General features: G+C 45.4%; 54 protein-coding genes and 3 tRNA genes (2 of these 57 only partly in view). 42 read left to right on the top strand and 15 right to left on the bottom strand.

The genetic code is table 11. The features are described 5' to 3' along the window. Both F0U83_RS09400 and F0U83_RS09395 read right to left on the bottom strand, forming a co-directional pair. Positions 1-1,079: the 5' portion of a BCCT family transporter gene (locus F0U83_RS09400; RefSeq protein ID WP_138988292.1), read on the bottom strand. Its footprint begins 496 nt before the window's first position; the window shows 1,079 of its 1,575 coding nt (coding positions 1-1,079); the start codon lies at positions 1,077-1,079; the stop codon falls past the left edge of the window. Positions 1,080-1,189: 110 nt separating this feature from the next. Further along, positions 1,190-1,531: a DUF4112 domain-containing protein gene (locus F0U83_RS09395; RefSeq protein WP_138988291.1), complete on the bottom strand. Its 342-nt coding sequence runs from the start codon at positions 1,529-1,531 to the stop codon at positions 1,190-1,192. Positions 1,532-1,624: 93 nt separating this feature from the next. Here F0U83_RS09395 and F0U83_RS09390 point away from each other — a divergent pair, with 93 nt between their 5' ends. The 3 genes from F0U83_RS09390 to F0U83_RS09380 all read left to right on the top strand — a co-directional run bounded on the left by F0U83_RS09390 (position 1,625) and on the right by F0U83_RS09380 (position 3,851). Beyond that, positions 1,625-2,131 (top strand): immunity 22 family protein, encoded by a 507-nt coding sequence (locus F0U83_RS09390; protein WP_211343691.1) that lies wholly within the window; start codon positions 1,625-1,627, stop codon positions 2,129-2,131. Positions 2,132-2,151: 20 nt separating this feature from the next. Further along, a complete protein-coding gene (gene msrA, locus F0U83_RS09385; RefSeq protein ID WP_138988290.1) occupies positions 2,152-2,649 on the top strand; it encodes a peptide-methionine (S)-S-oxide reductase MsrA in 498 nt (165 codons plus the stop codon). Between the two features lie 107 nt (positions 2,650-2,756). Next, positions 2,757-3,851: an alkene reductase gene (locus F0U83_RS09380; RefSeq protein ID WP_138988289.1), complete on the top strand. Its 1,095-nt coding sequence runs from the start codon at positions 2,757-2,759 to the stop codon at positions 3,849-3,851. Positions 3,852-3,915: 64 nt separating this feature from the next. On the opposite strand, the gene pgm is transcribed toward F0U83_RS09380, so the two are convergent. Next, the gene (gene pgm, locus F0U83_RS09375) at positions 3,916-5,556 is read right to left on the bottom strand and encodes a phosphoglucomutase (alpha-D-glucose-1,6-bisphosphate-dependent) (protein ID WP_138988288.1); all 1,641 of its coding nucleotides are present in this window, start codon (positions 5,554-5,556) and stop codon (positions 3,916-3,918) included. A 127-nt stretch (positions 5,557-5,683) separates the two neighbouring features. Between pgm and speE the strand changes: the two genes are divergently transcribed. Next, entirely contained in the window at positions 5,684-6,538 is an 855-nt protein-coding gene (gene speE / locus F0U83_RS09370; protein ID WP_138988287.1) for a polyamine aminopropyltransferase, read from the top strand. A 100-nt stretch (positions 6,539-6,638) separates the two neighbouring features. Here the strand turns inward: speE and rne are convergent, their stop codons facing one another. Further along, complete coding sequence (rne, locus tag F0U83_RS09365) at positions 6,639-9,572, bottom strand: ribonuclease E (RefSeq protein WP_138988286.1); 2,934 nt, start codon at positions 9,570-9,572, stop codon at positions 6,639-6,641. A gap of 468 nt (positions 9,573-10,040) precedes the next feature. Here rne and rluC point away from each other — a divergent pair, with 468 nt between their 5' ends. From rluC to thrH, 4 genes are all read left to right on the top strand, one after another. Beyond that, positions 10,041-11,027, top strand: coding sequence for a 23S rRNA pseudouridine(955/2504/2580) synthase RluC (gene rluC, locus F0U83_RS09360; protein WP_138988285.1), 987 nt, complete (start codon positions 10,041-10,043; stop codon positions 11,025-11,027). After that, positions 11,024-12,109 carry a DNA-binding protein gene (locus F0U83_RS09355; protein ID WP_138988284.1) on the top strand — a complete coding sequence of 362 codons (1,086 nt, stop codon included), beginning with the start codon at positions 11,024-11,026 and terminating at the stop codon, positions 12,107-12,109. Before rluC ends, F0U83_RS09355 begins: the two co-directional genes overlap by 4 nt. Positions 12,110-12,190: 81 nt before the next feature. Beyond that, complete coding sequence (gene cysB, locus F0U83_RS09350) at positions 12,191-13,165, top strand: HTH-type transcriptional regulator CysB (RefSeq protein WP_138988283.1); 975 nt, start codon at positions 12,191-12,193, stop codon at positions 13,163-13,165. 84 nt (positions 13,166-13,249) lie between these two features. Further along, entirely contained in the window at positions 13,250-13,867 is a 618-nt protein-coding gene (thrH, locus tag F0U83_RS09345; protein ID WP_138988282.1) for a bifunctional phosphoserine phosphatase/homoserine phosphotransferase ThrH, read from the top strand. A 28-nt stretch (positions 13,868-13,895) separates the two neighbouring features. On the opposite strand, the gene radD is transcribed toward thrH, so the two are convergent. Continuing rightward, a complete protein-coding gene (gene radD, locus F0U83_RS09340; protein WP_138988281.1) occupies positions 13,896-15,638 on the bottom strand; it encodes a DNA repair helicase RadD in 1,743 nt (580 codons plus the stop codon). Positions 15,639-15,804: 166 nt separating this feature from the next. Between radD and F0U83_RS09335 the strand changes: the two genes are divergently transcribed. Further along, the gene (locus F0U83_RS09335) at positions 15,805-16,371 is read left to right on the top strand and encodes a hypothetical protein (protein ID WP_138988280.1); all 567 of its coding nucleotides are present in this window, start codon (positions 15,805-15,807) and stop codon (positions 16,369-16,371) included. A 52-nt stretch (positions 16,372-16,423) separates the two neighbouring features. On the opposite strand, the gene F0U83_RS09330 is transcribed toward F0U83_RS09335, so the two are convergent. From F0U83_RS09330 to F0U83_RS09320, 3 genes are all read right to left on the bottom strand, one after another. Next, positions 16,424-17,236 (bottom strand): class I SAM-dependent methyltransferase, encoded by an 813-nt coding sequence (locus tag F0U83_RS09330; RefSeq protein WP_138988279.1) that lies wholly within the window; start codon positions 17,234-17,236, stop codon positions 16,424-16,426. Positions 17,237-17,299: 63 nt separating this feature from the next. Further along, positions 17,300-17,980, bottom strand: a complete 681-nt coding sequence (locus F0U83_RS09325) for a phosphatase PAP2 family protein (RefSeq protein ID WP_138988278.1) — start codon at positions 17,978-17,980, stop codon at positions 17,300-17,302. A gap of 1 nt (position 17,981) precedes the next feature. Continuing rightward, on the bottom strand, positions 17,982-19,481 hold the full coding sequence (locus tag F0U83_RS09320) for a glycosyltransferase family 39 protein (protein WP_138988277.1): 1,500 nt from the start codon (positions 19,479-19,481) through the stop codon (positions 17,982-17,984). Positions 19,482-19,590: 109 nt separating this feature from the next. Between F0U83_RS09320 and F0U83_RS09315 the strand changes: the two genes are divergently transcribed. After that, positions 19,591-20,490, top strand: a complete 900-nt coding sequence (locus tag F0U83_RS09315) for a hypothetical protein (protein WP_138988276.1) — start codon at positions 19,591-19,593, stop codon at positions 20,488-20,490. 111 nt (positions 20,491-20,601) lie between these two features. Further along, entirely contained in the window at positions 20,602-21,996 is a 1,395-nt protein-coding gene (gene cysS / locus F0U83_RS09310; RefSeq protein WP_138988275.1) for a cysteine--tRNA ligase, read from the top strand. Between the two features lie 66 nt (positions 21,997-22,062). On the opposite strand, the gene folD is transcribed toward cysS, so the two are convergent. After that, positions 22,063-22,914 carry a bifunctional methylenetetrahydrofolate dehydrogenase/methenyltetrahydrofolate cyclohydrolase FolD gene (gene folD, locus F0U83_RS09305; protein ID WP_138988330.1) on the bottom strand — a complete coding sequence of 284 codons (852 nt, stop codon included), beginning with the start codon at positions 22,912-22,914 and terminating at the stop codon, positions 22,063-22,065. Positions 22,915-23,144: 230 nt separating this feature from the next. On the opposite strand from folD, the gene F0U83_RS09300 reads away from it, so the two are divergent. From F0U83_RS09300 to F0U83_RS09265, 7 genes are all read left to right on the top strand, one after another. Beyond that, positions 23,145-23,221: transfer RNA gene (locus F0U83_RS09300), tRNA-Arg, on the top strand. A gap of 492 nt (positions 23,222-23,713) precedes the next feature. Then, entirely contained in the window at positions 23,714-25,063 is a 1,350-nt protein-coding gene (locus tag F0U83_RS09295) for a hypothetical protein (protein WP_138988274.1), read from the top strand. Positions 25,064-25,956: 893 nt separating this feature from the next. Next, positions 25,957-26,340: a hypothetical protein gene (locus F0U83_RS09285; protein WP_138988273.1), complete on the top strand. Its 384-nt coding sequence runs from the start codon at positions 25,957-25,959 to the stop codon at positions 26,338-26,340. A 104-nt stretch (positions 26,341-26,444) separates the two neighbouring features. Then, the gene (locus tag F0U83_RS09280) at positions 26,445-27,101 is read left to right on the top strand and encodes a C39 family peptidase (RefSeq protein WP_170221873.1); all 657 of its coding nucleotides are present in this window, start codon (positions 26,445-26,447) and stop codon (positions 27,099-27,101) included. Between the two features lie 90 nt (positions 27,102-27,191). Further along, a complete protein-coding gene (locus F0U83_RS09275) occupies positions 27,192-27,989 on the top strand; it encodes a sulfotransferase (protein ID WP_138988271.1) in 798 nt (265 codons plus the stop codon). 118 nt (positions 27,990-28,107) lie between these two features. Continuing rightward, positions 28,108-28,674 (top strand): hypothetical protein, encoded by a 567-nt coding sequence (locus tag F0U83_RS09270; protein WP_138988270.1) that lies wholly within the window; start codon positions 28,108-28,110, stop codon positions 28,672-28,674. 85 nt (positions 28,675-28,759) lie between these two features. Next, positions 28,760-29,080 (top strand): hypothetical protein, encoded by a 321-nt coding sequence (locus F0U83_RS09265; protein WP_138988269.1) that lies wholly within the window; start codon positions 28,760-28,762, stop codon positions 29,078-29,080. Here F0U83_RS09265 and F0U83_RS09260 read toward each other — a convergent pair. After that, positions 29,077-29,649, bottom strand: a complete 573-nt coding sequence (locus F0U83_RS09260) for a DUF2889 domain-containing protein (protein WP_138988268.1) — start codon at positions 29,647-29,649, stop codon at positions 29,077-29,079. The two genes, F0U83_RS09265 and F0U83_RS09260, sit on opposite strands and share 4 nt — an antisense overlap. A 116-nt stretch (positions 29,650-29,765) precedes the next feature. Beyond that, on the bottom strand, positions 29,766-30,686 hold the full coding sequence (gene paaX / locus F0U83_RS09255; protein ID WP_138988267.1) for a phenylacetic acid degradation operon negative regulatory protein PaaX: 921 nt from the start codon (positions 30,684-30,686) through the stop codon (positions 29,766-29,768). Between the two features lie 508 nt (positions 30,687-31,194). Here paaX and F0U83_RS09250 point away from each other — a divergent pair. The 9 genes from F0U83_RS09250 (at position 31,195) to maiA (ending at position 39,681) form a co-directional block, all read left to right on the top strand. Further along, the gene (locus tag F0U83_RS09250; RefSeq protein ID WP_138988266.1) at positions 31,195-32,220 is read left to right on the top strand and encodes a TRAP transporter substrate-binding protein; all 1,026 of its coding nucleotides are present in this window, start codon (positions 31,195-31,197) and stop codon (positions 32,218-32,220) included. 11 nt (positions 32,221-32,231) lie between these two features. Beyond that, positions 32,232-32,747: a TRAP transporter small permease gene (locus tag F0U83_RS09245; RefSeq protein ID WP_138988265.1), complete on the top strand. Its 516-nt coding sequence runs from the start codon at positions 32,232-32,234 to the stop codon at positions 32,745-32,747. Between the two features lie 40 nt (positions 32,748-32,787). Further along, positions 32,788-34,116: a TRAP transporter large permease gene (locus F0U83_RS09240; protein ID WP_138988264.1), complete on the top strand. Its 1,329-nt coding sequence runs from the start codon at positions 32,788-32,790 to the stop codon at positions 34,114-34,116. Positions 34,117-34,198: 82 nt separating this feature from the next. Beyond that, complete coding sequence (locus tag F0U83_RS09235; protein WP_138988263.1) at positions 34,199-34,684, top strand: universal stress protein; 486 nt, start codon at positions 34,199-34,201, stop codon at positions 34,682-34,684. A gap of 161 nt (positions 34,685-34,845) precedes the next feature. Beyond that, positions 34,846-35,808 carry an MBL fold metallo-hydrolase gene (locus tag F0U83_RS09230; RefSeq protein ID WP_138988262.1) on the top strand — a complete coding sequence of 321 codons (963 nt, stop codon included), beginning with the start codon at positions 34,846-34,848 and terminating at the stop codon, positions 35,806-35,808. Between the two features lie 149 nt (positions 35,809-35,957). Further along, positions 35,958-36,881 (top strand): LysR family transcriptional regulator, encoded by a 924-nt coding sequence (locus F0U83_RS09225; protein ID WP_138988261.1) that lies wholly within the window; start codon positions 35,958-35,960, stop codon positions 36,879-36,881. 177 nt (positions 36,882-37,058) lie between these two features. Beyond that, entirely contained in the window at positions 37,059-38,735 is a 1,677-nt protein-coding gene (locus F0U83_RS09220) for an FAD-dependent oxidoreductase (protein WP_138988260.1), read from the top strand. 15 nt (positions 38,736-38,750) lie between these two features. Continuing rightward, the gene (locus tag F0U83_RS09215) at positions 38,751-38,948 is read left to right on the top strand and encodes a DUF2783 domain-containing protein (protein WP_138988259.1); all 198 of its coding nucleotides are present in this window, start codon (positions 38,751-38,753) and stop codon (positions 38,946-38,948) included. 94 nt (positions 38,949-39,042) lie between these two features. Beyond that, positions 39,043-39,681, top strand: a complete 639-nt coding sequence (gene maiA, locus F0U83_RS09210) for a maleylacetoacetate isomerase (RefSeq protein WP_138988258.1) — start codon at positions 39,043-39,045, stop codon at positions 39,679-39,681. Positions 39,682-39,697: 16 nt separating this feature from the next. Here maiA and F0U83_RS09205 read toward each other — a convergent pair whose 3' ends face one another. Next, complete coding sequence (locus tag F0U83_RS09205) at positions 39,698-40,924, bottom strand: EAL and HDOD domain-containing protein (protein ID WP_246077827.1); 1,227 nt, start codon at positions 40,922-40,924, stop codon at positions 39,698-39,700. 135 nt (positions 40,925-41,059) lie between these two features. On the opposite strand from F0U83_RS09205, the gene ylqF reads away from it, so the two are divergent. The 5 genes from ylqF to F0U83_RS09180 all read left to right on the top strand — a co-directional run bounded on the left by ylqF (position 41,060) and on the right by F0U83_RS09180 (position 45,862). Continuing rightward, positions 41,060-41,977, top strand: a complete 918-nt coding sequence (ylqF, locus tag F0U83_RS09200; RefSeq protein ID WP_138988257.1) for a ribosome biogenesis GTPase YlqF — start codon at positions 41,060-41,062, stop codon at positions 41,975-41,977. Positions 41,978-42,032: 55 nt separating this feature from the next. Further along, positions 42,033-42,320, top strand: coding sequence for a hypothetical protein (locus tag F0U83_RS09195; RefSeq protein WP_138988256.1), 288 nt, complete (start codon positions 42,033-42,035; stop codon positions 42,318-42,320). Positions 42,321-42,391: 71 nt separating this feature from the next. Further along, positions 42,392-43,522 carry a BaiN/RdsA family NAD(P)/FAD-dependent oxidoreductase gene (locus F0U83_RS09190; protein ID WP_246077832.1) on the top strand — a complete coding sequence of 377 codons (1,131 nt, stop codon included), beginning with the start codon at positions 42,392-42,394 and terminating at the stop codon, positions 43,520-43,522. A 212-nt stretch (positions 43,523-43,734) separates the two neighbouring features. Further along, entirely contained in the window at positions 43,735-44,775 is a 1,041-nt protein-coding gene (gene rsgA, locus F0U83_RS09185; protein ID WP_138988254.1) for a ribosome small subunit-dependent GTPase A, read from the top strand. Between the two features lie 133 nt (positions 44,776-44,908). Continuing rightward, a complete protein-coding gene (locus F0U83_RS09180; protein WP_138988253.1) occupies positions 44,909-45,862 on the top strand; it encodes a helix-turn-helix domain-containing protein in 954 nt (317 codons plus the stop codon). Positions 45,863-45,915: 53 nt separating this feature from the next. Here the strand turns inward: F0U83_RS09180 and F0U83_RS09175 are convergent, their stop codons facing one another. Next, positions 45,916-48,132, bottom strand: coding sequence for a heavy metal translocating P-type ATPase (locus tag F0U83_RS09175; protein WP_138988252.1), 2,217 nt, complete (start codon positions 48,130-48,132; stop codon positions 45,916-45,918). A gap of 131 nt (positions 48,133-48,263) precedes the next feature. Between F0U83_RS09175 and cueR the strand changes: the two genes are divergently transcribed. The 6 genes from cueR to clpX all read left to right on the top strand — a co-directional run bounded on the left by cueR (position 48,264) and on the right by clpX (position 52,816). After that, a complete protein-coding gene (gene cueR / locus F0U83_RS09170) occupies positions 48,264-48,659 on the top strand; it encodes a Cu(I)-responsive transcriptional regulator (protein WP_138988251.1) in 396 nt (131 codons plus the stop codon). Between the two features lie 208 nt (positions 48,660-48,867). After that, a tRNA-His gene (locus F0U83_RS09165) sits at positions 48,868-48,943 on the top strand. Between the two features lie 13 nt (positions 48,944-48,956). Continuing rightward, positions 48,957-49,041 (top strand) — tRNA-Leu (locus F0U83_RS09160). A gap of 340 nt (positions 49,042-49,381) precedes the next feature. Then, positions 49,382-50,701: a trigger factor gene (gene tig, locus F0U83_RS09155; RefSeq protein ID WP_138988250.1), complete on the top strand. Its 1,320-nt coding sequence runs from the start codon at positions 49,382-49,384 to the stop codon at positions 50,699-50,701. Positions 50,702-50,803: 102 nt separating this feature from the next. Further along, positions 50,804-51,436, top strand: a complete 633-nt coding sequence (gene clpP / locus F0U83_RS09150) for an ATP-dependent Clp endopeptidase proteolytic subunit ClpP (protein ID WP_138988249.1) — start codon at positions 50,804-50,806, stop codon at positions 51,434-51,436. 96 nt (positions 51,437-51,532) lie between these two features. After that, positions 51,533-52,816 carry an ATP-dependent Clp protease ATP-binding subunit ClpX gene (clpX, locus tag F0U83_RS09145; RefSeq protein WP_138988248.1) on the top strand — a complete coding sequence of 428 codons (1,284 nt, stop codon included), beginning with the start codon at positions 51,533-51,535 and terminating at the stop codon, positions 52,814-52,816. Positions 52,817-52,875: 59 nt separating this feature from the next. Here the strand turns inward: clpX and F0U83_RS09140 are convergent, their stop codons facing one another. Beyond that, a complete protein-coding gene (locus F0U83_RS09140; protein ID WP_138988247.1) occupies positions 52,876-53,943 on the bottom strand; it encodes a nucleoid-associated protein in 1,068 nt (355 codons plus the stop codon). A 166-nt stretch (positions 53,944-54,109) separates the two neighbouring features. Between F0U83_RS09140 and ypfJ the strand changes: the two genes are divergently transcribed. The 3 genes from ypfJ to F0U83_RS09125 all read left to right on the top strand — a co-directional run bounded on the left by ypfJ (position 54,110) and on the right by F0U83_RS09125 (position 55,914). Continuing rightward, positions 54,110-55,006, top strand: coding sequence for a KPN_02809 family neutral zinc metallopeptidase (gene ypfJ, locus F0U83_RS09135; protein ID WP_138988246.1), 897 nt, complete (start codon positions 54,110-54,112; stop codon positions 55,004-55,006). Between the two features lie 113 nt (positions 55,007-55,119). Beyond that, positions 55,120-55,377, top strand: coding sequence for a TIGR02647 family protein (locus F0U83_RS09130; protein WP_138988245.1), 258 nt, complete (start codon positions 55,120-55,122; stop codon positions 55,375-55,377). A 3-nt stretch (positions 55,378-55,380) separates the two neighbouring features. Continuing rightward, on the top strand, positions 55,381-55,914 hold the full coding sequence (locus tag F0U83_RS09125; RefSeq protein ID WP_138988244.1) for a YaeQ family protein: 534 nt from the start codon (positions 55,381-55,383) through the stop codon (positions 55,912-55,914). A 60-nt stretch (positions 55,915-55,974) separates the two neighbouring features. Here F0U83_RS09125 and F0U83_RS09120 read toward each other — a convergent pair whose 3' ends face one another. Further along, a complete protein-coding gene (locus F0U83_RS09120) occupies positions 55,975-56,628 on the bottom strand; it encodes a CBS domain-containing protein (RefSeq protein WP_138988243.1) in 654 nt (217 codons plus the stop codon). A 254-nt stretch (positions 56,629-56,882) separates the two neighbouring features. Between F0U83_RS09120 and F0U83_RS09115 the strand changes: the two genes are divergently transcribed. Then, positions 56,883-57,671, top strand: partial view of an efflux RND transporter periplasmic adaptor subunit gene (locus F0U83_RS09115; protein ID WP_138988242.1) — the 5' portion only. Its footprint extends 237 nt past the window's final position; only the first 789 of its 1,026 coding nucleotides appear in the window; its start codon is at positions 56,883-56,885; its stop codon lies off the right edge, out of view.

Genomic DNA, 57,671 nt, shown 5'->3' with positions numbered 1-57,671 from the left:
GAAACGCGCGCAATAAACATGCCTACGAAAGGTGACCAAGAGATCCACCATGCCCAGTAGAAGATTGTCCAGCCTTGGAACCAAGCTTCATCGTCACGGCCATGAGGGTTACTCAAGGGGATAATGTTCTCTAAGTAAGCGCCGATGGTGGTTGGAATCGTACCTAAGGAAATAGCGACGGCAGATAAACCAACAAACGTCAGAAGCGCGAAGGCAATAATCATATTGACGTTACTCAATAGCTTTACGCCGCCTTCAATGCCTCGAACAACGGAGATAATGGCTAGTAATGTCACACCGACAATGACAGCAATTTGTAAACCAATGCTGGCTTCAATCCCAAATACGTGATTGATACCCGCTGCGGCTTGTTGAGCCCCAAGCCCAAGAGAGGTGGCTAAACCAAACAAGGTAGCAAGTACTGCGAGAATATCAATGATATGCCCTGGCCAGCCCCACGCTCGATCGCCTAATAACGGGTAGAAGATAGAGCGGATAGAAAGTGGCAAACCCTTGTTATAGGTAAAAAAGGCGAGGGACAATGCTACAACCGCATAAATAGCCCATGGGTGTAGCCCCCAGTGATACATGGTGGCGCCAAGTGCCATACGCGCTGCTTCAGGGGTGCGTGCTTCAACGCCTAAAGGGGTTTCATACCAACCCGTAAAGTAGGCGACAGGTTCGGCCACGCCCCAAAACATTAAACCAATACCCATACCGGCGGCAAATAACATAGCCAGCCATGATAAGGTTGAATGCTCAGGTTTAGCATCGTGGCCTCCTAGGCGGATTTTGCCCCAAGGAGATGCAATAAGACAAAGACAAAAGATGACAAAAAAGTTACCAGACCACATAAATAGCACATCAAAGGTGCCTATAATGTCCCACTTTAAGCCATCAAGGTATTCTTTGGCTGTGGTTGGGTCGGAAAGAAGGGTAGCGATAAGGAAGAGTATGACTAAAGCTGCGCTGGTTCCAAAGACGGGGTTATGAACATCAAACCCCCACTTCTGAACATTGTCCTGGCCAACGGTATAATCTGTACTCTCTATACTGTATTTATCGTTGTGTTCACTCATTAAACTCTCATTACGATTAATTTAAAGGAAAAAGCCCTTGTTCTATCAAGCGATAATAGAACAAGGCTTTTCCACTATAACATTTTTGAGTTTGAATTTGGACCGCTAGGTCAAGTTTGGTGTTTTGTTAAATGAGCTCTGAGGATTTTCATGTTGCGTTGATTAGCTTTGAAGGCAAAATCAAAAAGATCGCCCAGCACAGGAATGGCGCCAATCACAAGCTCCAGAAAAAGGTTGAAGAGCATACGCAAAACCACACTTCCTGATGCGCCCAGTCGAACAGCGCGATAGATCAGGTAACCCGATAAACTGGCAGCGGCCAAATCACCAACCCCAGGGATCAGACCTATGATACCATCCCAACCAATCCGCCATGGGGTGCCGGGTATGCGGATTGAGCTATCTAACCAAGTGGCGAAGCGATCCAGCTGTTCAATGTCGTCTCTTTTCATCGTTTTTGGTAGTCGTGTTGTTTTAGCAGCATTTAAACATTTTTTAGCCAGCGCGTGTCATGTGCTGTTGTGATTAATTTAAAGGAGCGTGGTGTGAGCGATAAAAATCAACAGATCAAAAAAGCGGATGGTTACGATTTTTCTAAAAAGTATAAAGTATCCGTTTGGGCCTCTCAGGTGCCCTACGCAGATGTGCCAGATGCTTATTTTGAAGAAACCTTTAGTAAAAAGAATACCCGAGCGGTTAATCAGTGGTCGCGTAACTTTAATCTTCAGTATTTCAAGCCAGAGTACTTAGAAACCAATGGTACGCAAGAGGGATTAGTTAGCATAGAAGTGGCGGCCGGAGAATGCTCCTTTTCAACGTCTTATATTCAGCCATTGTTGAGCAAAGCGAGAAAAAAGAAGCTGGGGGAGGTCAGTTGGGTTGTTCTGCTATTTGAGCTGGAATATAGCGCAAAAATATCAGGGGTGGAGAAGGATCCGTATCTGACCTTTCTCGGCGCTTTTGATTATGATGAAGAAGCAGACAACCTTTATGATGTCGAGGACCCAGATGTATATGATGAAGACCTCATAGACACAAGGGTTGATCAGTAAACAGTTAACGGAGAGAGTTTATGTCGAGAGAAAGAGCGGTATTGGCAGGTGGGTGTTTTTGGGGTATGCAAGATCTCATTCGAAAGCTACCCGGTGTGATATCAACACGTGTAGGCTATACCGGCGGAGATGTTCCCAATGCCACTTATCGAAATCATGGCACGCACGCAGAAGGGATAGAAATTATTTTTGATCCAAGCCTGACTTCCTATCGGCAGCTGCTAGAGTTTTTCTTTCAGATTCATGATCCGTCTACGCCTGATTGTCAGGGCAATGATATGGGTAAAGCCTACCGTTCTGCAATCTACTATGTTGATGAAAACCAGAAATCGGTGGCATTAGAGACGATAGCGGATGTCGACGCTTCAGGGCTGTGGCCTGGTAAGGTTGTCACTGAGGTGGAACCAGCAGGTGAGTTTTGGGAAGCAGAGCCTGAACATCAGGACTATTTGCTGCATTACCCCAACGGTTACACGTGTCACTTTCCACGACCTAACTGGGTATTGCCAAAGCGGTAATAGTATTATCAAAATAAATTTGAAACTAAAAGTTCTATTTTCTTGTTTTTGCTGTTTTATTGACGGGTTAGGCTTACCTCAAATCGTATTTGATAAGAGGATGAATCATGGATCTGTTTTCTGCCTACCCGCTTAATCAGCAAGTCTTAAAAAATCGTTTTGTCATGGCACCAATGACGCGTTGCAGAACGACTCAACCGGGTAATATTCCTAATGAAATGATGGCTGAGTATTATGCCCAGCGTGTGTCAGCTGGCATGATCATCACTGAAGCCACGCAAATATCCCCACAGGGTCAGGGGTATAGCTTTACGCCAGGAATCCATTCTGAGGCGCAAATTCAGGGTTGGAAAAAAGTCACCGAAGCGGTGCATCAGGCGGGTGGAGTGATCTATCTGCAGTTATGGCATGTTGGACGCATGTCTCACCCTTCGTTTCATGGCGGGGAGCTTCCTGTAGCGCCATCGGCAATTAATCCTGAAGCGCAGGTTTGGGTGGCTGATGAAATGGGGCAAGGCGGCATGGTGGAATGCCCTACACCTCGGGCACTCGCGTTAGAAGAGATCGCAGAGATTGTGGAGGATTACCGTCAAGCGGCTATCAACGCGATGGCCGCAGGTTTTGATGGTGTAGAGATTCACGCTGCCAATGGTTATCTTTTAGACCAATTTTTACGTAGCACGTCGAATGTACGAACGGATGCCTATGGGGGTGATATAGCACGTAGAGCGAAGCTGCTGATTGATGTGGCTGAGGTGATTAGCAACGAGATTGGTGCAGAACGAGTTGGTGTTCGCTTAGCGCCTTACATCACAGCACGAGGAATGAATTGCCCAGAAATTATCCCAGCGATCTTATATGTGGCGGGGCAATTAGATCGTATAGGTGTGAGTTATCTGCATTTAGCCGAAGCAGATTGGGATGATGCACCCCAAGTGCCTGAACAATTTCGCCATGAATTACGTAATTATTTTAAGCAAACTATCATTGTCGCAGGTGGTTATGACCCTGAAAGAGCGGACTGGATTATTCAAGCGAATTTGGCTGATTTAGTGGCTTTTGGTCGACCATTTATTGCGAATCCTGACTACCCGCAACGGGTTCGCCAAGGGTGGCCTTTGGCTGAGTTTAAGGCGGATTATTTATTTGGTGGCGCACAGCTAGGGTATAGTGATTTTGCTAACTATGTCTCGGCTGAATAGCTCATTGCCAACAGCATGATGCTATAACCGGCCCATATAATGTGAGCCGGTTGTTAAGACAAAGTTATGCTAGCACACTGTTGACCAGTGCTTTTGCATCCGCTTCTAATTGCTGTAGATGCGCCTCTGATACAAAGCTTTCTAGGTAGATCTTGTAAATATCTTCAGTGCCCGATGGGCGGGCTGCAAACCAACCGTTGGCTGTTTCTACTTTCAAACCACCGATGGCAGCACCGTTTCCAGGCGCATGGGTGAGAATGTTAGTGATGGGGTCGCCAGCTAGCGTGTCGCCTTGAACGGCCTCTGCATTAAGCGATTTCAGTAACGCTTTTTGCTCACTGCTGCAGGCAACATCTAAACGTTTATAACGAGGCAAGCCATAGCGGGAAACTTGGTTATCGTAGTGCTGCTGTGGATCTTTGCCTGTAACCGCGAGTATCTCTGCGGCCAGCAGGGCAAGAATGATACCGTCTTTATCGGTCGTCCAAACACGGCCATCACGACGTAAAAAGGCTGCACCTGCGCTTTCTTCTCCGCCAAATGCCATCTCGCCATTGTAGAGGCCATCTACGTACCATTTGAAGCCCACGGGAACTTCACAGAGTGTTTTCTCAAGGCCTGCTACAACACGATCAATCATCGCACTTGAAACTAACGTTTTGCCAAACTGTAGATGATCTGGCCAGTTGGGTCGGTGGGTGGCTAAATACTCGATAGCTACCGCAAGATAAGCATTAGGATTCATCAGCCCAGACGATGCGCAGACAATGCCGTGACGGTCGTAGTCAGGATCGTTGCCGACTGAGATGTCGAAGCGATCTTTGAGTGCCAGCAGATTACTCATCGCGTAAGGAGAAGAGCAATCCATTCGGATCCGGCCATCTTTATCCCTAGGCATAAATCCAAAGGTGAAATCGACTTTGTCGTTGACGACTTCAATATTCAGATTGTAACGATCGGCAATCGGTTTCCAAAAATGTAAACCTGATCCACCCATCGGATCGACACCAATGCGAACCCCTGCGTCAGAAATGGCTTGCATATTAATTACACTGTCGAGGTCGTTGACATAGTGAGTGATATAATCGAACGGCTCGATTAACGGGTTATCGTGCAGTTGCAAAGCGGAAAGACGATTGACACCCGAGAGCGTATCTGTAAGGAGTTGATTTGCGCGTTGCGCAATCCAGGAGGTGATCTCCTCATCTGCTGGCCCCCCTTTAGGTGGATTGTATTTGATACCCCCGTCTTCAGGTGGATTGTGAGAAGGGGTTATAACAATACCATCGGCTGTATCTGCCTGACTGCGGTTATGAGTAAGGATCGCATGGGATATAACGGGTGTGGGCGTATAACCATCGCCAGTTTGGATGCGTACACGAACATTATTTGCAGCCAAAACTTCAAGTGCAGTCTGAAAGGCTGCTTCCGAAAGAGCATGGGTATCTTTACCTAGATAAAGTGGGCCGGTGATACCTTGTTGTTTTCGGTACTCAGCAATCGCCTGACAGATCGCTAGAATATGATGTTCATTGAAGGTCGTTTTAAATGAGCAGCCCCGGTGCCCCGAAGTACCAAAGCTGACTTGTTGAGCTGGGAACTGTTTAATGTTGGGTTGTAGTCGATAGTACGCCGAAATAAGAGAAGGAATGTTGACTAAACTATCGGCAGGAGACAGTTTGCCTGCATCGGGATGAATAGACATAGCGACCTGTATATCCTTATTTATGAAAGAGCTGCCTATGCTCGGTGATCTTAGGTCGAGATGCAATATGCCTTAATACTGTGAAAAGAAATTGGTAAGATAGCGCCTTGGTTAATTTAGGGTTGAGATGATGACTTCCTACTTAGAAAAACTGTATGACACTTATGGTCAGTCTTTTGTGATTGATGAGGTGCTGTTTGAGCAGCAGACTGATTCCTGGCATTTGATTATTTTCCGTAATCAGGAGTTTGGTACGGTGATGGCGTTGGATGGCATTATCCAAACAACCGAGCGCGATGAGTTTATTTATCATGAAATGCTAACGCATGTGCCTTTGTTTGCTCATGGTGATGCAAAACGTGTTTTGATTATCGGTGGTGGTGACGGTGGTATTTTACGTGAAGTCTTAAAACATCCTGAAGTCGAGCATGTGACGCAGGTTGAGATTGATCAGGCAGTCATCGATATGTGTAAAACCTATTTACCTAAACATTCTGATGGCGCTTTTGATGATCCACGAGCGAATATCGTTATTGCTGATGGTATCGAGTTTGTCTGTGAATCGACTGAAAAATTCGATGTCATTATCTCTGACTGTACAGATCCGGTAGGGCCGGGTGAGGTGCTGTTCAGCAGCCGTTTTTATGAAGGCTGTAAAAACTGCCTAAATGAAGGTGGTGTCTTTGTTGCGCAAAATGGCGTTAGCTTTATGCAGATTGAAGAGGTGCAAACAACTCGACGTCGTTTAAGCCCTTATTTTGCTGACCAATCATTCTATTGTGCAGCGGTGCCCACCTATATCGGTGGTAATATGACGTTAGCTTGGGGCTCTGATAATGCACAGTTGCGTCGTGTTGATTTGGAAACCTTGCAAGCACGGTTTGAGAAAGCAGGCTTTAAGTCGCGTTACTATAATCCTGAGATGCATCAGGGTGCACTTGCGTTGCCTCAGTACGTGGTGGATGCGCTAGCTGAGGTTTAATCGTCTTTAGACTGGTCCTCGCTCAGTGCTTGTTTGAGTGTGGGGACTGAGCAATAAAAAACCGGCTTAGCGCCGGTTTTTTATGTTTTCGAGAAAGGCGTTACTCTGGAGTAGAGGCGTTCTCAGCTTCTTGTTCACGACGACGGATTTCCCGAGGGTCGTTAGCTGCACGTCGAGAGCGGCGTCTGCGCGGAGCAGGCTGCTCCTCTTCAACAGAGGCTTCTTGCTGTGCCGCTTCAGGTGTCGCTTCAGATTTATCTGAAGGTTCGGCTTCGGTCGATGTGCTTTCGTTTACCGTTGTTTCAACTGGAGTTTGCTCTACCGCTTCTTCAGTTGTCGCTTCAGTTTGAATAGCCTGATCTGCTTCTGCTTCTGCTTCTGCTTCTGCTTCTGCTTCTGCTTCTGCTTCTGGCGCTGTTTCACTAGCCTCAACTGCTTCGGCGACGTTTTGAGCCTCTTCTGTGCTGACTTCATCATTAGCAGGCTGGCTAGCCTCTTCAGACGATTCAAGCAACACTTCAGTGGCTGTTTCTGTGGTTGCTTCCGCTTCTACCGTTGAGGGTGCTTCCTCAATAAGATCAGTATCAGTGGTCTGCTCGACCTCAGTTGGCTCTTGCGTTGTTTCAGCTGTTTCTGAGTCAGCAGTCGTTTGAGCTTGTGCTTCGACAGATGAGCTATCACTCTCTTCAGCAGCTACAGGCTCTAAAGGTTTTGCTACAGCTTCGGCTTTGTCTTCGGCTGTCTCGGGCTTTGGTGTGTTTTCACTGCTAAGCTGTTCCGTTGCTACGGCTTCAACTGCCTCGGCAGCAACCGCAACGGCTGTGGCTGGCACTGCTTCAACAGGGTTCAGCGCTTCAGAATCTTCGACTAAAGAGCGTTGAGCTGTTCGCTCATTACCACGGCGACGACGGCCCCGGTTTCGGCTACGCGGCTCATCTGCTTGTTGCTCGTTCTGATCCTGTTTTGTCTCAGAGGTCGCGTTTTCATTACGCTCTTGCTTATCTTCACTGCCACGACGTGTACGACGGCGACGGCGTTTGTTGCCCTTATCGTCGTCCTGATCGCTCTGCTTCGTGGCCGCTGATGCAGTGCCAATGGCTTGCGGTGCCTGTTCTGGAGTGACCGTGATCACCTCATCTTGCTTCTTAGAGCGGCGACGATCTGCATCACGATTGTTGCGTGAGTCTCTACCATCACGGCGAGGCTTACGATTACGTCGGCTGTTATCCCGAGCGTTCTTTTGCTGTGTTTTTTCTACGCTTTCGCTCTTGGAGGCGTCTTTTTTATCGGCTTCATCTGCACCAAACATTGCGCCTAAAGCCGCTAAAATCTTTCCGACTAAGCCTGTAGGCTTATCAGTGGCTTTAGGTGCAGCTACAGAATTAGTTGCCTTGTTAACCGCAGGTGCTGGCGTTGTTGTTTCAGCGGGTGCTGGTGCAACAGGTGCGACGCTTTTAACAGCGGCTTCTTCTCGCTTAACCGGTGCAGAGGGTTTGATCTCTTCAATCTCTTGCTCGGCGTCTTGTTGTAGCGTGTAGCTAGCATCATTGGTGGTTGCAATGGTGTGATCATCACGCAGGCGAACCACTTCGTAATGCGGCGTTTCCATGTTTGGGTTAGGCACAATAACGATACGCACATTATGGCGTAGCTCTATGTTATGTACCCCATGACGTTTTTCATTGAGCAGGAATGTCGCAACGCTAACGGGTAGGATCGCACGAATCTGAGCAGTGCGGTCTTTCGATGACTCCTCTTCAATGAGACGCATAATAGAAAGCGCAAGTGATTCTGTATCGCGAATAGAGCCCTGACCATTACAGCGAGGACATACCGTACCACGGCTTTCCGTGAGGGAAGGGCGCAGGCGTTGGCGGGACATCTCCAGCAAACCGAAACGAGAGATACGGCCCATCTGAACGCGGGCGCGATCCAGTTTGAGTGAGTCCATCAGGCGGTCTTCGACTGCGCGCTGGTTTTTGATGGGGGTCATATCGATAAAGTCGATAACAACCAAACCACCAATATCGCGTAAGCGTAGCTGGCGTGCGATCTCTTCTGCCGCTTCTAAATTAGTATGTAAAGCTGTCTCTTCAATGTCTCCACCGCGTGTGGCACGTGCAGAGTTTATATCGATAGAGACAAGGGCTTCTGTTGGATCGATAACAATGGAACCGCCAGAGGGGAGTTTTACTTCACGCTCAAAGGCTGTTTCGATCTGAGACTCAATCTGGAAGCGATTAAACAGAGGGATCTGCTCTTTATATAGCTTAAGTTTGTTCTCATAGGTTGGCATCACCTGCTGAACAAACTGCAACGCGCTTTGGTAAACCTCTTCGTGATCAATCAGTACTTCGCCGATGTCCGCACGTAGGTAGTCACGGATAGCACGAATAACTACATTACTTTCTTGGTAAATCAGGAAAGGCGCAGGCTTGTTGCTTGATTCTTTGATCGCATCCCAAAGGGTTTTAAGATAGTCCAGATCCCATTGGAGTTCTTGTGAACTGCGACCAACACCTGCTGTACGGACGATAATGCCCATTTTGTCAGGGATAGTAACGCCATCAAGTGCGGCTTTGAGCTGAGCGCGTTCTTCACCTTCGATACGGCGAGAGATACCTCCTGCGCGAGGGTTGTTTGGCATCAGAACAAGGTAACGGCCCGCTAGGCTGATAAAGGTTGTCAGAGCAGCGCCTTTGTTGCCACGCTCTTCTTTATCAACTTGTACGATAACCTCTGTGCCTTCTTTCAAAACGTCGCGGATATTTGGGCGGCTGCCTCGATCTGGTTGACGGGAGAAGTACTCGCGTGAGATCTCTTTTAATGGGAGAAAACCATGGCGCTCTGCACCGTAGTCAACAAAAGCAGCCTCAAGGCTAGGTTCTACGCGGGTTATTTTACCCTTGTAGATATTAGCTTTTTTCTGTTCGCGGCTTTCAGACTCAATATCCAGGTCGTAAAGGCGTTGTCCATCCACGAGCGCGACACGCAACTCTTCAGGCTGAGTCGCGTTAATCAGCATTCTTTTCATTTTTTTAGTGTTCTCTGCTAATAGAGAGTGCACTTCCGTCTGTACGATCCGCCTGGTGAAAACGTTACACGGTCCAGTCATGCGATGCCGATCAAATGTGAAGTTGCCAGTAGCTATAGATGATAGTACTGCGCGTCATGCATCTGCGATGAAGGAAAGAAACAGCCGATGTTGTTCTTCTAAGGGTTTGTGTCTACGTGTGAAACGCGTAGTTTCTAGGCTGTTAATGCGTCTTCATCTCCGACTGTACCCAGCAGGGGCGTTCAGTAAGGATTTATGCACTCTCAAATAAAACTGTAAAATATAATTATTACCGATGCTGTACACGGGCGGGCGGATAGGTGAGAAATTACGTCTCTACAGCTTCCCCGGCACCTTTTTTACAAAATGCTAAAGCCAACAGCGTTCGGCGACGCTACAATATAGCAGTTAACCCATACCGCATCAATCGAGAACATAACTTCCCCTATGTCAGATACTCATCCAGCGCCTGCAAATAAAGTTCGTTTTATTGAAGTTGAAAGCGATCAAGCAGGACAACGTATTGATAACTTCTTGCGTACCGCCCTTAAGGGTGTACCTAAAAGCATGATCTATCGCCTGTTGCGCAAGGGGGAGGTTCGGGTTAACAAAAAGCGAATAAAACCTGATGGTCGTATTCAGGCAGGAGATTTGGTGAGAATTCCGCCTATCCGCGTAGCTGAGCCAAATGAGGTGCCATTGGTAGGGCAGGGCTTATTAGACTTGTTGGCATCTTCTGTACTTTATGAGTCTAAGTCTTTGATCGTTATAAATAAGCCTTCTGGATTGGCAGTACATGGCGGTAGTGGTATTAATTTGGGTTTAATCGAAGCGCTCCGGCAACTCAGGCCGGAGGAGCGCTTTCTTGAATTGGTGCACCGCTTGGATAGGGATACCTCGGGTTGTATCATGATCGCTAAAAAACGCAGTATGCTCCGCTTTTTGCATGAGGCGCTTCGTCAGAATCGTGTCAATAAAATTTATCATGCCTTAGTGATCGGAAAGTGGGAGACACGGAACAATCAAGTAGATGCGCCTTTGAGAAAGAATGAACTTAAATCAGGTGAGCGTATCGTAAAGGTGCAGGCCGATGGTAAGGCCTCGTTAACACGCTTTCGTGTTTTACGACGTTTTGGGCAAGAAGCTACATTGGTTGAGGCCAAACCCGTCACGGGGCGCACGCACCAAATTCGTGTGCACACTCAGTTTGCAGGACACCCTATAATCGGTGATGAAAAATATGGGGTTGAATCTATCAATAAAGTTATGAAATCCCAAGGGGTTCGTCGTCTGTTTCTACACTCTGCAACATTAGATGTGGAGTTGCCTGAAGGCGAAAAGCTGCTTGTTCATGCGCCCTTGGAGCCTGCATTGAAACAAGCGATTGATGCGCTTGCAGATAAACATAGTATGTATCAGGGAACAACTGAATGATCAAAAGTAAGGTATTTCAGTATGCGGACCAAATGTTGGCTAAGGGGAACCCGCCAACGCTTGAGGCTATTTGTACTGAAACGGGGTTGGGTGTTGATGAAGTAAAACCCTTATTAGCGTTATGGCAAGCAGAGCTTGAGCAGAGAATCAGTTTTGATAAAGAGCAATTTATTCCTGATGTGCCTGATTCATTAAATGCTGCGTTTTCTCGAATCTGGCAGCAAGCTGTTGAGGAGGCTGTTTCTCGGGTGATGCTTGAGAGCAAGAGCATTGGTCAAAATGTAGATGAAATCCGTCGCTTATCTGACGATACCGCAAAAGAGATGCAGTATCGTCAACAAGAGTTGGAAAACCGTCTTCGTGAGCAATCGAAGAAGAATGAGGACTTGCTTACGCAGAATAAGTCTCTTGAAGCGGAGATGTCAGTTTTAAAAAGTGGCCTAACTTCCGAGACGACACAGCGCAAACAAGAGGAACAGATACGCTCTAATGTTGAGCATGAATTGGCTCACCTTCGCAAAGCGTTTGAAGACTCTAAACGTACCTTTGATCAGCGAATCAAAGATGAGCAACGCCATGCATTAGAGGTCGTAAGCAAGGCAGATGTAGACGTTCGCTACTATAAAAACGCCTTAGAAAAGCTCAGAGATGAGGTTGGCAAAAAAGAGTCGGCATTAACAAAAGAGATTCATGATCAAAAAGCAGAGCTTGCAAAAAAAGATGTAAAAACTGAAACGCAGCGCACGCAAATCCGTAGCCAAGAAGAGGAATTAAAGGTCCTTAAGCAAGAAGCGACTACGCAAAGCCGTGAATTGGCTCGTTGCAATGCTGCCCTGCTGGCTGAAACTAACCGTACAAAACGTTTAGAGGATAAAGGGCGAGAGCTGGATAATGAGATCAAACGCTTGAATCAAAAGCAATTGCACGCTGCTTCTGACTGGGGTCGAAGAGAGAATTTGTTAAGAACGCAGTTAAAGGAGAAGGAAGAAGAGCTGATGCGTTTGCAGTCGCGTATCGCTAGTCTTGAAAAGCGGATGATTACGCAAGATGAAGAGATTAGGCGTCTCAACGCCAGATTATGATTAACATCTCTTATTCTTTACAGTTATATTTTGGTGTGTATTAATAACAACTTATAGTTTTAGATATCTGGGCGAGACATTATGAAGCTTCAACAGTTACGTTACATTTGGGAAGTTGCGCGGCATGATCTTAACGTATCTGCTACGGCCCAGAGTCTTTACACCTCTCAGCCAGGCATTAGTAAGCAAATTCGACTGTTAGAAGATGAACTGGGGGTTGAAGTATTTGCCCGTAGTGGCAAGCACCTAACGCGTGTGACCCCAGCGGGTGAGGCTATTCTTGAAGTAGCAGGGCAGATTCTACAGAAAGTTGAAAGCATCAAGCAGGTAGCGCAAGAGTTTAGTGACGAGAAAAAAGGAAGTCTTGCTGTAGCAACAACTCACACCCAAGCGCGTTACGCTTTGCCTAAAACCATCACGGAATTCATAAAAAGTTACCCTGATGTATCTTTGCATATGCATCAAGGTACGCCGATGCAAATTTCTGAGATGGCAGCGGATGGCACCGTCGACTTTGCTATTGCTACCGAAGCGATGGCGCATTTCTCCGACCTGATTATGATGCCTTGCTATCGTTGGAATCGCTCAGTCATCGTACCCAAAGATCATCCGTTAACGCAGGTGTCCAAGCTTACCCTTAAAGATGTGGCTGATTACCCCATCGTGACGTATGTATTTGGTTTTACAGGACGCTCTAAGTTGGATGATGCGTTTCGGCGCGAAGGGTTAGAGCCTAAGGTTGTGTTTACGGCTGTGGATTCTGATGTCATCAAAGCGTATGTTCGATTGAACCTAGGTGTTGGGATTGTCGCCACGATGGCTTACGAACCAGACGTAGACAAAGACTTAGTTGCTTTGGATGCCAGCCATCTATTTGAGCCTAGTACCACTAAAATCGGTTTCCGCAAAGGGACCTTCCTTCGTGGCTATATGTTTGATTTTATCCAGCAGTTTGCACCGCACCTTACAAAAGATGTGGTTCAGCAAGTGCTGGCTTGTAGCAACCGTGCTGAAATTGATGAGATTTTTGCACATCAGACACTACCAGACTTCTAAACCAGAGGCAGCATTGCAAGCAGTGAAGTAACAGGTTAAATTGCCTGCTCTTTATTAAGCCGATGATTGTTTGAGGAGTTGCTTGTGGAACTGGCCTGTCTTGATCTGGAAGGTGTTTTAATTCCGGAAATTTGGATCGCATTTGCGGAAGAAACGGGAATCGAAGAGCTAAAAGCGACGACGCGCGATATTCCTGATTATGATGTATTAATGAAACAGCGCTTGCGAATCCTTGATGAGCATGGTCTGACACTGCCTCAGATACAGGACACTATCAGCCGCTTAACGCCACTAGAAGGTGCGTGCGAATTTATTGATTGGCTGCGCGAACGTTTTCAGGTAGTTATCTTGTCAGATACCTTCTATGAATTTGCAGCACCGCTAATGAAGCAGTTGGGCTATCCGACCTTGCTTTGTCACAAGCTAGAGGTCGATGAGGCTGGGCGTATCACAGATTATACTTTGCGTCAGCGCGACCCTAAGCGCCAGTCAGTGCGCGCTTTTCAGTTGCTGAACTATCGTGTGATTGCAACAGGTGATTCTTACAACGACACAACGATGCTGATGCAGGCAGAAGCTGGTATTCTGTTCCATTCGCCGCAAAATGTGATTGATGAGTTCCCGCAGTTTCCTGCCGTACATACTTATGAAGAACTGAAAAAAGAGTTCTTAAAAGCCAGCAACCGCAATTTATCTCTCTAGTCGTTATCTAGGATAAGGCCCTACGCTGTTACAGTTGATGGGCCTTTCTATATTTTCCTTCATAGTCAAAAATACGTTCGCTGATTTGCCAGAATTTCCCTTTTTTGCGTGCAATAACGAAATCTGGGGAAGTCAGATGATGCGCGAGCTGTTCAACTTCGCGTGCCTTTTTAAACTGTATTGGCTTGCTGGCATGCTGAAAGCGTCTTCCGAATAATTGATTAAACTTTTGGCGTTGTCCGGGGGAAGCAAAGTCAAAACGTTCCTGTAAAGTTTCGCCTTGCTCATCATGGTAGATCACAGTAACCCGTGACTCTTTAATCTCTATGCTAATGCCAGCACAGCGCATTACGAGAGCGTCTTTGAGTTGGAGTGCTTTTTTAAGCTGGTCATCGGGGTCAATGATTGCTTCATGGCATTGATGGCAGTTTCTGGCTGCAATATCATTCTCGGCATTACAAAACGGGCAGTTTTTGAATCGAAAGCGATAATCACATTGGATAGGCTCTCCTTGTTCAGAAAGGTGAGTAGCTTGGCACCGTCGCCCATAATGTTCAATGACGTTACCGTCGGTGTCTTTTTTACCCCAAAAGGTGTTGCCAAACTCGCAGGAAGGGCAAAAAACCATTACGGGCTCAGAGTCTGGATTGGGTTTGGTTGTTCCCACTTCTGGGTGGAACAGATTAAATTGATTACCTGCATAATCAACGATCAGGCAATCGGTCTTATTAGGACTTAATCTGAGTCCGCGGCCTGCAATTTGCTGATATAAGCTCACCGATTCAGTTGGTCTAAGTATGGCAATCATATCAACATGAGGTGCATCAAACCCGGTAGTCAATACAGACACATTGATAAGGTACTTGATGTGCTGCGACTTAAAATCGCGGATCAGCTGATCCCGCTGTTCAGGGGGCGTCTCACCTGTGATCAGCGCACTGCTCTGTGAAGGGAGGTAACTCAGAACTTCATGTGCGTGCTTAACCGTAGCTGCGAAGATCATAACGCCTTTTCGGTGCTCTGATAGCGCTTCAATTTGCTGGCAGATTGAGTTAGTGACGCGCTTACACCGGGTGAGTAATTCATTGACGGGCTTCTCGGGGAGTTGACCGAAGCGGTCAGGGGTAATAGCGGAAAAGTCATATTGTGCAATAGCGGCATCTTCTAACCGTGGAGGAGTGAGATAACCTTTGGAGATCATATATCTTAACGGTAGCTCGTAAATGCAAAATTTGAACGGCTTGCTGTCTTCACTGCGAATATAACCATGGTAATGGTATTGATAAATCCATCCTAGCCCGAGTCGATAAGGTGTTGCAGTCAGTCCAAGGATGCGTAAATCAGGATCAAGTGATCTTAAATGAGCGATGGTCTTTTGGTATTGACTATCTTCGTCCTCACTGAGTCGATGGCATTCGTCGATGATCAAGAGGCTGTAGGGATCTATCAAGGAGTCTAAGTTACGGGAGATAGATTGGACGCTGGCGAAAGTTATTTGGTAATTGGTTTGCTTACGTTTTAGTCCGGCAGAGTATATGCCAGCCTCACGACCGAGCGCGATAAACTTTTCATGGTTTTGCTCAACCAGCTCTTTAACGTGTGCCAGTATCATGATTTTACCCTTTGCTAAGCGCGCTAGCTCAGCAATAACGAGGCTTTTACCTGCTCCCGTAGGTAGAACAATAACCGCAGGCTCGGTTGTTTTTCTAAAATGCTGTAGTGTGCGCTCAACGGCTTCCTGTTGATAAGGGCGCAATGTATAAGTTGTCATGAAAGTAGGATAATAACTATCGTGAGAGATAAAAAGGCGTAAATGTATCCGTATAAAAAAATGTTGCGCCGCAGTATTAAAGCCAGTTTTTGTTAAGCAATGAGCTGTTATACTCGGACGAGTAATGTTCAATAAACCTCGTTATTTTGATTGATAAGGAAAAAAGATGAAATTCAACAATCTGCTTGTGGCATCTATGCTGGCGTCTGCTGTTGTATTAACAGGTTGCGACAATGATGATGCTAAAAAAGTCGTTGAAGAAACCCAATCTACCGCAACTGAAGTAGCGAAAGAAGCATCTGAATCGACACAGTCGGCAATGGATGCTGTTAAAGAGAACGCGACCAAAGCGGTTGATAGCGCTAAAGAAGCAGCAACAAAAGCGGTCGAAGGCGCCAAAGATGCCTCTGCTGATGCAATGGCAGCTACTAAAGATGCAGCAGCTAAAACGGTCGATGCAGCAAAAGACGCGGCTAACGAAGCAATAGAAGCCACTAAAGAAGCGGCTACCAATACCGTTGAGGGAGCAAAAGACGCTGCATCATCCGCTGTGGAAGCGACAAAAGAAGCGACCTCCAATGTTGTAGAATCGGCTAAAGAAAAGGCAGCTGAAGGTATCAAAGAGGTATCAGCACCAGCTACAGAGATGACTTCAGAAGCTAAAGCCGGAGTGGAGCAAGGCGCTCAGGCAGCGATGGAGCAAGCGAAGGATGTAGTTAAAACCGCTGAGTAATTTCTCAAATACGGCTCCTTGGTGACTAAGGAGCCATTTTCTGAATATTTGCCTAGCGCGGTGTAGCTATCACTTCGACTATCCGAATGGCATTGTCTGCTAGGTTTTTCTGCACATTGCTGCCCATCACTGAGAAGTCTGGCCCTAAAACTAGTGCTGGCGTCAGTGCTGGCTTCTGTACTTTATTCGCTTTCTCTGTTTGTCGTGTCCTCCATAACAGGGCCTCTTGTGTCCAGTCTTCGATAGAGCCAATAGTGAAGCCTTGCTCTTTCAGTAGAGATAGCAGCGCTTCCTCTTCTATGAGGTGCGAATGATCCGGTTGGCTAGCCCAAGGAACAGGGAAACGCATGCTCGCGTAATCATCCCCTTTTAAAACCTCATGCAGGATGAGTTGTCCATTAGGAGAAAGCACCCGAGATATTTCCTGTAGTGCTTTTTTCTTATCCGGAATATTCAGTAGGCTGTGCTGCATGACGACATAGTCAAAACTGTCATAATCAAACGGTAATGACTGCCCATCAGCAGTAAGAATGCTTGAGCTGTGTGGCGCTGTTAGGTGGTTAATTGCACTGTTCAGTCTATTAAGTGGATGGGTAATATCTAAACACACATAGAGTGCTTCTTTGTGCTGGTTATGATAATAAAGTCGTGAGAGCCCACCTAGCCCGCTACCTATTTCCAGAATACGACTCGCCTTATCGATGCGCTTGAGTAGTTTGTCTGACGCTTTAATGCCGCCTATATGTAGTTGGTCAATGGGAGCTAGTTGAAATGGACTGGGGCCTTCAGGGTAAGCCTGCTGAATGGTATCCAGAATAGTATCTAAATGCGAAAAGTGGCCATAGTGCTCATCAATAGAAGTCATAGCAGAGTCGCTTATCCATAAGGGTTTTCATGTATCTATCTTAGCGGATAAGCGTGAGTTCGGCTATGTCGATTCAGATGTTCGGTTAAACGGCGATGGGTAATTGAAAAAGTAACCTAAAATGAGCGTACAAAAATACACGGCCCAAAATGCGAACACGGTGTCGCTCAAAAAGTGCGCGCCTTCCATCATCCGGCTCAGACTGATGATGGCGCCTAAGCCGACGCCTCCCCAGAACCAGCGGCGGCTGGTAAAAACCCAGCCTAAAACGATGGCATAAAAACCGATGGCGGAGTGCCCGCTGACAAAGGAACAATTTTTCTTACAGGCTCCTGAGTAGATAAAGGCTGGTGTGAAGCGATTCTCACCACCAAACTCCTCAATCTGTACGGGGCGAGCGCGTCCTACGGAGTTATCTTTTACGAAAACATTAACAAATAAACCGGGACCGACCACCATGGTCGCGATTAAAAATACAAATGCTTTTTGGCGGCTTTTGACCCCTTTCTTCCAATAATAGATCGCACCAGCAATAAACAGAACGAGCCACAACAGATGGATCTTAGCGAAGGTTGCGTGAATGAAACGGTTGAACCAAAGATCGTCTAACCAAAAGCCTAGCTCCGGTTTGTAGAAAAGGGAGGAAACCCACAAATCAATACCGGAAAAGAGCGTAAAAAACACGTAGCACGCAAGCAGTAACCGGATGTCTGTTCGCTTTAATAATTTGTCAATCTGACTCATTTTAATACCCTTTGAACCCGCGACATATATACAAATAGAGCTCGCGGGTTAAATCTTTAAAAACCGGTTGTGTAAAGTGCGTTGCACCAGAGCAGCTATCAAATCGTGCTAGCCGTTCAGGTACAACTGGTATGTTGTCGATCACAATAAATGCCTGTTGGGGCTGGTTTTCATACGTTCTTAGGTTGAAAAAAAGATCGTAATAATCATCAATTCTGTCTGGGTTTGAGTTCCAACGAGCTACTCTCAAATCTCCGCTATCGCCGTAGAAACCGACGTAGGCTAATAGTTTTCTAGAGGGACTGGTGAGTAAAGCATCCGGATTGCTCTTTAAAATGGGAGCAATTTGCTGTGCTAGTTGTGGCCAGCCTTCTGTCCGTTGGTAGACGTTGTTTTTGCGTGTGGGTTCAATACCTAGCCCATTTAAAATAAAGGGCCAATGATAAAAGGTACTTACTAACAGTAGCTGTACAGCTAAACCGACCAACAACTTTTTAGGGTGTTGGCTTAAAAAATAACCAACAGACAGCGCAACGCCAATAATGCAAGGGGCAGCCCAGTTAATAAAAGCCCGAGAAAGTAACGCCTGAGTAGAAATGACTAAAAAGAGCGGCAAAAAGAGCGCAAGCAACAAGCCTATATGGGGTAGGGATGATCGTGCATGTTTGCTGAACCATTGACGTAATAAAAAATAACTCCAAATAGGGCCGTAGACTAACAGTTGGCTGAAAACGAACTCGGCCAATTTGTCAGGGTGGAAAAGTTGTCGATCCAGTTGGGAGATATCTGAGGTGTGGCTGAGCGTAACAAAGTCGTGTAGGTAGTTCCAATAGATATTAGGGGAGAAAATCAGCCCTGCCAATAGTGCAGCCGCCCAAGGTTTTGCAGTAAACAGCAGCGGGCGATGGCTAGGGGAAAGCGCCATAAAAATGAACAACCCCATCGGTAGGGCGCCCATGGTGTACTTACTGAGCATGCCCAGACCAACAGATACCCCAAGGGTTATCCAGTCTTGCCAGTGGTTGCTGTCAACAGCACGGATAAAGAGATACGTGCTTAACGCCCAAAAAAATAACAAAGGTGCATCGGTCGTAATAAAGAGGCTATTAAAGCCAACCAATAAAACGGAAGAAAACACGCATGCAGCCGTTACACCCGCAGCCGTGCTCCATAGTCGTCTACCAATGAAGAAAAGAATACCGGCGGTGGCGCTATATAAAATCGGAGCACCCATTTTGACAGCAACATCGCTATGCCCGAACAGGTTAGTAAACAGTGCGATGACCCATGCAACCATGGGTGGTTTTGAGTAGTAGCCCCAGTCAAGGTTTAGCGACCAGTGATAATAATAGGCTTCATCGTAAAATAGAGAGACCTGAGGCTGCATGAGTGACAGGATTCGATATAAGGTAATCGCAATCAAGAAAAAAGCCAGATTGCGACCACTAAACAGTGCGAAAGCTGTAGGCATTTTATCCTGTGCCAGAGTCGAATGGGACATACTGTTTTAAGCGTCTCTTCTGTGTAAAAATGGTTCGGCATTATAGCACCATATCAGATGGCGTTTTGGTGTAGAGGTTAACTTCTTTTTACGGTTTGTTGGCGGTCGTATGATGTTTCGGACACTTACAGTTTTACTCGTAGCTCCTTTTATATTTGCAGGGTGTGCAGTCTCATCGGGGGCTGAGCAAACGCAAGGTGAAATCTATAACGTTGAAACGTTGCGCTACTGGCCGAAAAAAGTGGATGAAACCTCCGGTTTAGCGCGCCATGGTGGTTATCTATGGACCATCAATGACAGCGGTGGGAAAGCGTCTGTTTATGCCTTTGATGAGCAAACTTATGAGTTTAGTAAACGGGTCGATCTGAAAGGTGCTGAAAATATCGATTGGGAGTCACTGGCACAGGATGAGCAATTACTTTATGTGGCAGATTGCGGCAGTAACCTGAGCCATCGACGTGTGCTGCAGATCTATCGTGTTGCGTGGGCTGACCTCGAAAGCGCAGATAATAAAGGGGATGTTACATTCGATAAGCTTATCTATAGTTATGATGATCGTCCCTCTTATCCAAAGCCTGAAGAAAATAATTTCGACTGTGAAGCAGTAACGCTCGTAGATGGGCAAATATGGGTATTTACCAAGAATCGTGGGGACCTAAAGTCGCGGCTTTATATATTAGATCCTAAAACGCGCTCGCAGATCGTTGCACCAACAATGACATTGCCCGTCAATGGCTTGATTACAGCGGCAGATTACCACTCAGCTACTGGTAAGTTAGCCCTGTTAGGGTATAAAAAAGCCAGTGTGTTTGGGCAATCTTTTGTCTGGCTTGTTGATGTAAAAGAGGGGATCTTGGATTGGCAGAGCGCGCGTTATCATTTGCTTTTGCCATACGGGCAGTGGGAAGCGGTGTCATGGGAAAGTAGCAGTAGCTTGCTGGTTACATCCGAAGATAGCCCTCTTGGAAAACAACAAGTGGCGAGGATTGTTTTAACGCAGACGCCATAAAAAGGGCAGGATAAATCCCCCACTTCGTGGATGATTTCTACTATAATATTCGCCCTTCCGAATGCGTCGGACAGGTCAATTTTATCTATTCAGGAAAGAGATCGGCAGCTTATGCTCCAGATTTACAACACACTTACGAAGAAGAAAGCTCCTTTTGAACCGCTGCAACCAGGGCATATCAATATGTATGTTTGTGGTATCACCGTTTATGACTACTGTCATATCGGACATGCGCGAGTCATGGTGTGTTTTGACGTAATTACCCGTTATCTACGGGCACGTGGCTGGAATGTAAAGTATGTGCGAAATATCACGGATGTTGATGATAAAATCATCAAGCGTGCTAATGAGAACAACGAGCCGGTTGATCAGCTAACTGAGCGCATGATTACGGCAATGCATGAAGATGAGGATAGACTGAGCGTGTTGCGTCCTGATTTGGAGCCACGAGCAACTGCCCATATCGATGATATTATCACCATGGTGCAAACCCTGATCGAAAAAGGTTATGCCTACCCAGCTGCCAATGGCGATGTTTACTACCGTGTGGAGAAGTTCGCCACGTACGGCAAACTGACCAACAAAAATATCGAAGAACTACGCTCGGGCGCACGTATCGAAGTAGAAGAAGCCAAAGAAAGTCCGTTGGACTTCGTACTATGGAAAAGCGCCAAAGCAGGTGAAGTCAGTTGGGATTCTCCTTGGGGTGCTGGACGCCCTGGCTGGCATATCGAATGTTCGGCTATGTCCAAATGCTGCCTAGGCGATACCTTTGATATTCATGGCGGTGGCCCTGATCTACCTTTTCCGCACCATGAAAATGAAATTGCTCAATCGGAAGCGGCCAATGGTTGTACTTATGTGAATACCTGGATGCATGCGGGGCCGGTTAGGGTAAACAGTGAAAAGATGTCTAAATCACTGGGTAACTTTTTTACCATCCGAGATGTGCTTGAAAAATACAACGCAGAAGTGGTGCGTTTCTTTTTAGCACGGGTTCATTATCGTAGCTATATTGACTACAGCGAAGACAGCCTGAAAGAAGCTAGGGTGATGCTGGAACGTTTCTATCAAGCGCTGGTGGGGGTTGAACTCAACGCGACGGCTCAACACCCACTTGTGGATGAGATAGAGCAAGCATTCTTTGCCGCCATGGATGATGATTTCAATACGCCTAAAGCGATTTCTGTTCTGTTTGAACTGGTCAACGAGCTAAACAAGTGCAAGCAAACAACCCCACAACAAGCTTCGGCACTGGCGGCTAAGCTGGTTGAATTGGCCGGTATTATTGGTTTGTTGCAACAAGAGCCTGATGCTTTCCTGAAAGGCGATGCCAAAGAGGGCGAGCTAACGGCCGAAGTGATTGAGCAAATGATTGCTGAGCGTGTCGAGGCGAAAGCGACCAAAGATTTCGCACAGGCGGATCTTATTCGTGAGCGTCTGGCAGAGCGGGGTGTTATTCTCAAAGATAGCCGAGAAGGTACAACTTGGTATCGTGAAGGCTAATCAATGCTTGCACCAAAAAAGCGAGCCGTAGCTCGCTTTTTTTATGGGTTGGCCTGATATAAGGCGTTAGTCTTTCATCTCGGCAGCTTCTAATGTGTTCTCCATTAAGCAAGCAACCGTCATTGGTCCAACACCGCCCGGTACGGGCGTAATCCATCCAGCGCGCTCAACTGCTTCATCGTAGCCTACATCACCGACCAAGCGACCATCATCCATACGGTTGATCCCCACATCAATAACAATCGCCCCTTCCTTAATCCACTCGCCTTTAACCAGATTGGGCTTGCCTACCCCAACCACGACAATATCAGCACGCTTAACATGGAAAGCTAAGTCGCGGGTAAAACGATGAGTGGTAGTAACGGTGCTACCGGCCAGCAAAAGCTCAAGGGACATAGGGCGGCCAACGATATTGGAAGCACCCACCACAACCGCTTCTTGACCATGAAGATCTACACCTGTGGACTCTAGCAGTTTCATCACGCCTTTAGGCGTACAAGGGCGTAGTACCGGCATACGTTGTGCTAAGCGCCCTAAGTTGAATGCATGGAAACCATCGACATCTTTGCTTGGTTTGATGCGTTCAAGAATCTCGTTACCATCTAAACCTGCAGGTAGCGGCAATTGGACAAGGATACCGTCAATATCAGTTTTATGGTTCAGCTCATCGACCAAATTGAGCAGTTCTTGCTGCGTCGTAGTTTCAGGAAGATCATAAGAGATCGACTCAATACCCACCTCTTTACAGGCATTTTTTTTATTGCGTACATAAACGTGAGAAGCGGGATCATTGCCGACAATAACCACAGCCAGAGACGGAGCGCGCTTCCCTTGGGAGATGCGAGTTTCAATACGAGCAGCTACCTGGCGACGTACATCGGCAGCAATCTGTTTTCCGTCAATAATCTGTGCGGTCATCTTATGGGTGATTCCTGAGGCTGGCTTAAGAAAAAACTGCGCGAATTTTCTCATGTTCAGCCCCTTGCGCCAATAGCCGTTAGGCGAATAAGTGAGGCTTTCGTTACAAACTCAGTGAAAAAAGCGGTTGACGCTTTTTATACCCTGCTTTAGGATACGCCCTCCTTTATGAGGCCTTTGAATCTCGGTTCAGCAGCAGGGCCTTATAAAGGTCTTAAAATTCCCTATATGGGGCTATAGCTCAGTTGGATAGAGCATCCGCCTTCTAAGCGGACGGTCGCGGGTTCGAATCCTGCTAGCCCCGCCATTTCGGCACTTTATACTGACCACTCTGTACCACATTCCTTGTAGTTGCGTGGCCTTCAGCCTAGTAACCATGATCATAGTGACCATATAACCGCTTTTATGTGTGTAATATTGGATCTTTCTTGGGCCTTTTGCTATTTCAAAACTCAGAGCACTCAAATAAAAGCAAATTTCGTGGTTACTAGGCATTTAAGTAATTCGCTATGTGTATCAAGCCTCGTTATGCATCAATGCTCGTTCCTTCCTTCAAGTACATATCAGAATCAGCTAGCCATCTGTTTACTTCTTTGAAAAGTTTGCGATCCAGTTTATGTTTCTAAGCTTCCCTTAATGCTCTATTACTTCCTGTTAGGGCTTGCCTTGTGATTCTGCTTGTTAGCAGTTACTAATGCTCTGAGGTGTTTCATCGACGATTCATATAAGCTATATTGTCTCCAGATTTATAAGGCTGGCCTGTAAGAGTTAATGCTCTCAATACTAGAAGGAACTTAACATGAGCAACTTCCAGAAATGGATTGTCAAAAATATCATTGGGACACTTCTGTTTCTAACATTTCCTGCTTGGGGAGCATATGACCCTACACCAGTAAAGCTATCAGAAAACGGCAAAGGAAGCGTTCTGATTTTTCCCTTTTATACGACTGAAAATGGTTGGGATACCTATATTAATGTCTTAGGTGATACGGATAGACATTCTCGCGGACTCTCACCGATTTTGCACATGAAGGTGCGTAGCCCAGAAACGGGGGAAGTAACAGAAGCATTCAATATTTACTTGAAAAGCTATGAAAACTTTAGGGCAAGTATCAGTGCCAATGCTGAAGGTAAATCCATACTCAGAGTAGCTGAAGGTACATGCTTAATTGACGGTAATAAAAACATTGCTTTAGCTCATTACGGTGGAGTTGGTACAGAGTTTGTTCTTGAGAATAGCTTGGGAAGTATAGAGCTCTATGTCACGAATAATTATCTGGATTTATATGGAGAGTCTGGTTGGGAAAAGGATTCTGATTGCGATGATTTCATGAACTCATGGAGGTCTGGCTTATGGGCTTCGGATTCATCAAGTGGAGTGCTTTTATCCCGTGGGCGACCGGAGATGCAAGGTAAAGCAAATTTGGTGAATGTAGGAAAAGGCCTTGCTTCTGAGTATCTGCCGACAGCTTTTATTGATACAGAAATCGACTTACCTCACCTAAAAGCTAGCAACACTATTTTGGATCTATCTCAGGTTAAAGGTGGAGAAGGTACATATGGAGGTGGTATTCGGGCTGTAATCGGAGCTTTGGAAGAAGGTGATATCAGTAATGAGGTCGTCGTTCTGGATGAGATAAATGCAAAAACAGACTGGGTAATAACATATCCGCTAGCTGGATATGCTAATTATAAACCTTTCGAGTTAGCATCTAATGGAAAGACGAAATACTGTGATAGCTTTTATGCGACACCTAAAGAAGACGACCCTTCTGTTATAAGTGGTAGGCTGGCATCGCCTCATACGTTTTTCAGTACTGGTAATGGGGTACAATCTGAAAATATCTTTTTTGAGGATCTAGAGTATACACCTAGACCGCCCGCTCCAGAAGAGAGTATTTCTCTCAACCTTTGTAACGCAGTAAATGTTTTATCCTTTGATAGCTCTAGGCCTATCGTTACTAATTCTGCTTCTGAGTATGTGGAGCATCTGAATGGTGTTATCGTCAATCCTGTGAGTAATGTAACGTGGTTTCACGCTAGCCCCTATATTTTAGGCTTTAGACTAACAACTTTCGAGAATGGAACATTGAACGGTGGTAACACTCTTGCCAATTATTCTCTATTGTCAAAACACAACTATGAATAAGCTACAATTGAAGGCTCTATAGCCAGATACGATTTAGCACTATTGAATCAACAGTGCCCTTTAATTGAGGGTGAAACATGGTTTGGGTGTCTTACCAGCATCACGCTTTTGTACTGGACAATTGGTAAAACAGGTCTAGAATCAGCGATAGTAAAAAGCTTCAAGGAAGAAAACGCGCAGGTTAGGGCAATATTGTGCATGGGTATTAACAAGGACGCCTCCTCAAGATTCCTTCCGACAAGCTTTTAAAAAGTAACGAGTTGTACTGCTTCCTGACTTACAAGCAAGGAAGGGTATTGTGTGTGTGCATAAAGGGACTGCTTTAGCACTCTAGGAGTTAAATTAGCTAATGTCTGAAGGGATACAACAAAACTGGATTGCTAGTTTTTGGAGAAGAATAGGGGCACTTGTTGTTGATTCGTTGCTTCTCGGCCTTGTTGGTTTCTTGTTGGGGTTGACCTTTTTCCTATCTTTTCTCCCTCTAATTGTTCTTGCTTGGGCGATATCTATAATCTATTTATACATATTTAACCGAATCCCTAGGCAATCGCTTCATGATCTTGTCGTGGTTACATATGTGGTCAATGCTAATAAAGTAATTAGTTATGTCAATGAAAGATCTTATCTTTCATTTAATAATGTAAGTGACGTTTATTTTTTTCGTAAATTGACCGAGGTTTTTGTTAATAATTATCCAAGGTTTTAGATAAAGGTGCATTGATAATAACGCTTACTTACGAATGCAGCATTGTATCTGGTCTCAATGGTCAAGTTGCGCGCATAACTTTAATCCAGGTGAAGTATGGAATAATCATGACATCATATAGAGGATGTTATTTTATATGACGGATAAAAAGACATTATTTTTTGAAACTTAAAAGGAGAGGAAAGGGATGAAATTATTAATGGCTATGTATCTTTTCATGTGCTGCTCTGTGTCGTTTGCAGATGAAGTAAGTGATTTGAGAGATTTAGCAAGGCTTTCTCAAGATTACAGAGAGCTTGCTATAGATTGCTTAATAGAGGTGAAGACTAATAAAACTAATGGTTGGGAAGGTGAGGTGTGTGAAAAATATAAAAAATTCTCAACGACTGGTCTTCAATCTTTTAAGGTAGAAACGGAGGCGGCTACTTCGGCATTTAAAGAATATTCAAAGTCAGATGGGGCTACCAAAAATAGGGTGAAACGTGGCTTAAAACAGTTGGTTTTGATTCAAGAAAATGCAGAAAGTATTCGTAATATTACTAGTAAGATTAAAGCTGAGTTACAAAAATAATATATATTAGTTTTGATATTGGGTTGAGTTGTTTTTGAGATAAGTGGGATTTTTTATAATTTCTAATTTATTTTAAAATTTATATTTTAGTGAATGGAGGCAGTGTGGGCAGGCTTTTTATATTGTTGTTGGCTTTTTTTAGTCCAATTACTGAGGCAGAAATTAAGAATAAGGTGCAACTAGATGTGCCAGTGGTGAAACAAGGTAAATCGCTTTGTGGTCCGGCTACGATAGAGATGCTATTTAGATACTGGGGGGTTAGTAAGTATGATCAGTATGATATAGCGAAGTCGATGTTGGTACAATTTCCTAACTCCAAAAGATATAAAAATTCTGGTATTTTTAAAACCCCTATTGATTGGAGTAAGTATCCGGGTACTGGGACAATTAATATGCGTGAGTTTCTTAAAAGGTTTGGTGAAACAAAAAACATAATGTTGGAGCGCGAGCCGCTAAGTAAAAGGCAGAAGGTGGTTAAACGAAACGAGATGTTCCAGAGGGTAAAGCAATATGTTTCGGACGGTGTACCAGTTATTGTGCATCAATACTGGAGATTACCTAAATCAAGAGGTCATTACCGTATAGTCACTGGATACGATGAACGTAAAAAAATTGTGTACCTAAATGACGCTGATTCAAGTAAGAAGGTAACACAGACTTATGACGAGTTTTTGCAGTTGTGGAACTTTGATCAAAGATGGCTTCACTACAATGCTATAGCATTTAACTTGAAACGTGATCAGTTGGACGTGCAACTATAGAAGCTAACTTGTATTAGCCCTTTTAGGTAAATAGGTTATAGTAGCGTTCGTTCACATAGCCAAACCATAACTAACTCAAATAGGGTAGCGATGAGCTTTTTACAAGGAAGCCAGGACCGATGGCCTTTGCCAAAATTTGATGAAAATGATCAACCTCATTTTTTATTTATTATTACTCCCCCTTACTCTGGTTCAACAGCGTTAGCCGAGCTGTTAAATACAAGTCATAGAACAATGATTCTTCAGTCGAGAGGGGAGGGGCAGTGGCTTATTCCAGGGTTGTGTGAGGCAGATAGGTGGGATCCTAAAAAGGAGGTAAACTATTTGTCTATAAAAGCAACGTGGTTAAATGTGTATCAGCAGGTCAAGCGGTTAACTCAAAATATTGATGTGGTTATAGAGAAAAGCCCGCCAAATATGATGAGGCTTGACAAGCTTTCATCTCAGTTCCGTGATTGTTCTTTTATCGCTAACAATCGTGACCCATACGCGAATTGCGCAAGTATTCTATACCGTCATCATGATGCAGATAATTTGAGTTTACACGAGAGGAAAGGTGTATTAAGTGGGTTGGTAAAAGCTTGGGTAATGAGAAGTAATAAAATTCAAGAACTAGTCTTAAGCCGCAATATTCCCCTTTTAACGTATGAATCATTTTGCCGGCAGCCGTCAGCTATAATTGATATGTTGAAAATACCAAAGGAAATTTCTGATTCTATTAACCCTGACGCTAATGTAAGAGTAAAAGATTATAAGCTTCAACCTATATCCAATCAAAATGAACGGCAAATCTTGAAGCTATCTAGTGAGGAAGTAGAATATATTAGCGAGCAGTTGAGTTCTAATAGAGAACTACTCAAATTCTTCGGCTACCGGCTATTACGATAAAGATATGCAGTCTGTTGCCTGTTCCTACGGGCTTCCTCATATCTTATATGTTCGGTGTATATTCACCAATGAGGGCTTGGTGTTAACCTTAGGAAAATTGAACTAAGGATATGTATTTATGGCGTTTAAGCTTGAATCTTTTATCTCTTCTTGTCTAGCAGTCATTAATGATGCCGATGCGCATAAGCAAATCACAGCCCTACTAACGGAGGCTGTGGCCGATCCGGATTCGATCTATGCTGAAATAGGTTGGCCAGAGAAGGCTCAGATCGAAAAGCTCTATGTATCGGACAAGTTAACGATCGTCAATGTGGTGTGGGCGCCTAAAATGACATTATTACCTCATAACCACAATATGTGGGCGTCCATTGGGGTGTATTGCGGTCGCGAAGATAATATCTTGTGGCGTCGACTCAAAGATGAGCCAAACCGGATTGAGGCGGCAGGTGCTAAAACGATTGGCTCTACTGAGGTGCAGCCGCTGGGGGCAAACATTATTCATTCGGTAACAAATCCTACCTCCGCATTTACTGCGGCAATTCATGTGTATGGCGGTAACTTTTTTGAGAATGAGCGTAGTGAGTGGGAGCCTTCTTCGTTGACGGAACAGCCTTATGATGTTGTTAAGAACCTTAGCCTGTTTGAGCAAGAGAACGCTATCTTACAGTTTTTAAAAGGAAATTAGTTCAAGCTCTGGCTACAAATGTCGATATCTGTCCTATACTGATACTTTAAAAAATATGGAATTGACGGGTAAGGGAGGGGCTTGCTTGCAAAATCACCAAAAATTACGTGTTATCTGCAACGTGGAAGCAGGTTGTCTTGGGCCGGATGGCGGAAACCATATAGAAAAGTTTTGTACGTTTGCACAAAAACAACTGATGGCGTTAGATTTAGGTTTTGTTCATTGGGAAGTCGTGCCACGTACTGATAAACGTGTGCCTGAAGTTCAGTATGGCGTGATGGGTAAAATGATTAACAGCGACCAAGCGGGAAAGTTTCTGGCGCTGTTTAATGAGGAGATTGGTCACTTCGAGGGTTTTATTGCAGACCAATTATCTACCCTTATAGATCAGTATTGGGGGCGTTAAGCCTTAGTGTTGTCAGAATCAAAGAGTGCAAAGTGTGGCCAGTGTTTTTGTACGACTGGGCTTCTCTGGTTCCATGTGTGGCAGGTGTTCATAACAGGTGGAAGTGGCTTGCCAGGTTCCCAGTTTTCTTCTTTCTCTCTATCTTGATAAGTTGCTTGATAGGCTGCTGTAGCTATGGGCCCCAATAGCTCTAACAGGTGTGTGCAGCCGTTTTCTCCACTAAATAGGGTCTTTGTTACTTTGGTAAATCCCGGCTTAATCTGCACTCCAATCAGTTTTTTGTAGGCTTGAGTTATCCCTTTGCAGTGCTGAAAGGGGGTGAAGTCCATTGTGGCTTCAGCATCTACGATATTTAAATCTAGGTCGATGGTGATACGTAGCGCCATATCATGAATAGGTTCGCCAGCAGGTATCTCGCCTTGATTACGTTCTTTAGAGGTGATGCTGTGATCTTTTACATCAACCAGATGGCCTTCGATATCCCATAATCCGTCATCTCGTCGATAACCTTTACAAACAACGGTCCGTGTATGTTGTTGTGTTCTTGGGGCTGGTTTTGATAACGGCATAGGATTATTTTCGTCGAATTATCTTATATGAGCAGCGAATTATATAGCATTACGGCTCCTTGGGGGCTAAAAAATGTATCATATTATATGTCCATTTTTTTAGTGATAATGGATGATTAAAGGCCACCAAATCGCTTGAAAAAATGAGGTGCAGGGTCAGGCAGTGGTCCGTCAGCGGTTTCTTGAGTTTTTGATAAGTAAAGTTCTGCTGGCTGGAAGATCTGTCGATAAATGTTTCGACAGAGTATTCTAGCTGATGTGCCAACCCAGTCAGCAGGTAACAGTTTTTCGGGTAACCGAGGGTCGCGTAGCAGCAGGCGTCGATAATGATGGATCAGTAATGTGCGTAGCTGGAAGCATTGTTCCGGGTCTAAGTCGGTTTGCCCATCCAGTGTTCTGAGAATGGGACGAAAACGGTCGAGAAAGACTTGATAATCCTGGCTTAAGGTTTCTAGGTTCCAGCATTCATGCACCAGCTCCTTTAGGGGCGCTGAGGTTTGGTTTTCAAGGAGTGAGGACTTCATATGAATAATTTCATTAGTCACACAGAGCTCTTGTAGGGTGCTGTTGATCTCTGCCATGTCTGCCATTGGGTGCGCCATAATGCCCGGTGCTATGTTGCCAAAACCTTGCCATTCGAGCTCTTTTTTCAATACTTTACGTAGCTCATTGTCCAACTGCGTGGTGATGATCATGTCCCACTGGCCTTTCCATTCAGGATAAAGCTCTGCATATATGCGCTTAAAAGCGCTTTCGAAGCGACGACGACCAGAGTCTGTCAGGCTGTAGTAACTGCGCCGACCTACTTGGTTTGAGGTAAGCCATCCTTCTTTAGTGAGTCGAAATATAGAGGTGCGCACAAGGCGTTGGTTGAGCCCTAAAGGTTCTAATAGGCTAATCAGGCTGCCGAGCCAAACAGATCCGCCACGGGGCGCGATTGCATCACCGTAAATCGTAATAATGAGAGAGCCACCGCGAATAGGGCGTTGGTTCTTGAATTCTTCTACGAGGTCGTCAATGCATTTTAATCTATTCATTCGTATGTGTATCACATTTCCCACGGGGACTATTGAAAAGTGCTTGGCCTAAGTCTCTGATTTTACGGGCTTCATAGAGTACGGGCAACACCACAAAGTGTAGGTGTTAGGCGAATGGACTAGTAGTTAAGCAGTTGACATGCATCAAATGATACACTAATTTAACTTAGTATTTTTATTTTGTGTCATTATTGTTTCTTGAATGTTTATTCAGATACAGAGGGTGAGGGCACTCAATAAGCAGAAGATAATTTCTATCTAGGAAATAATCTTCTGCTTAAGGATGGGATTATTCCCTATAGAAAATCGGGTATCTTTTGACAAATATCAATATTTTGGTGTTGAGATAAGTTATTTGTGATACAAAAAAACTGTCTCTAGTCATATAGGTGTGTAGAGTTCTTTTAGAGATTCTCTGTATGCCGGGGCGCCGGAAGATACTAATAACAATAGAAACTTCACTTTGGTATGACCACAAGTGATTCCTCAAAGCCAGGAGAGCAAGTCAATGATAAGAAGAAACTTCCTGAAAGTTGCGGGTGCTGTGACACTAGGCATGTCGCTTTCTACTTCAGTTATGGCCGAAACCGTTTTGCGTGTTGGTAGCTGGTTACCTCCTACGCATGCTCAAAACGCTGTAGTTTGGCCTACATGGGCTAAATGGGTTGAAGAAGCTACCGAAGGCCGTGTCAAAGTTGAAATGGAGTATGGCTTGGGCCATCCCAAGACGATGTTTGAGTTGGTTGAGGATGGTGCGGTAGATGCAAGCTTCAGCTACCACGGCTATGTTCCTGGTCGCTTTAAGTTGACCCAGGGGGTTGAGCAGCCACTGATGGGAGCAAGCGCAGAGGCGGCTTCCGTTGCTCATTGGCGTGTCCACAATAAATATTTTGCCAAGGCGCAAGAACATGATGGCCTTGAAGTGTTAGCACTATTTACCCATGGCCCGGGCCAGATCCATATGGCAAACCCAATTAACAGCTTGGCTGACCTTAAGTCCAAGAAGATTCGTTTAGGCGGTGGTGTTCAGGGTGAGCTAGGTAAGCGTATGGATGTGACAGCTGTTGGCGCACCGGCACCTAAAGTATACGAAATGATGCAACAGGGTGTGATCGATGGCGTCTTTATCCCAATGGGTGAGCAGAAATCTCTTCGTTTGAAGGAAGTAGCTAAGCACGTTGTCGCGTTGCCAGGTGGTATGTACTTAGGAAGCTTTGCCATGTTCATCAGTCCTGATTTCATGGATGGATTAAGCGAAAAAGATCGCGAGGCAATCCGTTCTGTTTCGGGTGAAAAACTATCTGCAATGGCGGGTGCTGCATGGGATGCTGCAGATAAAGAGGGCTTAGAAGCCGCTCTGGCGGATGGTGTTTCTGTAAACCAGGTAGCAGAAGATGGCGCAATGGCTCAGGAATTCCGTGATCTAGTAAAAGGCATGGATAATGAATGGGTTGCACATGTGGCTGACCGTAAAGTGGATGCGAAAGCAGCCCTTGAAGAGTTACGTGAAATCGCACGTAGCTACGGTAAGTAAGGAGTTTTACTATGGCATTTAGTGCCTGGTTAACAGCGCACTATGAAGAGAAAGGGCCAGTCCGTTGGCTGGCCTTTGCTCTGGAATTGGTGGCTGCCGTTACGTTGTTCTTATTGATGTTCCTGACCTGCGCGGATGTGGTAGGTCGTTATTTCTTCGGTAATTCTGTAGATGGTACAACCGAGTTAACAGAGATCGGTATTGCAATATTGGTCTTTGCTGAGATGCCTGTAATTACTTGGCGTGGCGGGCATGTTGTTGTCGATATTTTAGACAAAATGTGGGGCAGCGTTGCATTGAAAGTACTTGGGCTGTTATCAGCGTTTTTGATGTCGTCTGCTATGTACTTTTTAGGCGTTCGAATTTTTGAATTAGCTGAGCGCTCACTGCGTCGGGATGAAATTACTGAGTTGCTGGAAATTCCGGTGGGTTACATTGTTCAGTATATCGCTGTGATGAGTTGGGCTACGGCTGCTTTGATGATTACCTACGGTATTTACCATCAGATTATTCAGAATCGCGATTAATTCCGCGTCTTGTCTTTATTAATATTATAGGTATCACAGTATGACAACTGCGTTAATCGGTTTTGCCATTCTACTGTTACTGATTGTTGTTGTGAGGATACCCATTGCCTTTTCAATGGGTATTGTAGGCTTCTTTGGTTTTGCGGCAGTTCAAGGGCTGACCTTCGATAACATCGCTGACTTTAATTGGAATTCGTCGCTTAGTATGGCGTCGAAACGAATTGTGGATACGGCTCAGGAATATAGCCTGTCAGTCATTCCTTTATTTATTTTAATGGGTAATCTGGTAACGAAATCCGGATTATCGCAAGAACTATACCGAGCGTCTTATGCTTTTTTAGGGCACCGTAAAGGTGGTCTGTCTATGGCGACTGTCGTTGCTTGTGGTGGTTTCTCTGCTATTTGCGGATCGAGCTTAGCTACTTCTGCGACGATGGCGAAGGTAGCTATGCCGCCGATGCGTAAGTACGGTTACGCTGATTCTTTAGCGACAGCTTCTATCGCCGCTGGTGGTACTCTGGGTATTTTGATTCCGCCTAGTGTTATCTTGGTTATTTATGGTTTGTTAACGGAAACCAGTATTCGAGAACTGTTTGCGGCAGGTTTTATTCCAGGCTTTCTGGGTATTCTGCTTTACTTAGCTGCGGTTCGTTGGGTTGTATGGCGCAATCCTGAAGCGGGCCCTTGTGGTGAAAAGTTTACTTGGAAAGAGCGCCTTCAGGCTCTAAACGGTGTATGGGGTGTTTTGATCCTGTTTACTGTAGTAATGGGTGGCATCTATTTAGGTATCTTTACGCCAACAGAGGCGGCAGGTATCGGTGCCGGTGGCGCATTTGTTATCGCTTTGGCGCGTCGTTCTCTTAGTTTTGGCAGTTTGTTCGATATTCTGACCGATACCGCTCGTACTTCAGCGATGTTGTTTGCTGTTTTGATCGGTGCATTGATATTCTCAAACTTCATCAATCGGGCAGGTCTTCCTGCTGATTTATTGACCTTCGTGTCTGGGCTGGATGTCTCTCCGATGATGGTGATTTTTGCCATCTTGTTGATCTACATCGTGCTAGGCATGGTTTTTGAAAGCCTTTCGATGTTGCTATTAACTGTACCAATTTTCTTCCCTTTGGTGCAGAGCTTAGGTTTTGACCTAGTATGGTTTGGAATTGTTGTCGTAGTTGTAACAGAGATCAGTCTGATTACTCCACCGGTGGGGATGAACGTATTCGTTTTAAGTGCGGTGTTGCCCGATGTGAAGGCTTCAACCATTTTTAAAGGGGTTACGCCTTTCTGGTGTGCTGACATATTCCGATTATTGCTGATTACGCTGGTAGCGCAGATTTCGCTGTTTCTTCCTGAGCTGCTCTATCGGTAAGTTAACTAATTCAAGGGTGCGAAGGCACCCTTTTTTCTTCGCGACAGATGGTTGTTACATCTAAGATTAATGAGGTGCTTTTATGTTACCTGATGTAAAAAAAATTGTTTACGCTTCCGATATTGAAGAGGGATCCCGCCCTGCTTTTCGGGCAGCAGTTAGTATGGCTGGGCACTACAATGCAGAGATTACCTTTTTACATGTAATTGAGCCTTTGAGTGCCTCTGCAAAAAACTTACTTAAGACCATGATGAATGATGAATCTCTTAATGAGATGCATCAAGAAAGCGTCAACAACCTAAAGAACAAACTGGTTGAGCGGATCGAGCGTTTTTGTAGCTCGGAGTTAGATGACAACGAAAAAATGCGTGATGATCAAGTTATCCCTCGTGTGGAAGAGGGCGTTGCTGAAAAAGTGATTCTTCGGGTAGCGGATGAAATCAATGCAGACTTAATTGTCATGGGTACTCGTACCCACTCCAGTGTTGAGCAATTCTTTTTAGGCTCGACAGCCAACCGGGTTATGCAGCGTACTAAACGACCTGTACTGATTATCCCGCTTAAATGATTTAATTCCTTAAAGGAAACAATATTGTTCTTTTTAGGTGGTTATTTAGAAACAATGATTTCTGTATTCTAGTTGTCACAACATGGCTCAGCAAGGCAATATCTGGCTGAGCCATTCTATGCTGCTAACTATATAATCAGAATTGACGGTAGGTATTAATTATGGCGAAGAAGCCTTTTGCATCCTCAGCGGATCTTGGCGTGAAAGTAGAAACCCTAGAAGTTCTGGCGGATGGTGTATATGCCCTGACGGCTGAGGGTGACCCAAACGTTTGTGCTATTGAAGCGGAAGATTTCATCATCGCATTTGAAGCTCGTGCAACGCCAAAAGCAGCTAACGACTGGTTAGAGCAGCTGCGTGAGCATACTGATAAGCCGGTTAAATACCTTGTGCTATCTCACTATCATGCTGTTCGTGTTCTGGGTGCATCTGCCTATAAAGCAGAATCTATTATTGCGCATGAGAAAACCAAGTTCTTGATTGAAGAACGTGGTATGCAAGACTGGGCAAGCGAATTTGGTCGTATGCCGCGCTTATTCCGTGAGCCAGATGGTATTCCCGGTTTGACTCACCCAGATATCGTATTTAATGATCGTATGGAAATTCCATTAGGTGGCGATCGTGGTAGCTTGATTCTGGAGTATTGTGGCCGCGGTCATACTGCAGGTGATATCGTTGCGTGGATTCCTAAGCACAAAATCTTATTTGCTGGTGATTTGGTTGAGGCAGCAGCGGCTCTCTATACCGGGGATGCATTCCACTTTGATTGGTCTACAGAGACACTGGATAAAGTAAAAGCTTATGAAGCTGAAATTTTAGTTGGTGGTCGTGGTGCGGTTGCTCGCGGTCGCGACGAAGTGGATGCGGCTATCGAGCAAACCCGAGGCTTCCTGACCGGTATGATCGAGAAAGTTGGTGAGGTTCATAAGCGCGGTGGTAGCGTGAAAGAAGCGTTTGAAGCCACCCATGAGCATCTGAATCCTAAGTTTGGCATGTGGCCAATTTTTGAACACTGCCTACCATTTGACGTACAGCGTCTATGGGATGAATTTGAAGGCATTGATTGGCCACGCATCTGGACAGATGAGCGTGATCAAGAAGTGTGGGATAGCTTACAGGACTAAGCCTAAACGGCTTAATTTGAGAATAGTTCCTTCCTTTAGGCTCTTTCATTTGAAAGGGCCTGATTTTTTCCATCCAAATCAAACCGTTGTAACTTTTCCTAACACTTGTTACGTTGAGCTGATTGCTAATCGCATTGAGCGAGGTGTCTATGGATGTTCTATCGGCCATGAGCGTTTATGTACGTGTTGTGGATCTCAAAAGCTTTTCTCTGGCTGCATCAGAGCTAGGTATCTCTAGTTCTTCTGTCAGTAAGCAGGTATCACAGCTGGAGCAGCATGTCGGTGCTCGGCTGTTGCAGCGCACTACTCGGCGTTTGTTTGTAACAGAGGTTGGCGCGGCTTATTACGAAAAGTGTCAATCAATCCTATCAGAGGTAGAAGAGGCTGAGAATCTTGTATCTCAGTTGCAAGGTAACCCTCGTGGTACGCTGCGTATCACCTGTAACATGACCTTTGGTCAAATGCAGCTCTCAAAAGCGATACCGGAGTTTATGAGCCTTCATCCTGATGTGCAGGTTGATATTACGTTGGATGATAGGCCTCCTGACCTTATCCGTGATGGCTTTGATATGGCGCTGAGGATAGCGGACCCTCAGCTGCCTGATTCCAGTATGATTGCGCGTGAGATATCTAAGATCCCGATGTATATCTGTGCAACCCCCGAATATTTGAAAACCCATGGGCATCCGCAAACAGCAGAAGATCTAAAAAAACATAATTGTCTGATTTTTGTGCATGCAGCGAATGCTAATCAATGGTCTTTGGAGCGAAAGGGCAAACGCTGTACGGTACAGGTGAGTGGAGATTTAAAAGCCAATAACAGCCTCGTGGTAAGAGAATCCGTACTGCAGCACAGGGGGATTGCGAATCTAGCTGACTTTGTGATCGCTCGCTTTGTGGAGTCAGGGGATTTAGTACGTGTGTTCCCCTCTTATGAACCTGAGCGTTTATCTATCTTTGCGGTCTACCCAGATCGAAAATTTATCTCTCCTAAAGTCAGCTCTTTTATTGAGTTCTTTAAGGTGTGGCTCGATAAGCACTCTAATGCAGACCTATGGTCGGGTGTGGATTGATGACTAAAAGTGCGGATTTAGTCAGTTAATGCTACTGACATGCGCTTTTTTGTTTCGAATTTAGAAAGAATCTTATTCAACCGCGGCCGATTATCAAAGCCTGGCTTTAGGGTATCGTTGTATTAGAAAGATCGATGTTGAAATGGAATCTGATAAAAAGAAACGAGAGCCTTACTCATGCTGAATACTTACACCTTTCCCGAATTTGATTACCAAAGGTCGCCCGATCAGGATGCGGCTAAACCTGTAAAACATCCTGTCGTTGTTGTAGGAGCTGGCCCTATGGGTTTGGCAGCCGCAGTGGACTTTGCGCAACATGGCGTTCCGGTTGTGGTTCTGGATGATAATAACACGGTGAGTGTTGGTTCTCGTGCGGTTTGCTACGCAAAACGCTTTTTAGATATCTCTGACCGCTTAGGGGTTGGGCAGCGCCTAGTTGATAAAGGCGTTACATGGAACATTGGTAAAGTGTTCTTAGATGATGAACAGATTTATAGCTTTAATATGTTGCCTGAAGAGCATCATCGTCGCCCGGGCTTTATCAATCTTCAGCAGTACTACCTTGAGGAGTACTACGTCGATCGTATCGCTGAGTTGGATAAAGCGGATCTGCGTTGGAAAAATAAAGTCGTCAATATTAAAGAAGAAAACGATGCTGTTATCCTGACAGTCGATACGCCTGAAGGTGAGTACCAGATCCAAGCGGATTATGTGGTGGCCTGTGATGGTGCCAATTCAAAAGTGCGTGCAATGTGCGGCTTAGAATCAAAAGGGCAGATCTTCCAAGATCGCTTTTTGATCGCTGATGTTGTTATGGATCCTAAAAAGTTCCCGCCTGAGCGTTGGTTCTGGTTTAACCCGCCTTTCCACGAAGGACAATCGACACTCTTGCATCGTCAGGCTGATAACGTATGGCGTATCGACTTTGATTTGGGTTGGGATGCCGATCCTGAAGAGGAGAAAAAACCTGAAAATATCATTCCTCGTGTTAAAGCCTTTTTAGGGGAAGATGTTGAGTTTGAGTTGGAGTGGGCATCGGTATATACCTTTACCTGCCGTCGTATGGATGAGTTCCGTCAAGGGCGTATCTTCTTCGCAGGGGATGCTGCCCACCAAGTGTCACCATTTGGTGCTCGTGGTGCTAACTCAGGAATTGAAGATATTGATAACTTGGTGTGGAAGATCAAACTGGTACTACAAGGTAAAGCACCAGCGTCATTATTGAATAGCTATTCGCCGGAGCGGGTTTTCGCCGCTGATGAGAACATACTCAACTCTACGCGCAGTACTGATTTTATTACGCCAAAAAGTGCTGTAAGTCGTGTTTTCCGTGATGCAGTGCTTAAGCTTGCGAAGAACTATAACTTTGCACGCCCTTTGGTAAACAGTGGTCGTTTATCTGTTCCGCCGTTTTTGACCGAATCTCCGCTAAACACAGAAGATACCTCAGTATTTAACTGTAAAGTTGTACCGGGTGCACCTTGCACAGATGGCCCTGTTATTCGTAACGGTCAGAATGACTTCTTATTAAGCTGTGTGGGTAATGAATTTAATGGTTTATTGTTTGTAGAAGGGCGTCAGGATCTTACACCCTCCTTGATCGATGAACTTGGTCAGCTTGCTACTCAAGAAGTGCCGGTCAAAACGTTTGTGATAGCAACTCATGAGATGGATGTTAGTTTACCAGCGGGGGTTGAACTGCTGGTAGATCAAGTAGGTGCAGTCAACCAGCGCTTAGATGCAAAGCCTGGAACCTTCTATCTTACACGTCCTGATCAGCTGGTCACTGCGCGTATGCGTCAGTTTGATAAAGCAGCGGTTGTTGCAGCACAAAATAAAGCACTGGGTAAGTAATCGGAGATAATCACTATGACCAAGTTAATTACAGAACCAAATTTACCACGCCCCGATGACTTTTATCAGGTGCTCATGGATATGCACCGTGACTTGAGTGATGAACAGAGTGCAGATGTGAATGCGCGCCTTATACTGTTACTCAGCAACCACATTGGTGATCAACGCGTACTTGAAGAAGCGATGCATATTGCACGAGAGCATATTGCCTAAATAGTTTTGCGTTAGTAATAAAGCCCGGCTCTATGCCGGGCTTTAGTGTTTTTTGTAAATAGTATATTTAAGAATACTCCCTAGAGGATAACGTATGATTCTATATGATTATTGCCGCTCTTCGGCAGCGTATCGGGTGCGTATCGCACTTAACTTAAAAGAGCTAAGCTACGAACAAATACCCGTTAATCTTGTATCTGGCGAGCATCGGGAAGCGATCCATCAAGAAAGAAACCCTCAAGCATTAGTGCCAGTGTTGGAGGATCAAGGGATGCAGATTACCCAGTCACTCGCCATCTGTGAGTATCTGGATGAGGCATATCCTCGTAGTATTGCGTTGGTGCGGGGAACCCCAGTAGAAAAAGCACAGCAGCGCAGCTTTGCGCAAGCGATTGCGTGTGATATTCATCCTGTCAATAATTTGCGGGTTTTGCAGTATTTAGTGGGCGAAATGGGCGTTGATGAAGAGAAAAAAATGCAGTGGTACCATCACTGGATACACAAAACCTTTGCTGCACTTGAAACCATTTTAGAAAACAGAGAGGAGCAAACAGATTTTTGTTTTGCTCAGCAACCAACGCTGGCAGATGTCTGCTTAGTTCCCCAAGTGTTTAATGCTAACCGCTTTCAGCTTGATATGTCCGCTTATCCGTTGATTACTCAAATCAACGATCGTTGCCAAAGTTTAGACGCTTTTGCAAAGGCGCACCCGAACCTTCAGCCCGGGGCGTGATCTCTATTCTTATACTCTAATCGGACTCGGCCATGGATTGCATCGCTTCTTTGGCCCAGTCCATCGCTTCGCGGTAGGAACTCTCGTAAATATCGCCATCAAAGTCCATGGGTAAGAGATCCCAGTCTCCCGCCTCATAATGGATGACGTTGCTCAATACTTGACCAATTGCACCTTTGCCTTCACGAATTGCCTCTTTAATGTCATCCCCTAAAGGCACCTCTTCCAGCATTTGGTCTTGAGGTAGATCCAATAATGCATGTAGTCCCGACATCATACCTGCCATAAAGTAGCTAGAGGCATTGCTTTGCTTTTGATGCTCAGCGACTTGTTCAGCCATTCTGCCGCGGATGAGTAGTGTGCGGGATAACTCCTCCGGTTTGTTAGAGTTTGCGGACATGGCAATTAGGGTTGCCCATTTTTTAATCTGAGGAATCCCTAATAAAACAACGGCTTCTGAGATAGACTCTACCTTTCGAACTAACGAATACGCGGCAGAGTTCACGATGCGTAATAGCTTATAGGTGAGTACAGGATCTCGAATAATTAGATCTTCAAGCTCTTCGGGTTTGGCGTTAGGATTTTGCAATGCCTGAATAAGCTGCAAAAGTGTGACTTGGCCTGCATCAATTTTGCGACCTTTGATAACTTTAGGGCGACTTAAAAAATGGCCTTGGAATAACTTAAATCCAAGTTGCACACACTCTTCAAGCTTCTCATGAGTTTCGATTTTCTCAGCCAGAAGTGTAACTTTGAATGGCTTGATGATCTGGATGAGTTTTTTGAGTTCATCTAACGAATGCTCCAGAACGTCAATCTTAACGATATGCGCCATCTCAAGGAGTGGATCAAATTCGGGGCTATAGACAAAATCATCCAAAGCGATGCGATAACCTTCATTCACCAAGTTTCGCACCCCTTGAATGAAGGCTTCATCAACGGTTGCGTCCTCAAGTAACTCAAGCACAATCTGCTTTTTAGGGAGATCTGGTATATTTCCGCCGACAACAATGTCATATGTAAGATTGATAAAAGCGGGTACACGCTTTACCTCACCCTGATCTGAGATCGAGGTATAAGCGTTTAGTAAAATATCACTGGTTGCGTGACTATTTCTAAAGACGGCATGTTCCTCAGATCCTTCTGTTCGATAAAGTAGTTCATAAGCAACAACCCGTTGCTGTTGATCAAAAATAGGTTGCCTTGCCATTAATATTTGGCTGTCTGTCATCGGTGTACTCATCAAATGCGTTCCTGCAAAAATCACAACACCAGTTTAGACCGCCAAGCACGGTTGTGCCATTCCCCCTTTGAAAAATATCACCTCCAAAAAGTGACCTAACTGTTATAATGCTGCCAACTGATCTAGGAGAGAGATATGTCGATCAATTGGTTTCCCGGCCATATGCACAAAGCGCGTAAAGAAATAGCCAAAGTCATGGATGAAATTGATGCCGTGATAGAGGTACTGGATGCGCGTTTGCCGTTGTCGAGCGAAAATCCATTGGTCGAATCACTGCGTAAGGGCAAGCCGGTACTTAAGATTCTGAATAAGAGCGATCTGGCAGATCCTGTTAAAACTCAGGCCTGGCTGGACTATTTTAATAGCCAAGAGGGGATTAAAGCGATCTCCTTGTGCCAGGAAGAGAAAAAAGTGATCCAGAAAATCCCAGACTTTTGTAAGCAAATGGTGCCCACGCGTGCCAATCATGACCGACCAGTAAGAGCCATGATTATGGGCATACCTAATGTCGGTAAGTCTACGCTGATCAATGCCTTGTTAGGACGACGTATTGCCAAAGTGGGCAATGAGCCAGCCGTGACTAAAAATCAAAAGCGCTACACCCTTAAAAACGGTATGGCTTTATCGGATACGCCGGGGTTTTTATGGCCTAAGATAGAGGATATCGACTCTGGTTATCGCTTGGCTGCCAGCGGCGCTATTCGTGATACAGCCATTGAGTATGAATTGGTCGCCACTTATGCGGCGCAGTTTATGTTATCCGATTACCCAGATCGGCTGCTTGAGCGCTATAAGTTAAAAGCGCTTCCGCTCTCGGATAATGAGTTGCTTGACGAAATTGGTCGCAAGAGAGGTGGGTTAAGGCCGGGTGGCGTCATTGATCGCCATAAAGCATCTGAAGTGCTTTTGCACGATATGCGATCCGGTAAACTTGGGCCAATCACTTTTGAAACCGTTGAAGAGTGGCTTGTTAAAGCGGCCGAAGCCGAGCGGTTGCGGATAGAGGCCGAAGAAGCTGAAGCACTTGAAGCTCAGCAAAAAACACAACGCTAACCTTTGGGTTGCTAAAGCAACCCCTAGTCCCATGTATAGATAGGCAAATAAAAGCATGTCTCGAATTAAGAAAAAACGTAGCTTTGTCAGGCAGTATCTTCCTGCTGAAAAGCAACCTAGTAAAGCAGAACTGTTAGTAGATGACGAAAGCTATGAAAGCCGCAAAAAGCGCGCTTTAGAAAAGAAGAAAAAGCACAAGTCAGTGTATGAAAAAGAGCGGGAAAAGCAATTAGCCGAGCAATCGGAGCCTGTAAAGTCAGCATCGCGGGGTGGGCGTCTTGCCGACAAAATAAAGGCGCTTAATGCCAAAAACGCCAAACAAGAAAAAACCTCAGACGAATAATTCTGATCCTCAAGAGACATACTCCTGTGAAATATGATGTTGTTGTGATTGGTGCGGGCGCATCAGGGCTGATGTGCGCAGCGACGGCTGGATATCGCGGCCGCTCTGTTCTGGTGATCGAACACACCAAAAAGATTGGCAGGAAGATTCTGATGTCAGGGGGAGGGCGTTGTAATTTTACGAATATTCACAATGATGCTTCGAATTTTATCTCAGAAAATGCACATTTTTGTCGATCGGCACTGAGCCGCTATCGTGTTCAAGATTTTATCGATTTGGTAGAGCGTCATGGTGTTGAGTACCATGAAAAGACGCTAGGTCAGTTGTTTTGCAATGAATCAAGCAAAGAGATCCTGCAAGTTTTAATGACAGAAGCCGAATGGGCGGGTGTCGAGATACAAACAGAACTCACTGTTAATTACGTTAAAAAGGCCGAAAACGGCTATCTGCTAAAAACCAGCCGGGGGGATATTGTTGCCGGATCGCTCGTGATTGCAACCGGAGGTCTCTCCATTCCCAATGGTGGTGCAACCCCTTTTGCCTACGAAGTTGCCCGCCAGTTTGGAATGGAAGTGCTGCCTACCCGAGCAGCGCTGGTACCTCTAACGTTACAACCTGATCTACTCGTCCCCCTCAAGCCTTTATCGGGGGTGTCTCACCCTGTAGAAGTCAGTTGCGGGGGCACCTCGTTTAAGGAGAGTATGCTCTTCACTCATCGTGGCCTCAGCGGGCCAGCGATTTTGCAAATCTCCTCCTATTGGGAGCCTGGTCAAGCTATCAGCATTAACCTCTTTCCGGAAGAGGACTTACTGGGTTGGCTTAAAGTGCAGCGTCAAGAACGCCCAAAAGCAGATGTTGCTACCATCATGTCGCAGAAAATGAGTAAGCGCATGGCGCAAATTCTCTGCGAACTCTTTAGCTTTAGTGGCAACATGGCGGATTTAAGCAACCAAACCCTTGAGCAAATCACGACCGCTTTTACCAAATGGCTGATCAAACCCTCAGGAACCGAAGGCTACCGTACCGCCGAAGTCACTCTAGGGGGGATCTCAACTAAAGAGGTCTCCCAAAAAACCATGGAAGCTAATAAAGCCGCGGGCCTCTACTTTATCGGTGAATGCCTTGATGTAACGGGCCATTTAGGTGGCCACAACTTTCAGTGGGCTTGGGCGAGTGGCTTTGTCGCAGGGCAAGCAGTTTGATATTACGTCTACAGTTGACAAGCCTGTCGCATCTGATAAATTGGCCCAGTTACTAACCAACCTCGCACTGGAGGGCAAACATGATTGTAGTCAAACCCTTCCGGGCAGTTAGCTGAAATAACTATTTCACTGCCCGGTTTATAAAGCCGGGGCTCTTTAGCCCCCGATGAATTATTTATCGGACGTTACTTAGGTAAACGTCAGGGGTTTCTATGACTACAATTTATACGCTTTCCCAATTGGGATGGTCGCCTTTTTTTCAGCAACAGCTTTCTCTGGATGAATGCGAAGCCTGTGTTCCTGCTAGAGTTGTCTCTCAGCATCGATCTTATTTAGTGCTTTATACCGAAAGGGGCAAACAGGAATTACCCTTGTTGGCATCCATGCCTATATTGGCAGTAGGTGATTGGGTTCTCTTAACGGTTGACGGCGCTTTTCATAGGCAGTTAGACCGCTTGTCCATCTTTTCTCGTAAAGCACCTGGACGAAAGGTTTCAGAGCAGTTAATTGCATCAAATATCAATACCGTGTTCATCGTTGTAGCGTTAAATCAGAATTTTTCGCTGAACAGGATTGAGCGTTATTTGGTTTTGACCAAAGATGCTGGTGCAGAAGCAGTGATTGTGTTGACTAAATCTGATTTGTGCGATGAGCCTAGTAGCTATGTTAATCAAGTCCAGGCTCTCGATCCTATGCTTATGGTTGAAGCTTTAGACGCGCGCGATGCATGTTGTACTGAGGTACTTGAGCCTTGGTGTCGTGCCGGAAACACAGTGGCTGTGTTAGGTTCCTCCGGTGTAGGTAAGTCCACCTTAGTTAATACACTCCTAGGTGAGGTAACGCAGGCGACTGCTTCAGCACGAGAAGCGGATGATAAGGGACGACATACCACAACAACGCGTACACTTCATCTAATGAAGACTGGCGGTATCTTATTAGATACGCCGGGTATGCGTGAGTTACAGTTGGCGGATTGCGAGTCCGGCATTGATGAGACGTTTTCTGAAATCTCAGAGTTGGCTTCTCAATGCCGGTATAGTGATTGCCAGCATCAGTCTGAGCCAGGGTGCGCTGTCCAAGAGGCTATTCGAGCGTCAAAGTTTGATGAGCGTCGTTTACGAAGCTATCAGAAACTAAAACGTGAGCAGGCTCATAACGGAGCTAGCCTTGCTGAAAAGCGAGCTAAAGATCGTTCATTCAGTCGGCATGTGCGCTCTGTCATGAATGACGTAATACAACGCAAGAAAGGTTAGGGGTAACCCTGCTCTTTGTGAGGTTTTACAAAGAGCAGGGCCTTCAGTGGAAGGTTAGTTGCTTTGATATGAGAAAATGGCGCAAAATACAAATAGCGTTAACTTCCAGCCATGCCCCGTAGTGGAGATATCAATGCCTGTAAAACGAGTGGCTATTCTAAGCTACCCTCATGTTGCTCTGTTTGAGTTGGCTTGCGCGGTAGAGTTGTTTGGTTTACCCCGTCCAGAGTTTGGGTCTTGGTATCGGTGTGATGTTGTTACGTTTGAAGAGGGCGCATTAGAAACAACAGCAGGCTTATTGCTGCAGTCACGAAAGGTGAAAGATCTGGCAGATTACGACATGTTAGTTGTGCCGAGCTGGCCAGTAAATTCAGAGATGATTTCGGCTGAAATTGCTGAGTCTATCGGCGCTTTTCATACCAGCGGCAAGCGTATTTTATCTTTTTGTTCAGGTGCGTTTTTGCTGGCTGAGCTAGACATCTTTGAAGATAGATCAGTAACCACGCATTGGCGTTATGCGGATATTTTTAAATCTCGCTTTTCGCATCTGAACTATGTGGATGATGTCTTATATATCTATGATGGGCGAGTGGGGTGCTCAGCCGGTAGTGCTGCTGGTATTGATTTAGGACTTGAGATTATTCGCCAAGACTTTGGTTATGCAGTTGCGAATCAGGTGGCGAGGCGTTTAGTGGTTTCGGCTCATCGTCTGGGTGGGCAGTCCCAATTTGTGGAGACTCCTATTCTGGAAGTACCGAATCAGTTCTCTGAAGCGATCGATTGGGCGCTTATTCATCTGAAAGAGGATATTGATGTTAACGATCTCGCCTCACGTGCAAATATGTCGCGGCGCACGTTTGACCGAAAGTTTCGTTCCAGTTTCAATTTGAGTCCTAAGGCATGGTTAATTCAGCAGCGCTTAGAGAAAGCAAAACGTTTACTCGAGAGTGATATTATCAGTGTAGAAAAAGTGGCGGATATGAGTGGTTTTGATAACGCGACCACCCTGCGTCACCATTTTAGAAAGCAGTTAAGTATCTCTCCGGTACAGTATCGGCAACAATTTGCAGCGCAAACCGAATCATGAGTTTGAAAAAGGCCTGTAGGGTAAACAGGCCATTGCGTTGTTCGTCCGAGTGCTTAGCGAGGCTTAAACAGCCTTAAGCGATTTGCATTACCAACCACTGTCGCTGATGAAAAGGCCATAGCGGCACCTGCAATGATAGGGCTCAACAATAGGCCGGTAAATGGGAATAGGACACCGGCGGCAATTGGGATGCCTAAGCTGTTATATAAGAAAGCACCCAACAAGTTCTGTTTGATATTTCTTAAGGTAGCATTAGAGAGCGCGATGGCATCCACAACGCTATGTAACGAGTTACGAATTAAGATCATGTCGGCACTTTCGATGGCGACATCCGTACCTTGACCTATAGCGAAACCAACATCGGCTTGAGCTAAGGCTGGCGCGTCATTAATTCCATCACCCGCCATGGCGACGATCTCGCCTTGTTGTTGATATTGCTTGACATGATTCGCTTTGTCTTCTGGCAGTACTTCGGCGATATAATCCTGAATTCCTACGTGGGAGGCTACCGCTGCGGCTGTTTGCTGATTGTCGCCTGTCATCATAACGATTTTAATGCCTTTATCTTGTAGCCGAGTGATGGCAGCGAGCGCGTCTTCTCGGATAGGATCGGATATAAAGATCAGGCCGAGTAGCTCCTTCTCGTTTGCAATAAAGACAGGGGTTTTACCTAGTTTTGTTTGCTGGTGGAACAGCGCTTCACTGGCAGTGATGTCTATCTGCTTTTCTTCCATAAAAGCACGATTACCTAAAATGAGCGATTGCGCTTGTACTATGCCACTAACCCCTTTACCGGTAATGGAGATAAAGTTATCGACAGGGTAAAGCGCGATGCCGAGTGACTGTGCTTGGTTAACAATCGCTGCGGCCAAGGGGTGTTCAGAGCGCTGTTCCAAGGAAGCAACTAAGCCAAGCAGCTCGTTTTCGCCGAGCTTAGAGAAGCTTTGAATACTATCAACACTAGGGCGGCCTTCTGTAATGGTGCCTGTTTTGTCCAGTACCAGTGTGGTGATGTTTGCCGCTGTTTGCAAAGCTTGGGCATTGCGAACCAGCACGCCATAGTCGGCGGCTTTACCGACGCCCACCATCACAGACATGGGTGTTGCTAGACCTAAAGCACAAGGGCAGGCGATGATAAGGACGGTCATGGCTGTAACCAGCATATAAGCAATGCGAGGCTCAGGGCCAAACAGATACCAAATCAGCGCTGTTAATACACTGATTACAATGACAGCAGGGACGAAGATGCCAGATATCTTATCAGCCAGATGAGCGATTTCTGGTTTGCTGTTTTGTGCTTGGCGAATCATAGCGATGATACGACTTAAAGCGGTATCTTCACCGACATGGACAGCTTCGACTAACAGGCTGCCAGATGTATTTAATGTGCCGCCTGACACTGCGTCGCCAACCTTCTTTCCGGCAGGTAGTGGCTCGCCGGTGAGCATGGACTCATCCACATAGCTTTCTCCCTCGATAACAAGAGCATCTACAGGAATCTGCTCTCCGGGCCTAATGCGGATAAGGTCGCCTTGGTTAATCAGTTCTAAAGGCAGTTCTTGCTCTTTATCGTCTTTCACTACTCTGGCTGTTTTGGGTTGAAGATCGAGCAGTCTTTCTACCGCGTCAGAGGTGTGGCTTCTGGCGCGAAGTTCAAGGGCCTGTCCAAGATTGACCAGACCAATAATCATGACGGCGGCCTCGAAGTAGACGTGTCGAGCGCCGTCAGGGAATAGATCTGGCATAACAACGACCAGCATAGAGAATAACCAAGCACTGCCAGTGCCTACAGAGATCAGCGTATCCATCGTCGAGGTAGCATTGCGTAACGAAGTTAGCGCACTGATAAAAAAATGACGGCCTGAATAATAGAGGATAGCCAAAGTGAGTAGGCCAAGAATACCCCATAGCCACTGATCTTGTGGCGTATCGACACTCATATCATCCATAAAGAAGCCCGCGATCATCATGGGAATGCCTAGGGCGAGCGCGATACCGGATTGCATCAGCTTTTGGTGATACTGGCGAAGCGCTAAGGCTTTTTGTTCTTTCCGTGCTTCCTCTTCACTGATCACTAAGCGTGCACGATAGCCAATTTCATCTAAAGCAGTAATGACAGAGTCAGGCGTGGCCGAGCCATCAATAATCAGTCTTCTCATCGGGAAATTAACTTCGGCTTGGTTAATTTCGGGGATTTGTGCGACGCGGGCTTCTATTTTTTTAACGCACCCTGCACAGGATACATTTTCCAGCAGTAATGTTGTGCTCATATCCTTACCTCATCATGCCCTAAGAACTTAAGAGGGCGTACAAAAATAAAGTTACATGTTAACGTAGAGAAGAGTTTAGAGGTTACCGTTACGGTAAGGTCAAGAGGGTCTCGGATTAATCAGGTGAAGGTATGAATATTTCCCAAGCAGCAAAATATTGTGGATTGAGCAGTAAGACAATTCGCTTTTATGAGCAGCAAGGTGTTATACCGCCCGCTCAGCGCAGCGCAAACGGCTATAGAACATACAACGAAGTTCAATTGGACAGATTATGCTTTATTAAAAGGGCGAGGGACCTTGGTTTTTCTCTAGAAGATAGTGGCAGCCTACTACAGTTGTCGATGATGCCCAACAGAACCAGTGCACAAGTGAAGGGAAAAGCGGAAAAGCACTTGCAGCAAATAAAAGATCAGATTGCGCAATTACAGAGTATGCAAGCAGTACTTGAAGCAGTTGTAGTGCAGTGTGCGGGTGATGAGGGTACAGCTTGCCCGATACTTGATAAATTGAACGGTTGCGACCTGTGATAGGTATTTGTTATTAAAAGAAATTGTATAAAAAATAATCAAAAAACGAAGTTTCAAAATAAATGTCAACTTTATTAAAAAAATCGTGGGAAATAGGTTGACAGGCTTAGGTATGCTCCATAGAATACGCCCCATCTTAACGAGGGGTCGCCAACAGGTGGTCAGATAACTCAAAGTTTTCTTTCCTTATTAAGTGTATCTGGTTATGGTGGGCGTAGCTCAGTTGGCAGAGCTCCGGATTGTGATTCCGGCGGTCGTGGGTTCAAGCCCCATCGTCCACCCCATTCCAGGTAATATGCGGACGTGGTGAAATTGGTAGACACGCCAGATTTAGGTTCTGGTGCCGAAAGGTGTGAGAGTTCGAGTCTCTCCGTCCGCACCATTTATTAGTCATACTAAGTGGTGCTTCGCAAATCTCTTCAGTATTAAATATTTCCTTTTAGATATATCTTATGTAATGCCATGTTTATGGTGTATAGGTCGTTTTGCGCTGATGTGCGTTTAATGCCTTTCTGATGTTCTGTGTCACTATTTCATTTGTGTTTATTACTTGACTAATAGGTTCAAGTGCCGGAGAATTTTGCGCTTTAGAATTTTTGGCTTCGAACTATAATCGAGTCTGGATAAATCAGGTGTTTTAGGTCTGATTCAGTTAAGCTCCGGTGAATAGATTCTTAGGCTAAGATCAACCGGTAGATAGTATTTTTTTGGTGAGGAATTCCATGCAAGTTTCTGTTGAAACGACTTCCGCTCTTGAGCGTCAGATGACAATCACTGTGCCAGCAGAGCGCATTGAGAACGATGTAGATAAGCGTGTGCAGCAGACAGCGCGCACTGTACGTTTGGATGGTTTCCGTCCGGGTAAAGTACCTTTGAAGGTCGTTAAGCAGCGCTATGGCGCCGGTATTCGCCAAGACGTTATTGGTGAAGTGATTCAGCAGAGCTTCTATGAAGCGGTTCAGCAAGAGAAAATCACGCCAGCGGGTGGTCCACAGATCGACCTGAAAAACGACAAAGACGGTGAAGATTTCCAGTTCACTGCTACGTTTGAAGTATACCCTGAAATTGAATTAGCAGATTATTCATCTGTTGAGATCGAAAAAGCGACTTCTGACGTAAAAGATGAAGATCTTGAGCAGATGATTGAAACACTTCGCAAGCAACAGGCTGAATGGAACGAGACTGATTCAGCCGCAGCTGAAGGTGATCGCGTTAAAATCAACTTTGAAGGTTTCATCGATGGTGAAGCATTTGAAGGCGGTAAAGCAGAAGGTCATGATTTAGTATTGGGTTCCAACTCAATGATCCCAGGCTTTGAAGATGGTCTGAACGGTGCCAAAGCAGGTGATGACGTTGAACTGAACGTTACTTTCCCTGAAGAGTACCATGCTGAAAACCTAAAAGGTAAGGCAGCTGTATTTAAGGTCAAAGTACAGTCTGTATCTACACCTACGTTGCCAGAATTAAACGAAGAGCTGTTTTCTAAGTTTGGTTTAGAAGCAACAGATTTAGAATCATTCAAAGTGGAAGTGCGTTCTAACATGGAACGTGAAATGAAAAACGCTTTGAAAATGAAGCTTAAGGATCAGGTTTTCACTAAGTTGGTTGAAATCAACGGTATTGAGGTACCTTCAGCATTAGTCGGTAGTGAAATTGATAACCTGCGTAAGCAAGCTGTGCAGCAGTTTGGCGGCGGTGCAAACATCGATTTCAATATGTTACCAAAAGAGATGTTTGAAGATCAGGCTAAGCGACGCGTAACCGTTGGCTTGTTGGTTCAGGAAGTGATTAAAACCAACGATATTAAAGCTGATGATGAGCGTGTTCGTACGACTATCGAAGAGATGGCTCAGACTTACCAAGAGCCAAAAGAAGTTATCGATTGGTACTACAGCAACGAAGATATGCTAAATCAGGTTAAGAGCTTGGTATTGGAAGATCAGGTTGTTGATCAGTTGTTAGCTTCTGCTAAAGTGACTGAAGTTGCTGTTGCTTACGAAGAAGCAATCAAGCCAGCACAGCAGCAAAACGACGAAGCGTAATCTGTCTCGCGTCGTTTGGCGCATTGACTGAATGAGAAACGACAGTTGGTGCTTATCCGGCTGTCGTTTTTTGTTTTATCAGGTTTTAAAGGAGAAGTTAGCATGTCAGTAATCCATCAGGGCGGTTCTCAGATTATCGAAAACTCCGGTTTGGTGCCGATGGTTGTCGAACAGTCGGCTCGGGGTGAGCGCGCTTATGATATTTACTCGCGCTTACTGAAGGAGCGTGTCATTTTTCTTGTGGGTCAGGTCGAAGACCATATGGCTAACTTGATTGTGGCTCAGTTGTTGTTCCTGGAAGCGGAAAATCCTGATAAAGATATTCATCTTTATATCAACTCTCCAGGTGGCTCGGTTACTGCAGGTATGGCTATTTACGACACCATGCAGTTTATTAAACCAGACGTTAGCACGATGTGTATTGGTCAGGCGGCAAGCATGGGAGCTTTTCTATTAGCTGCTGGCGCTCAAGGTAAGCGTTATGCATTACCGAATGCACGCGTAATGATCCATCAGCCTTTGGGAGGATATCAAGGGCAGGCGACCGATATCGAGATCCATACGAAAGAGATTCTTAATATTCGGGATAAGCTAAACCGTAAACTTGCTGAGCATACAGGCCAAGATATTGAGACCATCGCGCGCGATACCGATCGCGATAATTTCATGGATCCTAAGACAGCGGCTGAGTACGGTCTGATTGATCAGGTCCTAGAAAAGCGTTCAGCTGAATAAGCACCGAAAGTGGGGTGTTGGGTGGCTGTGGGTTGAAAAAAGCATTACCAGCCACTATTAATTATTTTACCGCTTTGGCACGTATGAGGAAGTTCGATGAGCGATGATATCGAAGATAAAGACAATGAACAGGGTAAGCTGTTTTGCTCGTTCTGCGGAAAGAATCAGGACGAAGTAAAAAAATTGATTGCAGGCCCATCGGTTTTTATCTGTGATGAATGTGTTGATCTGTGTAACGATATTATTCGTGAAGAGATTCAGGATATTGAAGAGCAGGAAGCGCAGGATAGCCTGCCGATCCCTGCTGAGATAAAGGCAAAGCTGGACGAATATGTCATTGGTCAGGACCGTGCTAAAAAAGTGCTGGCTGTGGCGGTCTATAATCATTATAAGCGCCTGCGTTTCCAAAGTAGTTCAGCGAACAAAGATATTGAGCTGGGTAAAAGTAATATCCTTTTAATCGGACCAACCGGCAGCGGTAAGACATTGTTGGCGCAAACATTAGCCCGTATGCTCAATGTCCCCTTCACTATCGCTGATGCAACCACACTGACAGAAGCTGGTTATGTGGGTGAAGATGTTGAGAATATTATTCAGAAACTGTTGCAAAAATGTGACTACGACATCGAGCGTGCACAGCTAGGTATTGTTTATATTGATGAGATTGACAAAATCTCTCGTAAATCAGATAACCCGTCTATAACACGAGACGTGTCAGGCGAGGGTGTACAGCAGGCGTTGCTGAAGCTGATAGAAGGTACGGTGGCGTCTGTGCCTCCTCAGGGGGGGCGTAAGCATCCTCAGCAAGAATTTTTGCAGGTTGATACCTCTAATATCCTATTCATCTGTGGTGGGGCTTTTGCTGGCCTTGAACAGATTATTCGTGATCGTTCGGAGAAAAGTTCGATTGGTTTTGGCGCGACAGTTAAGAGCAAAGATGATTCGCGCTCAATTACTGATACGCTGTTGGATATTGAAGCAGAAGATCTAGTTAAGTTTGGCTTGATTCCTGAATTCGTCGGGCGTTTACCTATGATTGCGACGCTGGCGGAACTGGATACTGATGCGCTGATTCAAATTCTCACAGAGCCGAAAAACAGTCTGACTCGACAATATTCTAAGTTGTTTGAATTGGAAGGTGCCGAAGTCGACTTTCGTGAAGATGCACTACGTGCCGTGGCTCGTCAGGCGTTGGAGCGTAAAACGGGTGCTCGAGGCTTGCGTTCTATTTTAGAAGCGACTTTATTGGATATCATGTATCAGCTGCCTTCTATGGAAAATGTCAGCAAGGTTGTGATTGATGAAGGTGTGATTGAGGGGACATCGGAACCCATTCTCATCTATGAGTCGTCAGAAGAAGCGAAAACCGCAGAGAAGTAATAGTACGACTAAAAAGGACGCAGCAGCGTCCTTTTTTACTGTTGATTCTTTAGCGAGAGTTATTCCTCTTCGCCTTTGAGTGTGCGGCGGATCTGCTCCACGACTCGGCTTGGTAAGCGGCGAATAATCAGGGTCTGTTTATCTTCATCAAATTCGATTTCGCTACCGGATGATACAGCACCCAGCGACTTCTTAGAGAAATCCAACTGCCAGTTATCCGCTTTTGCCTTGAGCTTGGTGAGTGAGTTCAATGTATGGGTGTGAGGTTGGAACTCATGGCTAACTTTATATTGCTCGCTATTGGCAAAACGGCTAAAAGTGCCTGCTAAATTTTCAGCCTGTTCGGCGGGTATATGCTGATCAAAAATTTGTTCAACTTCTGGTAGATTTGCCGTTTGTTTATCCGCACGTTGTCGGCTTAAATAGCTCACAACGTCCTCGACGACTTGTTCTCTCTGTTCATATAAACCATTTTGTGTGCAAAAGTCTTGCGCTGCCTTGATCAGATCACCGGTTGATTTTTTTGAGGGTGTAACGTCTGTACATCCAAAGGCGTTTGAGAAATAGTGGGTAACATCGCCTTTTTCTTTTGTCCCCATAAAGCTCAAGTAACTTTCTTTGCCTTTTCGATAAGAGGTGATGTTGATTTTCGCAGCTTGGTGTAGGCGATCAAGGTCCACTTCTGCCACCTCGGTTGGTTTAAGCTGATCGTTTAGTGAGATGGCTGAGCGGTTTTTTACCAGTGCGATAAGTAAATACTCATAACGCTCTTGTTGGTAGTGTGAGAATATAATGTAACCGCCTGTCGCGCTTCGGGATGATGGTGCATCCATAGCGGCTGCCAGTTGCGCAATGCCTTGATCTGCTAAACGTAAAAAGTCGCCGTCTTGTTGCTCGCTCTTAAGATAGCTGCTGAAGGCGCTAATAAAGGGGTAACCTTCTTGGTTTTCCTGATTGAATGAGCCGTGAGTGAGCGTGGAGCGCCTAGCAAGCGCATTATTTAGAGAGTCAACCATATCAGGCACAACGCTGTTATGTGTATTAACAAGTCCACCTTTTTCACTGATGACAGTAGATTGATCTTCCTCTTTATGGAGTTCTCGAATAACCAGGTGCTTAAGTTCCACGTTTAATTCTCAATTGCGTTACTAAACCCTGAATTCTATTGGAAAGTACAAGAGATGTCAGCGACCATTGTCTTGGGGTAGGATAGAGATACAGTTGGTGAAATTCAGCCAGCGTAAATACGCTGGAAGCATCATATACTTTTTTATTTAAATGCAGGAGAAGGCCATGCGCTGGAAAGGCGGTCGTCGCAGCTCAAATATAGAAGACCAACGTTCAGATTCTGGTGGTTTTGGCCGCTCTGGTGGTGGGTTCCGCATAGGTGGCGGTAAGAAAAAGGGCGGAATAGGCATTATTGTGATTGCCGTTATCGTGTTGATCATGGGCGGGGATCCATCCACTATTTTGAATATGCTTTTGGGGGGAGGAGGAGCATCTATTCCTACTCAAACACAGCAAATACCTAATTCTCGTTCCTCACCGGCCCCCAATGATGAAATGGCGGACTTTGTTTCCGTTGTGCTGGCGGATACCGAAGATACTTGGATACCACTGTTTCAACAGATGGGGAAACAGTATCAGCAACCGCGTTTAGTTTTATTTCGTAACTCTGTTCGTTCTGCGTGTGGTTTAGCGCAATCGGCGATGGGGCCATTTTACTGTCCAGCTGATCAAAAGGTTTATATAGATTTAAGCTTTTATGATGAGTTGAAACATGCTTTTGGGGCGCCGGGTGATTTTGCACAGGCGTATGTTATTGCTCATGAGGTTGGGCATCATGTGCAACAACAGTTTGGTATTTTACAGAAAGTTCATCAGATGCAGCAGGGGATGCCGAAAGTTCAAGCAAACGCTCTGTCGGTAAAGCTTGAGTTGCAGGCTGATTGTTTGGCTGGAATATGGGCTCATCATGCTAATCGAGTGCGGCAAGTGGTTGAGCCAGGTGATATCGATGAGGCTATGAATGCTGCAAGTAAGATTGGTGATGATGCGATCCAAAAGCGCAGCCAAGGATATGTTGTTCCAGACTCCTTTACTCATGGCACGTCAGCTCAACGTGTGAAGTGGTTCCGTGAAGGGTTTGGTTCCGGGCAAGTAGAGAGCTGTAATACTTTTAAAAGTTGATCTATGACGTGAAAGACGTTTTTTTGAGAACTTTGTCTGTTTTGCTTCTGTACTCCTATAGGGTTTAACACTATGCTGAGTGCACTTAAAACATTCGTAAAGGAAGTTGTACTATGCCCTATAATGCTGAACTCGTTGCTGAGCTAAATCTGTTGAATCATTTTAATTTAGGTACAACGCAAGAGGGCATTAAGGTGCACCATAACGCAGCGCCTGAAATGATCGAAGCAGCTAAGCGCTTGTTTGATAAAGGTTTGATTACCCAAATGGATGGTGGTTATTTAACGGATTTGGGGCACGAAGCGGCTGAGCACTCACAGAGCTTACAAACAATTCTAACGACGCCTGTACAGATCGATACAACCTCTTAAATCATGGCGTTAAAACCGACAATTTATAAAGTTGAGTTGCAGCTGGTTGATATGAATCGCGATATTTATACCGGCTGTAAGTTGACGCTGGCGCTGCATCCTTCAGAAACTCAAGAGCGTATGATGGTAAGGTTAATGGCTTTTGGTCTTAACTACCATCCAGGTCTTCAGTTTTGTAAGGGGCTTTCTGCCACGGATGAGGCAGATCTATGGGAAGTCGCGCCTGATGGTCAGGTCCATCATTGGATCGAAGTCGGCCAAGCTTCAGCAGATAGAATTCGTAAAGGAGTGAGCCGTTCACCAAAGGTATCTTTGTATGCTTATGGTCGTGAATCTGACATATGGTGGAGCCGCTCTCAAGAAGCATTTAAAGCTTTACCACGGGTTGAAGTTTGGCAGTTTAATAACGAACAAACAGCCCAGCTGCCCGCTTTGGTTGGTCGTAACATGTCTATTACGATGACCATCACAGGTAATGAAATCTATCTTAACCAGAATGATCTCCAACTCACCTTAGCCTTTGAAAGACTGCTTTAAGGTGTAGCCGTTGCCCTGCTAGGAAGGTGAGTATGCATACAGGAGCAGAGAGTTTTTTGACTAAACTCTCTGCTCTAGGTTGGGCCCGCTGACCAGTAAACGGAGTAGGTCACTGCGACAAACGATACCAACTACTTGATGCGCTTTGTTGACGACAGGCACGGAACTAACTTTCTGCTCCATAAAAATTAAAGCGATCTCTCTCACTAACGTTTCTGGGCTAACAGCTACTAGAGGTGGGTGGAGTAGATTCTCGATAAAGCTTTCTGAATGAGATCCGTAGCGCAGCAAGTCTCCTCCCGTAATGATACCCAAAGGAAAGCCTCGGCTGTTGACAACGATTAAGTGGTCAATTTCTTCGCTCTGTAGGGTTTCCCAAGCTTTCTTGACCGTTTCAAACTGGCCGACTGTAATGGGGGGAGAACTCATTACATGTAGCGCCATGAGCCTTCGACGATCTTGTAGGGAGTCGGATTTCCTGCCTGTTTCTTCGTAAAGTCTGGATGAGGTTGTTGTGCTGCGGGTTTGGGTCACCGAGGGCTGATATGCCGTTGGCGAGGGAATAGAAGCTGCCTGACCGCTAGTAGTCATATTCTGTTGTGTAACATCCCGTGCTATAGGGCTGCCTTGAGCAGGCGTAACGCCACGCTGAGGAAACTGAGCATCGGAAAGGTTTTTAACCAGATTGCCATTGTCATATATTAATAAAGTCATTTATCGGGTCGCTCCGTACCGCTTTAACGGATGTTATCGGCCTGCATTCCGATATATTAATACGCTAACCATGATTAGTTTGTCACTTATTTTTAACAAACGTTCAATATGTCCATCAAGGCGGCCGAAGTTTACTGACTGAAAGCTTAACGCTTGCCAAATACATCTGTTTTAAACATGGCACGAGTCTGTTAAATCAATAAAGTATATATTAGAATGTTCTAAATAATATTCTTTACGCTTTGAGGTATCCAATGAGGCGCTTACTACTGGCGATGCTCCTATCCACATCGTTAATGGCTCAAACAGCTGAGCTCGATTCCTATCAAGTTAGTCTGATAAAGACACCGGTAGAGCGTGTTTTTGAAGGGAAGGTTGAAGCTATCGCAAGTGCAACGGTTTCTGCAGAAACCAGTGGACGGGTTGATAAGATTTTTGTTGATGTGGGGGACCATGTGCCTGCGGGTGCAACGATCCTAAGTCTTGTGGGTATTGATCAACAGGCAAGCTTAAATCAAACAGAGGCCGCGCTTGCTGAAGCCCTGTCATCCCGTTCGGCAGAATCTAAACAGTACACAAGAGTCAAGGCGTTATATGAGAGACAGTTACTTTCTAAGGCAAACTTTGACGAGGCAAAAGCGCGATTTGATAGCGCAAGTGCACGGGTCGCTAGTGCAGAGGCTGCTTTGAAAAAGGCACAACAGCAGCTGTCGTACACAGAAATTAAAGCGGCATATTCGGGCGTTGTTAGCGCTAGGCATGTTGAAGTAGGTGAAGCGGTACAGCCTGGTATGCCGCTGATGAGTGGTTTTGATCCCGCGCGCTTGCGTGTTTATACCGACCTTCCACAGCGCATAGCGCGAATGTCTGCTCAAGCGCCGAAGGTACGTGTTCTATTAGATCAAGATAGCGTAATCGAACCGCTTAACGTGGTGTTTTTCCCTATTTCTGACAGTGCTACAGGTACGGTTCGGGCGCGTTTAGAACTGCCCGCTGATCTGCAGTTTGCGTACCCTGGGCAGCTTGTGAAAGTCGCTGTTCAG

The organism is Neptunomonas concharum (genome assembly GCF_008630635.1).
GTDB lineage: Bacteria > Pseudomonadota > Gammaproteobacteria > Pseudomonadales > Balneatricaceae > Neptunomonas > Neptunomonas concharum.
Note: the sequence above shows the minus strand (reverse complement) of the source record. Positions and strands in the feature narration are given on the sequence as shown.

Bases quoted from the DNA above. Each gene is read 5' to 3' on its own strand.
- F0U83_RS09395 (WP_138988291.1), bottom strand. From the start codon at position 1,531: ATGAAAAGAGACGACATTGAACAGCTGGATCGCTTCGCCACTTGGTTA.
- msrA (WP_138988290.1), top strand. From the start codon at position 2,152: ATGTCGAGAGAAAGAGCGGTATTGGCAGGTGGGTGTTTTTGGGGTATG.
- F0U83_RS09380 (WP_138988289.1), top strand. From the start codon at position 2,757: ATGGATCTGTTTTCTGCCTACCCGCTTAATCAGCAAGTCTTAAAAAAT.
- pgm (WP_138988288.1), bottom strand. From the start codon at position 5,556: ATGTCTATTCATCCCGATGCAGGCAAACTGTCTCCTGCCGATAGTTTA.
- speE (WP_138988287.1), top strand. From the start codon at position 5,684: ATGATGACTTCCTACTTAGAAAAACTGTATGACACTTATGGTCAGTCT.
- rne (WP_138988286.1), bottom strand. From the start codon at position 9,572: ATGAAAAGAATGCTGATTAACGCGACTCAGCCTGAAGAGTTGCGTGTC.
- rluC (WP_138988285.1), top strand. From the start codon at position 10,041: ATGTCAGATACTCATCCAGCGCCTGCAAATAAAGTTCGTTTTATTGAA.
- F0U83_RS09355 (WP_138988284.1), top strand. From the start codon at position 11,024: ATGATCAAAAGTAAGGTATTTCAGTATGCGGACCAAATGTTGGCTAAG.
- cysB (WP_138988283.1), top strand. From the start codon at position 12,191: ATGAAGCTTCAACAGTTACGTTACATTTGGGAAGTTGCGCGGCATGAT.
- radD (WP_138988281.1), bottom strand. From the start codon at position 15,638: ATGACAACTTATACATTGCGCCCTTATCAACAGGAAGCCGTTGAGCGC.
- F0U83_RS09335 (WP_138988280.1), top strand. From the start codon at position 15,805: ATGAAATTCAACAATCTGCTTGTGGCATCTATGCTGGCGTCTGCTGTT.
- F0U83_RS09330 (WP_138988279.1), bottom strand. From the start codon at position 17,236: ATGACTTCTATTGATGAGCACTATGGCCACTTTTCGCATTTAGATACT.
- F0U83_RS09325 (WP_138988278.1), bottom strand. From the start codon at position 17,980: ATGAGTCAGATTGACAAATTATTAAAGCGAACAGACATCCGGTTACTG.
- F0U83_RS09320 (WP_138988277.1), bottom strand. From the start codon at position 19,481: ATGTCCCATTCGACTCTGGCACAGGATAAAATGCCTACAGCTTTCGCA.
- F0U83_RS09315 (WP_138988276.1), top strand. From the start codon at position 19,591: ATGATGTTTCGGACACTTACAGTTTTACTCGTAGCTCCTTTTATATTT.
- cysS (WP_138988275.1), top strand. From the start codon at position 20,602: ATGCTCCAGATTTACAACACACTTACGAAGAAGAAAGCTCCTTTTGAA.
- folD (WP_138988330.1), bottom strand. From the start codon at position 22,914: ATGACCGCACAGATTATTGACGGAAAACAGATTGCTGCCGATGTACGT.
- F0U83_RS09295 (WP_138988274.1), top strand. From the start codon at position 23,714: ATGAGCAACTTCCAGAAATGGATTGTCAAAAATATCATTGGGACACTT.
- F0U83_RS09285 (WP_138988273.1), top strand. From the start codon at position 25,957: ATGAAATTATTAATGGCTATGTATCTTTTCATGTGCTGCTCTGTGTCG.
- F0U83_RS09275 (WP_138988271.1), top strand. From the start codon at position 27,192: ATGAGCTTTTTACAAGGAAGCCAGGACCGATGGCCTTTGCCAAAATTT.
- F0U83_RS09270 (WP_138988270.1), top strand. From the start codon at position 28,108: ATGGCGTTTAAGCTTGAATCTTTTATCTCTTCTTGTCTAGCAGTCATT.
- F0U83_RS09260 (WP_138988268.1), bottom strand. From the start codon at position 29,649: ATGCCGTTATCAAAACCAGCCCCAAGAACACAACAACATACACGGACC.
- paaX (WP_138988267.1), bottom strand. From the start codon at position 30,686: ATGAATAGATTAAAATGCATTGACGACCTCGTAGAAGAATTCAAGAAC.
- F0U83_RS09250 (WP_138988266.1), top strand. From the start codon at position 31,195: ATGATAAGAAGAAACTTCCTGAAAGTTGCGGGTGCTGTGACACTAGGC.
- F0U83_RS09245 (WP_138988265.1), top strand. From the start codon at position 32,232: ATGGCATTTAGTGCCTGGTTAACAGCGCACTATGAAGAGAAAGGGCCA.
- F0U83_RS09240 (WP_138988264.1), top strand. From the start codon at position 32,788: ATGACAACTGCGTTAATCGGTTTTGCCATTCTACTGTTACTGATTGTT.
- F0U83_RS09235 (WP_138988263.1), top strand. From the start codon at position 34,199: ATGTTACCTGATGTAAAAAAAATTGTTTACGCTTCCGATATTGAAGAG.
- F0U83_RS09230 (WP_138988262.1), top strand. From the start codon at position 34,846: ATGGCGAAGAAGCCTTTTGCATCCTCAGCGGATCTTGGCGTGAAAGTA.
- F0U83_RS09225 (WP_138988261.1), top strand. From the start codon at position 35,958: ATGGATGTTCTATCGGCCATGAGCGTTTATGTACGTGTTGTGGATCTC.
- F0U83_RS09220 (WP_138988260.1), top strand. From the start codon at position 37,059: ATGCTGAATACTTACACCTTTCCCGAATTTGATTACCAAAGGTCGCCC.
- F0U83_RS09215 (WP_138988259.1), top strand. From the start codon at position 38,751: ATGACCAAGTTAATTACAGAACCAAATTTACCACGCCCCGATGACTTT.
- maiA (WP_138988258.1), top strand. From the start codon at position 39,043: ATGATTCTATATGATTATTGCCGCTCTTCGGCAGCGTATCGGGTGCGT.
- F0U83_RS09205 (WP_246077827.1), bottom strand. From the start codon at position 40,924: ATGAGTACACCGATGACAGACAGCCAAATATTAATGGCAAGGCAACCT.
- ylqF (WP_138988257.1), top strand. From the start codon at position 41,060: ATGTCGATCAATTGGTTTCCCGGCCATATGCACAAAGCGCGTAAAGAA.
- F0U83_RS09195 (WP_138988256.1), top strand. From the start codon at position 42,033: ATGTCTCGAATTAAGAAAAAACGTAGCTTTGTCAGGCAGTATCTTCCT.
- F0U83_RS09190 (WP_246077832.1), top strand. From the start codon at position 42,392: ATGTGCGCAGCGACGGCTGGATATCGCGGCCGCTCTGTTCTGGTGATC.
- rsgA (WP_138988254.1), top strand. From the start codon at position 43,735: ATGACTACAATTTATACGCTTTCCCAATTGGGATGGTCGCCTTTTTTT.
- F0U83_RS09180 (WP_138988253.1), top strand. From the start codon at position 44,909: ATGCCTGTAAAACGAGTGGCTATTCTAAGCTACCCTCATGTTGCTCTG.
- F0U83_RS09175 (WP_138988252.1), bottom strand. From the start codon at position 48,132: ATGAGCACAACATTACTGCTGGAAAATGTATCCTGTGCAGGGTGCGTT.
- cueR (WP_138988251.1), top strand. From the start codon at position 48,264: ATGAATATTTCCCAAGCAGCAAAATATTGTGGATTGAGCAGTAAGACA.
- tig (WP_138988250.1), top strand. From the start codon at position 49,382: ATGCAAGTTTCTGTTGAAACGACTTCCGCTCTTGAGCGTCAGATGACA.
- clpP (WP_138988249.1), top strand. From the start codon at position 50,804: ATGTCAGTAATCCATCAGGGCGGTTCTCAGATTATCGAAAACTCCGGT.
- clpX (WP_138988248.1), top strand. From the start codon at position 51,533: ATGAGCGATGATATCGAAGATAAAGACAATGAACAGGGTAAGCTGTTT.
- ypfJ (WP_138988246.1), top strand. From the start codon at position 54,110: ATGCGCTGGAAAGGCGGTCGTCGCAGCTCAAATATAGAAGACCAACGT.
- F0U83_RS09130 (WP_138988245.1), top strand. From the start codon at position 55,120: ATGCCCTATAATGCTGAACTCGTTGCTGAGCTAAATCTGTTGAATCAT.
- F0U83_RS09125 (WP_138988244.1), top strand. From the start codon at position 55,381: ATGGCGTTAAAACCGACAATTTATAAAGTTGAGTTGCAGCTGGTTGAT.
- F0U83_RS09120 (WP_138988243.1), bottom strand. From the start codon at position 56,628: ATGACTTTATTAATATATGACAATGGCAATCTGGTTAAAAACCTTTCC.